Source organism: Hymenobacter jeongseonensis, from assembly GCF_015694725.1.
Lineage (GTDB): Bacteria > Bacteroidota > Bacteroidia > Cytophagales > Hymenobacteraceae > Hymenobacter > Hymenobacter jeongseonensis.
The window spans coordinates 1-57671 of record NZ_JADQDQ010000002.1 but is presented as its reverse complement, the minus strand read 5'-3'; the positions used below and the strand labels follow the sequence as shown (position 1 = coordinate 57671).

Sequence of the window (57671 nt, the reverse complement as noted above, 5' to 3'; positions counted from 1 at the left end):
CGATTTGCTCGCGCAACTCGTCCAGGTCGATTTCGGCACCGGGAATGCCGTTGTAGAGAATCTGGCCCGAGCGGGGCGGGTAGAGGCCTACCAGCAGCTTCACGAGCGTGGTTTTGCCCGAGCCCGAGGGGCCCACGAAGGCAATGGTTTCGCCCAGCTTGGTGGTGAACGAAATGCCATTGAGCGCCGGGGCGTTGGCCGTGAGGTGCTTGAAGCTGACGTGGTCGAAGGCCAGGTTCTCGATGTGGGCCACCGATTTGGGGTGGGCCGGTTTCTGGTCCTTGGGCGTGTCGAGAATCTGCTGGAAGTTGCCCAGCGAAATCTGGGTTTCGCGGTAAATGCCGATGATGGAGCCCAACTCCTGCAGCGGCCCGAAGATGGAAAACGAGTAGATAAAGAACGAGAAGAACTCGCCCAGGGTGATGTGGTTCTGCACCCGCAGGTAGAGCAACAGCAGGATGATGATGTTGCGCAGCAAGTTCACGAACGTGCCCTGCACGAAGCTGAGCGAGCGCAGGTAGCGCACCTTGCGCAGCTCCAGCTTCAGGATTTTATCGGTGGTGGCGTTCAGGCGCTCGGTTTCCTGCTGGGCTAGGCCCAGGCTTTTGATGAGCTCGATGTTGCGCAGGCTCTCGGTGGTAGAACCGGCCAGGGCCGTGGTTTCGGCCACGATGGTTTTCTGAATCACCTTGATGCGCTTGCTCAGCAAAAAGCTCAAAATGCCCAGCAGCGGGATGGTGAGGAAGTAGCCCAGCGCAATGGGCCAGTACACCGTGATGGCGTACCACATCACGAAGGTGATGCCCACCAAGGCCGTAAATATCACGTTCACAAAGCTCTGAATGAGCTTTTCTACATCGATGCGCACCTTTTGGAGCTTGCCGAGGGTTTCGCCGGAGCGCTGGTCCTCAAATACCTGATAGGGCAGCTCCAGCGAGTGGCGCAGGCCGTCGGAATACATCTTGGCGCCCAACCGTTGGGTGATGACGTTGACGTAATAATCCTGAAAGTTTTTGGCGATGCGCGACACCATGGCCACGCCCAGCATGAAGCCGATATAGGGGATGGCCTCCCGGAAAAAAGGCCAGAACGGTACTTTTAGAATGCCGCCGAGGTCACCGTTTTTGGGCACAAAATGGTCGACCAGCTTGCGGAAGATGTACGGGTCGAGCAGCGAGAATATTTGGTTGACCGCAGCCAGCACCAGCGCCAGCACCAACAGTCCCCAATAGTTGCGGAGGTAACTATACAGAATTTTCATGAAGCAAAAAGAAAGCCCGCGCCGCCTGCCGCGTGGCAAGCAACCCGTGCGGGCACCAATGGTTCGGGCCCGCCACCGCCAGGTGCCGGGCCCGAAGCCGGTGAAATAACAAAGAATCGAGCCGGATTAGGCCAGCCGGGTCACGGGGCGGCGCAGCAAGTACAACACCACCAGCAGCACCAGCGCCACCAGGGCCGGTATGCCGCCGGCCAGCCCGCCCGGGATTTTGGTGGCGTGCATAACCACGGCCCCAATCATGATGACGATGAGGCCCAGCGCCGCGAGCCGCACCGTGCGCGGAATGAGCAGGCCGATGCCACCCAGCAACTCGGCCGCGCCAATGAGGCCGCCGAACCAGCCGGGGAAGCCCATGCCGCTAAAATTCTTCATGGTGCCTTCGAGGCCCTGGAGTTTGTCGAAGCCGGCCTTGATGAAAAAAAGGCCCAGCAGGACTTGCAGAATCCAGGCAATGATGTTGCGTACAGAAGGGCTCATAAACCAAGGGGAAAAGAATGAGAAGAGAATTGGAGAAACGTGAACTGTAAAGAAAGCGACCCGCACGGGCCGGTGCAACGCCCGGCGGCCCGGAAGTCCTGGCAAGGCCAGACGTATTCGTCCGGACAATACTTTAACGCCACCTGTAGCCGCGACCATCCCGCACGAACTATGCTTTGCAAAAAAGCCCTGGCCAAGCAATTGACCAGGGCTTTTTTGGGGCGGTGGCAAGGGTTATTTCTTGCCGCCGTGTTTAGGCTCGCTGCTTTTTTTGCCGGTTTCGCGGTGCTGTTCGGTACTGCCGCCGCGGTTGGTGTTTTGGGGACTTTCGTTGCCCTTCTTGCCGGCCTCCGGTTGCGCCTCGGCGTTGATGCCGTGTTTTTTTGCCTTGTTAGTCATGGCTGAAAAGTGCGTTAGGGATTAACAGGAACAATTCGGCCTTATAACGAGGCCGACGGGCGCGGGTATGCTACGGAAGGGCTCAAAATCAGGGTTTTCGCGGAAAATACCGATATGTACGGAAGGCGGTTACGTGTTTCAGGGGAGGGTATTGCGAGTTGTCGAGTTTAATTTAGTAAGCTGCAAATGGCGTAGGCTTGGCGAGGTATTCGGGATTACTACTGATGGATTTTTTCAGGGTATACTTATACGAAATAAGTATTTCTAACCGATGCCTACTGGCAAAGTAAGACGAACTTTGTAGACCATGGTGCGCTGGAAAAATTTGCTTTGACTTTGAATGGCTGCCAGCCGATGGTTGGTAGCCAGTTGTTTATATACATTTTTTGCCCTCTATGACAACCGTTTATCACGAATTGCTTCCGGATAGCTACTTGCTGCTCCTGACGCCTGGCAAGCCGGCTGACCCCGAGTACGCCCTGGACTATTCTTTAAGGTGCGCTTGCCGCAGCGGCAGGCCTGCCGTGTGGGTCGATTGCGAACTGGTGGACGCCCTCTCGACCGAAGCCGCCCGCACCCTCTTGGACTACCACGACAAACTGCTGGCCCAGCATAAGCAGCTCGTTGTGGTGCACGCCTCCGATGAGGTGAAGCAACGCCTGCTCAACTGGCGGTACAGCCCCGGCATCTGTTTCGCGCCCACCTTATTCGACGCGGCCTGGCAAAGCGGCCTGCGAATGGTGGCATGAGGGCGCGGTGGCTATTTCATTCATTGGTAAAAAAATGCTTTACCACCATGCCTATTTTAAATTCTGAAGCCATGCCGCACCACTTGAGCGAGGACCAGCGCCAGAACTGGCTGCGCCGCCAGCGCACCGCCGAAAACACGCTCGCCATTCAAGCCCTGGGCGGCACCGTGCCCAACGAGGAAACCCTCTCGTACTTCCATCGCTACGTGAGCGGCGAAATCACCCTGGCCCAAGCCATTGCCCAAGTGCGCGAGCAAATGGCCCAGGAGCACGCTGCTTTCCGGCAGTACCTCAACCGCGGCAGCGTTATCTCTGCTAATTACCCTCCCGCAGCAGGGAGCAACCGCTAGCTCCAACGACTTCTCTGAACCTGCAAAAAGTAGCCGATAACCACCCCAGCCCAGTATCCGCCAGCGGCAGTTATCGGAAATAGTGACTAAACCAGACCTTGCCAAAGCCCCCGCCGGAGACAACCCGGCGGGGGCTTTTGGCTAGTTGAGGGCGCATCATTTTTACGCAGTTCGGTGAAAAGCGCGGGGGACTTGCTGCCAGCCGCCTGCGCTGCTAATCGTATTCTTCCGGCTCGGGCACCACGTCGGTGCCGCGGTGCGGGGTGCTGCTGGAGAGCAGAAATTCTCGCAGCCGGTTCACGTGCTTTTTGAGCTCTTCAATGCGCTCGGCCTGTTGGGGGGCGTAGGGGCTGGCGTCGCGAGAGGCCATGCTGCTGAGCAGGTTGCGGCGCTCTTCCATCATGCGCAGGGCCACCCACAGCGTTTCTTCCAGGCTGTGCTGAGACTCGCGCAGCAGCACATCGGCCGTGAAGGAGTGGCCGGTGTGGCAGCGGTAGCGCTGCACCTGGCCGTGCTCCAGTTCCCAGAGGTTGCCGCCGCAGTCGGGGCAGGTGAGGGGCACCAGGTGCCCGATTTTGTCAACTTCTTCGGTCGTTCCCACAACTCTTTCCGCAATTGCGGCCTCCTGTTTAAGGTCTTCGGGGATGCTCGGGGCGGCGGCCTTGGGCAAGGAGCCGCGCGTAAGTTCTTCAAGCAGGGCGCCCATTCTGCTCAACGGCAGCACGTAGTCCACGCTCACCGTGCGAAGGGCCGTTTCCGGCATGCTGGGAAACGCAGCATCTTGCGGGTCTTGCACCACGGCCACGCCGCCGCAGCGCTTAATAAACTCGAGGCCGGCGGTGCCGTCGTGCAGCATACCGGTGAGCACCACGCCCACCACGGCGGGCCCGTAGGTGACGGCCGCCGAGCGAAAAAGCGCATCGATGGCCGGCCGGTAGTTGTTTTCCCGTGGGCCCTTGGTCACGAGGGTGAACGGGGCATTTCTATTTTTCACCAGCAGGTGGCAGTCGGGAGGGGCCAGGTAAAGGGTGCCGGCCTCAATGGCATCGCCGCTCACGGCCAGCCGGCATTGCAGGGCGGTGTGGCGGGCTAGGCGGCTCACCAAGTGTTCGCCGTCAGAATCGGGGGCGAAGTGCTGCACCACCAGCACCGCGGCCGGCAGGTGGGCCGGAAGCTGGGCCACTAGTTTCACCAGGGCCGGCATGCCGCCGGCCGAAGTGCCGATAACAATTAAGTAGGAGGGGGCGGGCACGGAAATAGCAGGCGGTTGGTTTCCTGTTTATTACGCGCCTCGCAGACGATGGGCCGACTTCAGCCGGTTTTTTAGGTTAAATTTGAAAGCGCGTCGTTGGGTTATGGGCCCGGCAGTTCTGGTACATTGAAGGCTTTCAGTTACTAGCACAACTGCCCGGCTGAGCTTGGCTAATGCCAATGCTAGCGAACCCAGCCGCAATCCTTGCTGCGCAGCTTTCGCGGCACTTTTTCGGAGCTTGGGCGCCCTGCGCTCCGGCCGTTTTTGTTTTCTCTCTCATGAATCCTTTACCGCACGATTCCCCGGTAGACGAGCCCGCCATTGTCGTGGTTCCCCTCGAAGACCAGGTGCACAACGGGGCCGCCTCGCCGGCCCAGGTGCGCATGGCGCAACGCCAAGACGAGCCCGAAGACAAGTTTCCGCTGGTGGCCCTGGGGGGCTCGGCGGGCTCGCTCAAGGCCTTCGAGCAGTTCTTTCAGAACATGCGCCCCGACAGCGGCATGGCCTTCGTGGTGATAACCCACCTCGCGCCCGACCACAATTCGGAGCTGGTGCCCATCCTGCAGAAGTTCACGGCCATGACGGTGCACGAAGCCGCCGACGGCCTCAAGGTGCGGCCCAACAACGTGTACGTCATCCCGCCGAACCGCGATATGAGCATCCTGCACGGCACGCTGCTGCTCTTCACGCCCACGCAGCCCGCGGCCCGGCGCCTGCCCATCGATTTCTTTTTCCAGAGCATGGCCAAGGATGCTCGCGAGCGTGCCGTGTGCATCATCTGCTCGGGCATGGGCTCCGACGGCACCATTGGCTTGAAAATGGTGATGGAAAACTTTGGGATGGTGATGGTGCAAGCTCCCGAAACGGCCGAATACGACTCGATGCCGCGCTCGGCCCTGGCCACCGAATTTGTGGACTACGTGCTGCCCGCCGAGCAGCTGCCCGCCAAACTCCTCGAATACGTGAACAAGCCACTGCTGGCCCGGCCCCGCCGCGAGGTGGCCGAGTCGGCCTCCAAGCCGGCGCACGCCCTCCAGAAAATATTCATCCTCATCCGGGCCCAGACCGGCCACGACTTTTCCTTTTATAAGCGCAACACCGTGTTCCGGCGCATCGAGCGCCGCATGAACTCGCACCAGATTCGCGAGTTCACGCACTACGTTCGGTTTTTGCAGGAAAACCCGGCCGAGGTAGACGCGCTATTCAAAGAGCTGCTAATTGGCGTTACCAAATTCTTCCGCGACCACGACGCGTTCGACCACCTGAAGATGCGGATGCTGCCCTTGCTGCGCCAGAAGCCCGCCGACAGCGTGGTGCGGGTGTGGGCGCCCGGCTGCTCCACCGGCGAGGAGGCCTACACCCTGGCCATGTGCCTGTTTGAATGCCTGGATTCGGTGGACCGAAACCGCTACCTGAAAATTCAGATTTTCGCCACCGATATCAACGCCGACGGCATCGACCAGGCCCGGGCCGGCATGTATCCCGAAAGCATTGAGGCCGACGTGAGTCCCGAGCGCCTAGCCCGCTTCTTCAACAAAGTCGACGGCTTTTACCAAATCAAAAAGGAAGTGCGCGACGTGGTGATTTTTGCCGTGCACAACCTCACCAAAGACGCGCCCTTTACCAAGCTGGACCTGCTGGTGTGCCGCAACCTGCTGATTTACTTGTCGGCGGAGTTGCAGAAAAATATTCTGCCCATCTTCCACTACGCCCTCAATCCCGGCGGCATTTTGTTTTTGGGTCCGAGCGAAAACCTCACGGGTTTTCAGGACTTGTTCACGCCGCTCGATGTGAAATGGAAGATTTCGCGGCGCGCCGAAGGCACCTCCACCCTCAACCGAATTGTTAGCTTTCCTTTTTCGCTGGCGCGGCAGCAAGCCAATCCCGCACCCGCCGCAGGCACTATGCATTTGAATTCCCCCCGTAAAGACGGTCCTTTTGCCACGCTGGTGCAGCGGGTGCTGCTGCGGCAGTACACCCCCCCGGCCGTGGTTATCAACACCAAAGGCGAAATCCTGTACGTGAACGGCCGCACCGGCCGCTACCTCGAGCCCGCGCCCGGCCTGGGCGGCATGAACGTGTTTGAGATGGCCCGCGAGGAGCTGAACTACGAACTCAGTGCAGCGGTGCACAAGGCCGCCTCCACCCAGCAGGATGTGGTGACCGAAAACGTGAAGGTGAACACCGAACTGGGCGTGCAGCTGTTGCGCGTGACGGTGAAGTGCCTGGAAGAACCCGAGCAGCTGGCCGGCTTGCTGCTGCTGGTGTTTGAAGACCAGCCCACACCCCGCAAAGTGCGCCTGGGCAAGGCCGGCATCGGCTCGGAGCTTAGTCGTGACGCCGTAGTGGTGGCTCTCGAAAAAGAGCTGCAGTACACCAAGCACCGCCTCCAAACCACCATTGAGGAAATGGAAAGCAGCGTAGAGGAGCTGAAAAGCACCAACGAAGAACTGCAAAGCGCCAACGAGGAGCTGCAAAGCACCAACGAGGAAGCCATGACCAACAAGGAGGAAATGCAGAGCCTCAACGAGGAGCTCATGACCCTCAACATGCAGTACCTCAGCAAGACGGAGGAGCTGAGCCTGGCGGCCAACGACATGAAAAACCTGCTGGACGCCACCGAAATAGCCACCATATTCCTGGACAATGACATGGTGATAAAGCGGTTTACGCCGCCCGTGCACCGCATTATTTCGCTGCTGCCCGGCGACGTGGGACGGCCCATTACGCACTTTGCTAGCACGCTGCGCCACGAAAACCTAGCCAAGGACGTGCAGCAGGTGCTCGACCGCTTGATTAGCGTGGAAGCCAACATTCAGACCACTACCGGCGAGTGGTATGCCATGCGGATTTTGCCCTACCGCACCCTCGACAACTACATCAGCGGGGCCGTTATCACCTTCACCGACATCACCGACCTCAAAACTCTGGAAGCCAAGCTCCAGGAGAGCAGCCGCCTCGCCGAAACCGTGGCGGAGTCCGTGCGCGAGCCGTTGCTGGTGCTCGACTACCAGTTGCGGGTACTGGCCGTGAGCCACTCGTTTTCGGAGCTCTTCGGCATCGACGTGTCCCAGGCCAAGGGCCGCCCCCTGAACGAGCTCGACGGCGGAATTTGGCGGCAACCCGAACTACGCCGGCACCTGGAAAGCATCTTGAAAGAACCCAGCACGACGTTCGACGACCTTGAATTTGACGCGGAATTCCCGGGGGCCGGGCGCCGCAAGCTGCTGCTGTACGGCCGCCGCATTGGCAGCGAACAAATTACGGAAAGCAAGCTGCTGCTTGGCCTTCAGGACGTCACCCCGGCGTAGGTAACGGCCGCCCGGCGCGCTGTAGCGCCGGGCTCCGCCGATTCTTACGCCCAACGGTCGCGCCCACTTTCGCTGCAGATGCGTGGGGGAAGGTCGTGTTCCATCGACTCAGTGAAATTTTATAACAATAAATATATTTTTTATATATAAAACCATAATTAATGCCAAGTAAATGCTATGGTTAAGCCTCTGGCTGTTCAGCTTGGGCTAACTGGCGAGCTATAAGTCAGTTACTGCGTTTGCTAGGGTATGGCTTTTATCTTATACATTGCGCAGTAGCCTTTTCCACATTGTGTTCCTCGAACGGTCGCTTCCTACTAGCCATTTGGGGTTGATATTCTTGCTTATAAGTTATGAATAGGGACCCTGCCGCCAGCCCGGAGTGGTATAATGACGATTTCAGCCAGCCCGTAACCGATGTGCATGCCGCGCTGGCCTCGTTGCGTTCGCGCGCCGAAAGGCGGCAGTACTTGGTTACCCAAGGCGTTGATAACAAAACGCCCGAAGAAGCGCAGCGCATGTTTCAGGAGCTGCAAGTGCATCAGATTGAGCTGGAGATGCAGTACGAAGAGCTGCTATTGGCCCAGACGGAGGTTAATAACGTCCGGGCGCAGTACGTGGACTTGTATGATTTTGCGCCCGTGGCTTACTTCACCATCACGGGCGAGGGACTTATTCAGCAGCTCAACCTGTGCGCCAGCCAGCTGCTGGGCACCGTGCGCCAGCGCTTGGTGGGGCGTCGTTTTGCCCTGTTCATCGCGCCGGAAAGCCGCTTTGAGTTCGGCCAGTTCCTCACCCGGGTGTTCAATACCACGAGCACGCTGAGCGCCGAGCTGGTGCTGCAGCGCGAAGACGGCACCCGCTTTTACGCCCAGCTAGAGGGACTGAAAGTGGAGCACGCGCCCGAAAACGCCGCCGCCAACCCGCAGTGCCGGTTGGCAGTGATAGATACCACGGCCCGGCGGGAGTCCACCGCCGCGCTGGCCGCCAGCGAATCCCGGTTCCGCCGGCTGTTCAACGACAGCCACGACGCCGTGGTGCTGTTGCAGGGCCACACCTTCATCGACTGCAACAACGCGGCCCTGGACCTGCTTGGGGCCCAGTGCAAAACCCAGGTAGTGGGCCAAAACTCCTGGGCCCACGCCCCGGTGTTGCAACCCGATGGGCGACGCACGGTTGAGCTGTTTCAGCAGTCGGTGGCGGAAGCTATGCAGACGGGCTCTAAGCGCTGCGAGGCATATATGTACAAAGTGACGGGCGAAGAAATCAGAGTGGAAGCCGTGCTTACGCCCATTGAGGAAGAAGGAGGGAAGCCGCCGCTGGTGCACATCTTGTGGCGCGACGTGACCAGTGAGCGTCTCGCCGCGGAGCAGCTCCGTGAGAGCCAGGCCCGGCTGAGCCTCGCGCTGGAAGCGTCGGAAACGGGCATATTTACCGGGAATATCGACCTTGATAGAATCGAATGGGACGAGCGGGCTCAAGCCATCTTCGGCTACGAATACAACCCCAATCCGGTGCCGGTGGAAGCCTTGGACCAGCGCTTTCATCCCGATGACAAAGCCCGAATCTGGGAAGCCATCCGGGCGGCCATTGCGGGGCAGTCGCAGTTAGCGGTTGATTACCGGGTGGTGTGGGCCGATGGCTCGGTGCACTACGTCACGGCGGCGGGCCGGGCCGTTGCCGATGCGAATGGCCAGATGGCCGGTTTCACGGGCGTGTTGCGCGACGTGACGCCCCTGTACGCTGCCGAAGGCGAGCTCCACTACAAAAACCTGGTGATGGCCAGCGTGCTCGACAACCTGCCGGTGGTGCTGACCCGCTTCCAGCCCGATGGCGTAGTGACGGAACGGGCGGGCTCGGGCCTGGGAGTGCTGGGGTTGGAAGGCAACTCGTTGGTAGGAACCAATCTGCTGGAGAGATTTCCGCAGTATCAAAGCGAGTTTAAAAAGGTGTTGGCGGGCGAGACCATCAATTTCATGGCCTCGGCCACGGCCAATGGCCGCGAAGTATTCGTGCGGAACTACGCCTTTTTCGACGAAGCGCAAAGGCAAGCCATCATGCTCGGGTTTGACGTGACGGAAGTGGAGCAGAATAAAAAGCAGCTGCAGGCCGAAAAGGAATTCACCGAAAGCCTGCTGGAAAACAGCGTGGATGGCATTGTGGCCATCGACCGCGACGGCATCATCACGGCCTGGAACAAGCAGGCGGCCCGCTACTTCCTCCAGGAGCCGGCCGATGTGCTGGGGCAGCCCCTGTTCGACGTGCTGCCGCACCTCAATTGCGACGAAGAGCAGCAAATAGTGGGGCGGGTGCTGGCCGGCGAGCAGGTGCTGCTGGCGGGCCAGGCGTTTGAGCACCGGGCCGGGCACTACGATGCCTACCACGTGCCGCTGCGCCAAGAGGGTGAAATCACGGGCATTCTCATCATGTTCCGCGACGTGACCGAGCGCGACCGGCTGGCCGAAGAAGCCACCCAACTGCGCCTGCGCCAGCAGCAGGAAGTGCTTTCGGCCATCCTCACCACCCAGGAAACCGAGCGCAAGCGCATTGCCGAGGCCCTGCACAACGGCCTGGGCCAGCTCCTCTACGCCGCCAAGCTCAGTCTGGAAGGCCGCGCGGGCACGCCGTCCTCGCCGCGCGCCTCGCTCAAACTGCTGCACGAAGCCATCCGAACCACGCGCACGATTTCCTTCGAGCTCACGCCGGGTATTTTGGAGGATTTTGGCTTGCGCACCGCCCTAGAGGAGCTCAGCAAACGCATCACGCCCACCGGCCTGTCCGTGAACCTGCACCTCGTGAACCTGGAGCAGCGCCTGCGCCCGCCCGTAGAAATTGCGGTGTACCGCATTGTGCAGGAGCTACTTAATAACATCATGAAGCACGCCAAAGCCACGGAGGTCGAGGTGCACGTGGCCCGCGAGAAAAAGCGGGTGGAAGTGAGCGTGGAAGACAACGGCTGCGGCTTCGAGCCCGATGCCCTCACCACGCTGCCGCTGGCCGGCATGGGTTTGTCGGGCGTGCGCAACCGCGTGGCGCTGCTGGGCGGCAAGCTTTCCATCAATTCCCGCCTCGGCCGGGGTACCATCATCAGCTTCGCGCTTGATGAGTAAAGCGTCTGGGTAAGCAGCGTAAAAAGAAGCACCTAACGCCCAAAAAAGAAGGCGGCCCCGCTCAGGGCCGCCTTCTTTTTTGGGCATCGGGTTTCGATGCGAGCTATTCCATCACCACCATTCGGCTGGTTGTCTGATTTCCAATTTGCAGCTTCACCAAGTAGTTGCCGGCAGGCAGGCCGCTCAGGACGAATTTCTGCGCACCGGCTTGTTGGGTGCTGGCCAGGGAGCGCACCCGCTGCCCCAGGCTATTGTAGACGGCCAGCGCTACCGCCTGCCGGCCCGTGGGCACCTTGTAAGCTACGGTGGCTGTGGCCCGGGCAGGGTTGGGGTAGACGTAGAAGTCGAAGCCAGCGGCTACTGCCGAGCGGCTGGCCAGGCCGTCCGTGGCCCGAAATGACACGTACTGGTCGTCGTCGATGGCGGTGAAATCAGGGTCGGCACCGAGCGGAGTGGTGCGGTTGGCAATCTGGGGAATGACCTCGCTCAGGAACGTGCCGCTGCTCTCGACGAATGCGGCAAATAGCTCGAGGCGGCTAGTTAACGTGACCGGTGACGTGGCGGTGCCGAGGGCCGCCAGCGGAATCTCAATTTCGAAACCCGAGTTGCTGGTATTCGCCGTGAGGCTGGCGGAGTTGCGGTAGGCGAATTTGCTGCCCGCCAGGTCCAGGGTGCCGGGGGCGGTGATGGCCGTGCCCACCTTATCAGATGCCCCGATATAAGTGTCGTTGCCGGGCGTGGTCGTGGTGCCGGTCACGTACGATGCCCGGCTGAAATACGCCTCGTTCGCCCCCGGTCCCACCACTACCCGGAAGCCGTAGTCGGCCTGCATATCGAGCGTGGGCCGGTGGTACAGCGGCGAGTTGCTGTCGCTGCCGCCCAGCTGCACGCCGGCCGGAGCACCCGCGCGGCCGGGCGTGTTGAGGTAGAGAACGAGGGCGCGGTAAGCCCCCGCCGTGGCCGACTCCGCCGAACCCACCAGCATGATATTGAGGGTGGTGGCGGTGCAGCCCACGTACAGCGCTTTTAGGCCGCGGTCGGCATCGAGGTGGTTGCCGGTGTAAACGGCCACCGGCCGGTACTTGCCCGGCGTGAGGCCTATTTCGTCAGCAGTTGCCTGGCCATCAACCGTGAACTGGGCGCTGGCCGTGGGCGAAGAGGCCATCAGAAAACCCAGAGCGGCAAGTGTGTAAAATGCTTTCATACGGGTACAAACTGAAAAATGGGAATGGAAAAATCAAAGAAACGAGGCGGAGCGTCTGGGATTTACAGCTGCACGACTTTGCGCATTTCGACGTGCTGGCCGTGGCTGATTTTCAGGAAATAGGTGCCGGCGGCCAGCCCGGGCGTTGCGCAGGCAATGGCGTGCGTGCCCCGGCCCAGGCGCTGCGGCGTGGTCAGCACGCGCACCCGCTGTCCGGTGAGGCTGAAGAGCGCCACGGCCACGGTTTCTTCGCGGTCGAGGGTAAGCGTAACGGTCCGGGTGCCGGCCGTGGGATTGGGAAAAACCGCAACGGTTATACCAGGCGTGAACGATTTTACGGCCGTCACGGTGGAGGCAATAAATTCTACATCGTCGATGCTGGCCAATTCTCCCGCAGCGCCATTGGAGCGCAGGCCGATTTCGCACTGCCCGTTCGTGACGGTGATGCCCGGCACCTGCACCTGCACCCAATTGGATGCCACGGGAAGGGTGGTGGCTAGCTCCGCGCCGCCAAACCCGGTGGCGTAGAGCTGGCTCTGGCCGCCGGTGCTTTGGGCCCAGGCCCGCAGCGTGTACGTGCCGTTGGGTACGTTGGCGAGCAGTTGGAACGTGCGCACCTGGTAAGCCGCCGCCTTTTGGTGAACCAGCTGATACAGCGTGCTATAGCCGTAGAATTGCGTGAAGTCGGCATCGGCATCGCCGGTAGTGGAAACCGTGCTCCAACCCAACGGCGTTTGCGTCGGCCCGGTGTACTCGAAGCTGGGGTTGATGACCAAGCCAGCCGCGGGCGGGTTGTCCAGAAAAGCATTGATGGCGACGGTGGGCCGGCCGTTGTTGCTCCACATGCCCAAGCCGTACCCCATCCAATTATAGGCCTGCGGCTCCCAATACAGCACGCCCAGGCCCTTGTTGCCCGGCACCGACCGCACTTTGGCCATGAGGTCGAGCAGCATTTGCTGGGCCGGAATGGGGGCGTTGGCGGGCATGCCGGTTTCCACCACCATCACTTCTTTGCCGGGGTAGCGGGCCACGAGGTCGTTCATGTTGGCCAGGCACTGGGCCGTGAGGGTGGGCCAGTTGGCTGCCGTGGGATACAGCGAAAGGCCGATGACGTCGTAGCGCGCGCCGTACTGCGTCAGCCGGTCGAATACGTAGCGGAAGCGTGCGTTATTGAACCCGTTGTCAACGTGCACAATGACTTTGGAGGTTGGGTTCACGGCTTTCACGGCCGCATAGCCCTGGTCGACCAGCTCGGCGAAATTCTGGGCGTTGGTGCTGATGCGGCCCTCGGGCCACAGCATGCCGTCGGGAGTTTCGTTGCCTACCTGCACCCATTCGGGCACTATGTTGTTGTCCTTCAAACTATCCAGCACTTCGAAGGTGTGGTTATACACGGCCGTTTTTAATTGCGCGAAAGTGTAGCTGCTCCAGGCCACGGGCTTGTTTTGCCGGCCGGGGTCGGCAAACTCGTCGCTGTAGTGAAAGTCAATCAGCACCCGAAAGCCCAGGTTATGGGCCCGAATGGCCTTGGCCACCACGTCGTTTTTGCCGTTCCAGCCACCGGCGGGGTTCACCCACACCCGCAGCCGGATGGAGTTCATGTCGTAGCCGCGCAACAGTTGAAACAGTTCTTGCTCGGTGCCGGCCCGGTTGTAGAACCGGTAGTTGGCCTGCTCCATTTGAGTTATCCAACTCACGTCGGCACCCTTGGCAAACGGGGCGGGTACTTGGGCCCAGGCCCGGTTGGCAGGCCCCAGGAGCAGGCCCAACATCGTGAGAAGCAGTAGAATATTCTTCATTCGTTTTTGGGAAAGGAGACGGCCTGCTACGAGTGCAGGGGGGCGGTGAAATTTAATTAAGCGCCAAGTTTTTGTAGCGCAAACGATTGAGTAAAATGCGTAATCAAAGCGCGGCCCGCCGGGGCCGCGCTTGGCTTAGCGAATGTCGATTTTCAGGCCAGCCTCGGCCAGCCCATCGGCCGTAGCGGTCAGCTGAACACTCTCCTGGTTTTGGCCGGTTTTCAACAGCACCGTGGCAATGCCGGCCTCGGCCCGCACGGGGTTTTCGCCAACGAGCTCACCGGCGCCCTTGAGGGCGAAGCGGACGTTGTTGGTAGCGTCTGGCAGCACGGTGCCGGCGGCGTCTACCACGTCGGCATACACAAACAGCACGTCCTGCCGGCCCGCGTCGCGGCCGCTGCGGTCGTAGCGCAGCTGCAGGTGGTGGGCCGCGCCGGGCGTGCGCCGCTCGGCGGTGGCCGCCGATTTGCCGTTGCGATAAGCCACGGCCCGCAGCGTGCCGGGCGCGAAAGCCGGTACCGTGAACGTGAAGGGCGCGTGGGCCAGCCGGTCGGCAAATTTGCTGGCGTCGGGGCGCTGCCGGGCCACGGCCTTGCCGTTGAGCTGCAGCTCCACTTCGTCGCAGTTGCTGTACACCACCACTTGCTTGGCCGAGGTGGGCTGCCAGAAGTTGGCGATGTACACCACGGGCTGGCCGAAGCCGTTGCGGCCTGCCACCGGCCCGTTCTGGCTCTGGTAGAAGTAGTAGGCAAACTTGGGCAGCCGGAAAATGTCGGCCACGCCCGACGACTCAATGTCCGGCGCGTAGCCCCGCTTGTAATCAAACATCAGCCAGTTGGCATCGCCCACGGCCGGCCCGCGGAAGTTGTCGTTGTGGGCCTCCTGGAAGTTGAGAGCCTGCTGGGTCAGCGCCCGTTCGCCCTGCCCGCGCAGCTGGCGCGAGGTGCGTTCCGATTCCTTTAGGCCCGAGAAAGCCGTTTGGTTGAAGCCGGCGTTGTGGGCGTAGTATTCCCAGTCGCCGTATTCGCACAGAAAAAGGGGCTTGTCCTTGGCGTATTTGTTGAAATAATCGGGGGCTTTGAGGTGCTGCCGGGCCGGAATGAAGACGTCGTACGCGTAGTCGAGCCAACCGCAGGAGTACACGCCTTCGGTGAACGGCAGTTCCTCGTGCACGGCTTTGTGCGCTGCGTCCATGAAGGGCTTGGCCATGTCCGACTCGTTGAGGGCCGCCTCCCACAGCACAATGCTGGGGTGGTTGCGGTCGCGCCGCACCATGGCGCGGATGTCCTGCAGGCTATTCTTTTGAAACTCGGCATTGCCAAAAAACTGCCAGCCCGGCGTGGAGTCCATCACCAGCAGCCCCAGCTCATCGCAGGCTTGCAAGAAAGCTTCGGAGGGCGGGTAGTGCGAGCAGCGCACAAAATTGAAGCCCGCGTCCTTGATTTTCCAGGCGTCGCGGTACTGCGCGTTGTCCGAAATGGCGTAGCCGAGATAAGGGTATTCCTGGTGGCGGTTGGTGCCGCGCAGGCGCAGCGGCTGGCCGTTGAGGGTGAAGCTTTTGGCCGCGAAGCGGATGCTGCGCACGCCCGTGGTGGTTTCCTGGCGGTCGATGACTTTGCCATCGCGCAGCACTTCCACCACGGCCCGATACAAGTAGGGCTGGTCGGGCGACCACAACTGCGGCTGCGCAATGCTCAATTGCTGCTTCACTTGGGCAAACGCGCCGGGCGCAATGCTCGCGGCTTCGCTGGTGGCCCGCGCTACTTCCTGGTCTTTTTCATTGAGCAGTACGGTGCGCACCTGGGCGGTTTGGGCTTGTGAAGCGTCGTTTTGCAGGTCGGTTTGCAGGTGCAGGGTAGCGGCTTGGGGGCTCACGTTTTCGTAGTGCAGCAGCAGGCCACCGCCCGCCACGCGGTTGGCCTGCACGGCATTGGCAATGTGCAGCGCGTCAGTGAGAATGAGCCGGGCCGGGCGGTAGAGGCCGCCGTAGAAATTGAAATCCAAGCCTTTAAGCGGCTTGCCGGGCGGCACCACCGGGCTGTCCTGGTTGTTGAGGCGCACGACCAAGCAGTTTTCCTCGCCGTATTTCACTTGGCGGGAAATGTCCACGGTGAAGGGAAGGTAGCCGCCCAGGTGGCGCTGCAGTTTTTGGCCATTCAGGTACACGTCGGCCGTGTGCATGGCGGCCCCGAACTCAATCGCCACGCGCGGCCCCGGCCCAGCTGCTGGCACCCGAAAAAACTTGCGGTAGAAGCTGATGCCCTGCCACTGCTGCTGTTCGGTCGTGACGGGCTCGATGCGCGGCGTGTGCGGCAAGGAAATGGCGGCCCACGGAGCCGTACTCCCAGTTTTGCTGAAGTAGTTGGCGGTGACAGTGGTGTCCACGTCTCTTACGAACTGCCAGTCCTGGTTGAAGGCCACCACGGCGGGCAGCGCCTCTGGTTTGGCCGCCGTGCCGGCCGAGCCAGCGCACTGGCTGAGGCCAGCAACTAGCAATAGGCCGCTGCATGGGCGGAGTACAAAGCGGGAAAGCAGAGGAGTGGCGGGCATAAGGGCAGTGGATTTATCAGGGGAATATGGCAAAGCGATTTTGAAAAATGCCGGGACGCCGAAGGCCGCCCCCGGTGTTGTTCTTAGTGGAGCGAAATCGACTCAATATCAACACTCAGCGGACTGCCAGTGACGGCCGCAGCCTCCCACACTACTTGCAACACCTCAGCATCGGCAAGCCTGAGCGCGGCTTTGCTGCCCGACTGGTAGCTCAGGGGCAGGAAGCCCGGGTAGGGCCGGGGCACCAGCAGCAGCGCATCGGGCTGGAAGGCGCTCAAGGGAATGCGGACGTCCTGCACCTCGGCGCTCAGCGCAAGCGGAGCGGAGTAAGCCACAGCGTCTTTGGTCATCATCGTCAGCTTGACCGAGGTGCCGGGCTGGCTGCTGCGGGCCCGCACCACCACTTCCTTGAAACCGGCCAAGTCGGCCTGGCGGCTGGCCAGTTTGTCGCCGAAATAGGCCCGCAGATTGGCCGCGGGGCCGGTGGCGGCGGGCTGCCCGTTGCGGGGCGCGCCCTGCACCAAGCGCAGCGCCAAGCTGCCGCTGGGCAAAGTCACGTAGTCGGTCCAAGCGGTGGAGGCAATGCCGCGGGCCTCAATCCGCTCTTGGTCGAGGTGGGCTTGGAAGAGGGGCAAAGGCGTGCCAGCCGCCACGATGGGCACGGCAAAATGCTCGGCGTGGGCGTAGTCCCAGTTGCGGGGCTCGCCGCCGAAGCCGCCGGGGAAGGTGAACGACTGGCCGCCCTTGCGCAGCACTATCCAATAGCGGAGCTGGCCGGCGTAGAGCAAGTCGGCCGGCACGGTGGCCTCCACCGTGGCATAAGTAGCGGTGGACATCGGCAGGGTGCGGGTGCGGCCGTAGTAGTGCTGGGCCACCAGAAACGCACTGTCGCCCGGCGCCAGGCCGGTGAGCGTGGCCGCAATGCGCAGCGGCTGGCCGGCCACCGCCTGCGCGGGCGGCGTGTGCAGCACCTGCGGGCCCAGTTGGGTAGCCGCCGGAGCTACGAATTCGCCCAGCTTGATGCGATTGAACGTCGACTGCCCAGTGAAAGCGTAGGTTGATTTGCCTGCGGCGGACAGCAAGTACACGCCGGGCCGCACGGTGGTGCGGCCATTGGCGGCCTGCGCCTGGGTCGGGTTGTTCGCATTCAGGCCTTTGATGGAGAAACTCGTGCCCAACTCCAGCAGCGCCACTTGCAGCGGCCGCTCATTCCACAAAATCTGCGTCACGGGCTTGCTCAGCGACGCCTTCTCAAACGGGTCGCGGATGGGCACGGCGTCGGGCATTACTTCCAGCCGCCACACGCCGGGGGCCAGCTTATCCAGAAAATAGGCGCCGGTGCCGCCGTAGCGCACCACTGCCGACGAGCCCACGCCCGCCAGATGCCGCAGCTTGGCCGGCTGCTTCGGCGCGGTGGCGGTCGAGTTGGTGTAGTAGAATTCTTCCGGCGTGTTCATCTCGCTCAGCTGCTGGCGGTAGCTCACCCGAAATTCATTGAAAACGGAGTCCTGCGGGTAGCGGCCAAACGACTGCCCGCGCTTCACGTTGCGGAACACCTTGCCGGCAATCAGCAGGCTTAGGGCTTTGGCTGGCGTGTAGGCCAGGTTCAGGTAGTGGGTCTGGTACTCGGTGTTGGCGTAAGCAATGGCCAGGGGGTCGTAGGCAAACTGCGTGGCCCACTGGAAACCGGCTTCGCGGAAGCTGCGGGCCATAAACGGGTACATCACCGGCTGGATAATGTCGGCCGACTCGAACTCGTACACCATCTTGGCCCGTGACGTGAAGCGCGGGTCCTTGCTGTAGGGAATGGGGTACTGGTCGACGTAGGGCAGGAAATTGCCGCGCAGCGCGTGCCCGCTCACCAGCCCCTGCGGGTACCACTGGTAGGTAAGGCCGTCTACCTTGGCGTTGAGCACGCCCTCGTACACATCGGGGTTTTCCGACACGTTGTAGAACACCGGCTTGCGGCAGCCGGTGGCCCGGATGGCCTGCGCCATGCGGTTGGCGAAACTGGTGATTTGGGCTTCGGGCTTGCCGTACTTTGGCTCGTTGCACACCTCGTAGGCAATGATGTCCGGGTCTTCGCGGTTGAGCTGGTTGGTGTAGGGGTTGCGGTGGTTGAGGAACTGCGTGAGGTAGCGCTCCTGGGCCGCAATGGCGCGCGGGTTGGTGTAGGCCTGGTACTTGGAGTAAATGCTGGAAAAGCCTGTGCCGGTGTCTTTCTCAGGGTACCCGTTGTTCCAGTAGGCAATGGGGGTGAGAATGATTTTGATGCCGCGCTGCTTGAGTTGGTTTACCAGGAAATCCAGCAACTTCAGGTGCTCATTCTCCTGCAAGTTGCCGATAGTGTCCGTGATTTCGACGTCCCAGACGTGCACCCGAAACGCGTCGACGCCAAGGCGTGAAAGGTGGTACACGTCCTGCGCAATGGCCTGCTCGTGCGATACGCCCAACCGCTGGTGGGCCCGGTAGGCGTGCGCAAACGGCGTGGTGTAGTTCACCCCAAACAGGGCTACTTCTTGCTTGCCCTTTGCCCAGCGCAGCACGCCGTTTTTATCCACGAATACATCGCCGCTCGGCTCCCGTCCTGCCGACTGGCCGGCAGCCGTGGGTGGCACAATCGAATGATAAAAAAAAGTGAGCAGCAGCAAAAAGGAAAGGCGGTGGAGCATGCGACGGAAGTGAAGAGAAAAAAGCCGGAGCTGGGAAAGTTGGCTGGAAATTGCGAAACTGGCAAAGGGCAGCCGCGAGAGCTGGACTTGCACCAAGCAGAAAATCAGGTGTTTTGGCGAATGGGAAAGCAGGATTACTAGGAGAAGCAGTCGCGTGGTTAGTAGGTGGCGCATGCTCGGTTGTGACCAGGCAAGCAGGGAGGCAAGGAATCAGAACTCGGAAGCCCGAAAGTACCACCGCGAATTTTAATGGCAAACGTTTGCGCAGATTCTGGAGTTACGTGCTACTTTTCCGGCGCCGTTTGCTGCCGCTTGGCCTTTTGGCTCCAAACTGCGTACTCCTTTCCGTGTCGTAGTCCTTCCTCTCCAACCATCAAACCCGCCCATGTCTGCGTCCCTTGTTCACGCCATCCATTCCGATTTTCAGCAGCGTTTTGGCTATGAGCCCATGCTGGTGCGCGCCCCCGGCCGCGTCAACCTTATCGGCGAGCACACCGATTACAACGGCGGCTTCGTGCTGCCGGCGGCGGTGGACAAGGAAATGATTTTTGCGGTGGGCCTAAACGGGGGCACGGCCATCCGCCTGGTGGCCCACGATTTGAGCGAAACGTTTGAGCTGGCCAGCCCCGCCGAAGTCAGCCTGAGCGACACGCATTGGGCCAATTACCTGTTGGGCGTGGTGGCCCAGCTGCAGCAGCGGGAAGTCGAGATTCAAGGGTTTGACTGCGTCTTTGGCGGCACTATTCCTATTGGGGCGGGCATGTCATCCTCGGCCGCTGTGGAATGCGGCCTGGCGTTCGCGCTCAACCACCTGCTGGGCGCCGGCCTCGATAAAATGGAACTGGCCCACGTAGCCCAAAAAGCCGAGCACACCTACGCCGGCGTGAAGTGCGGCATCATGGACCAGTTTGCCAGCCTATTTGGGCGCGATGGACAAGTGGTGCGCCTCGACTGCCGTTCGCTCGACTACGCCTATTTCCCCTTCGATACCAAAGCCAGCCGCATTGTGCTGTGCAACTCCGGCGTGAAGCACAGCCTAGCTAGCTCCGCCTACAACACCCGCCGGCAGGAGTGCGAGCGCGGCGTGGCGGTGCTCCAGCAGCACTACCCCGCCGTGCAAAGCCTGCGCGACGCCACCCTGGAGCAGCTCGAAGCCCACCGCGCCGAACTCGGCGACGTGGTGTTCCGCCGCTGCTCCTACGTGGTGAAGGAAAACCTGCGTGTGGAAGCCGCCTGTCGCCACCTCGAAGCCGGCGACCTCGCTGCCTTTGGCCAGGAGATGTACGCCTCCCACGCCGGCCTGCGCGACGACTACGAAGTGAGCTGCGAAGAGCTAGACGTGCTGGTAGAAGCCGCCAAAGCCGCGCCCGGCGTGTTCGGCTCGCGCATGATGGGCGGTGGTTTCGGCGGCTGCACCATCAACCTGGTGGCCCCGCAGCACGTGGACGAATTCATTGCCAGCGTAAGCGCCGCCTATCAGCAGAAACTGGGCCTCAAGCTCGAAACCTACCAAACGACCATCGTGGGCGGGGTAGGGGCCGTGCCTGTGGTAGTTACCGGTTAGTTAAAAACTAAACCGAACGTCATGCAGAGGACAGCGAAGCATCTCGCCTGGAATAACTAATTACTGAGTGCACGCGAGATGCTTCGCTGCGCTTTGCATGACGGCTCTGATTTACAATAACAACGACTAACGCATGTCTTCTTTCGACTCCACCGAACACCCGCACCGCCGCTACAATGCCTTGGCTGGCGAATGGGTCCTTGTGTCGCCGCACCGTTCCAAGCGCCCCTGGCAGGGCCAGCAGGAAGAGCCCGAATCGGACCAGCGCCCGGCCTACGACCCCACGTGCTACCTCTGCCCGGGCAACTCCCGAGTGGGCGGCGAAGTGAACCCCAAGTACGACGCCACGTTCGTCTTTAATAATGACTTTGGGGCCCTGCAGGCCGATGTGCCCACCGGCGGCATCAACGAAGGCGGACTGTTGCGGGCCGAAGCGGAGTCGGGCGTGTGCCGCGTCATCTGCTTCTCGCCGCGCCACGACCTCACCTTGCCGCAAATGACGGTGCCCGCCATTCGCAAAGTGGTGGATTTGTGGGTCGAGGAATTTCAAACCCTCGGCGCCCGTCCGGATATCAACTACGTGCAGATTTTCGAGAACAAAGGCCCGGTGATGGGCTGCTCGAACCCGCACCCGCACGGTCAGATTTGGGCGCAGCGCACCGTGCCCGGCGAGCCCGCCAAGGAAAGCGTGCAGCAACTGGCCTACTTCCAGGAGCACGGCCGCACTTTGCTCAGCGACTATTTGAAAATCGAGCTGGAAAAGCAGGAGCGAGTGGTGCTCGAAAACGAACATTTTGTGGTGCTGGTGCCGTTTTGGGCGGTGTGGCCTTTCGAAACGCTGGTGGTTTCGCGTCGCGCCGTGCAGGACATTGCTCAGCTCACCCCGGAGGAGCGCGACGGCCTGGCCGACATCATGCGCCGCCTCACCATCCGCTACGACAACCTGTTCAACATCTCCTTCCCGTATTCCTCCGGCCTGCACCAGCGCCCCACCGACGGCCAGGAACACCCCGAATGGCACCTGCACATGCATTTTTACCCCCCGCTGCTGCGCTCGGCCACGGTGCGCAAGTTCATGGTGGGCTACGAAATGCTCGGCGACCCGCAGCGCGACATCACCCCCGAGTTCAGCGCCGACCGGCTGCGCGGGCTATCGGAAGTGCACTATAAGGGCGCAGTGGAGTAAATAGTGTATTAGATTGCCCGTCCGGCTAAGTATAGCGCCAGCCCGTCATGCAGAGCGCAGCGAAGCGTCTCGCGTGCCACCACCAACTCGTGATTACTGCCCCAAGCGAGATGCTTCGCTGCGCTCTGCATGACGGGGTGGTTATAAGTCATGGTCGTGACTGCATCAGTTCCCGATTCCTTGTTTTGACGTGAGTTCCCGCCAACCCTCGGTTCCCTGTACTTTTGGGCTGACTCATTCGCTCAACCTCTCACTTTGGCTGCAAAACGCGCTTCTATTTCGGACATTGCCAAGGAGCTGAACCTGGCCGTTTCCACGGTTTCGCGGGCGCTGAGTGGCCATTCGCGCATCAGCGAAGCCACGCGCAAGCGGGTGTGGAAGCTGGCCGAGCAGCTCAATTACCAGCCCAACCATTTGGCGGCGGCCCTGCGCAAAGGGCGTAGCAACACGCTGGGTGTCATTGTGCCCCACATCGACGGCCACTTTTTTGCCCTGGTGATGAAGGGCGTGGAGGCCGTGGCCAACAAAGCCGGCTACAACGTGATGCTCTGCCAGTCGAACGAAGACTACGAGCACGAGCAGAAGAACATCGAAACCCTGATTAATGCCCAGGTTGATGGCATTTTGGTGTCGCTGGCCCGGACCACCCGGGACTTCAAGCACTTTGAGAAAGTGCGCAAGCGCGACATTCCACTGGTGTTTTTCGACCGCATTCTGGAGGGCGTGGATGTGAGTGCCGTGGTGCTGGATGACTATCAGGGCGGCTACCAATCGGTGAAGCACCTGCTGGACCAGGGCTGCCGGCGCATTGCCCATTTTGGCGGGCCGCAGCACCTCAATATCTATAAAAACCGCTATGCTGGCTATTGTCAGGCCCTGCACGACCATAATATTCCGTTTGAAAAGGACCTGGTGGTTTTCGGCGATATGACCCTGGAGGACGGCATCCGGAGCATGAACCAGCTGCTGGCGCTACCCCAGCGCCCGGATGCGGTGTTTTCGGCCAGCGACTTTTCCGCCGTTGGGGCCATGCAGGTGCTCAAGCAACGCAAGCTGCGCATCCCCTACGACATCGCGCTTTCGGGCTTTAGCAACGAAACCTTCGCTTCCCTCACCGAACCCATGCTCACGTCCGTCGACCAGCACTGTGAGGAAATGGGCGGCGCGGCCGTGCGCCTGCTGCTGGAAATGGTGCAGGAGCGCACCAAGCAACTGTCGCCGCGCAAAATTGTGTTGCAACCGCAGCTGCTGCCGCGCGAGTCGTCGCGCTGGCGGCAGGAGTAGTTGCCAACAAGCAAACGCCCGTCGTACGGAGCTTGCCGAAGCATCTCGCTTGGGGATATTCTATTTCATTGCAACTATTTAAATACTATTGCACGCGAGATGCTTCGGCAAGCTCGGCAAGACAGGCTTTTTGCTAACTGCTTCGTGAGAGAATATCTACTATTCGTCGATACCGAGACCTCGGGGATTCCGCGCGACTGGACCAAGCCGTATTCCAGCCGGGAAAACTGGCCGCACATTGCGCAGCTGGCTTGGGTAGTATACACCAAAGATGGGCAGGAAGTGAAGGCCGAAAACCACTACATCCAACCCAGCGACTACGACGTGAGCCCGGCCTCGGGCAGCGTGCACGGCCTCACGGTGGACTTTTTGCGGCAACACGGTAAGCCCCGCCACGCCGTGATGCAGCGCCTGCACCGCGACTTGCTGCAGTACCACCCGCTGGTGGTGGCGCATTTTATGCAGCTCGATTACCACATGGTCAGCGTTGGGTTTTACCGCGCCGGCCTGCAAAATCCCCTTGAGCACCTCCCGCTGTTTTGCACCATGCGCGCCACCGGGCCGCTGGTGCGGCACTCCAACCAAGGCTTCCTGCGCCTGGGCGAGCTGTACCAGCGCCTGTTTCACGAGCCCCAACCTCAACAGCACGATGCCCTGGCCGATGCCTACGCCACCGCCCGCTGCTTTTTTGAACTGCAACGCCAAGGCACCATCACGGCCGAAACCATTGCTCTGCAAGGACCTTTGGGCCTGCAAAATAATTCCGCTCCCAAGCCGCGCAAACCGCGGATTAAGGTTGGGGTGGGGGCGTGGCTCCTCATCACCGGCCTGGCCCTGGTGCTGCTGGCTTTCTTCTTGATTGGATGAAGAATTGTAACAGAACGTCATGCAGAGCGCAGCGAAGCATCTCGCCTGCATTAACTAATTAGTGGCGGCACGCGAGATGCTTCGCTGCGCTCTGCATGACGTTATCTAATATCAGTACCGTTTACCACCTGCTATCCATGAGCGAAAAACTCGATTTTCTCCGTACCGTGAAGCCCTTCGACCGGCTGCCTGAAGACGTGCTGGCCGAGGTGGCCGAGGGCTTGCAAGAAGTGCATCACCCGCGCGAGCTCATTATTTACCACCAGGACACCACCAAGCTGCGGGGCCTGGACATCATCGTGGACGGCGAATACGAGACCTTTTTCTACGACAGCCAGCAAAACCGCCGCGTAGTAGAATACAGCCGGCGGGGCGACTGCTACGGTGGCATCTCGCTGCTTCTCAACAAGAAAAAGTCCCTGCGCACGGTGTTGGCCAAGCGCGACACCCGCGTGTATTTCCTGCACCGCCGCGATTTTCTGGCCTTGTGCCAGGGCTACGAAAGCTTCTTCCACTTCTTCACGGCGCGCTACGGGCAGCGCATGCTTAACGAGGAATACGCACACTTTGTGCGGCCGGCCACTGGCGCAGGCACCAGCTACCTGGCGTCGGACCAGCTGTTTTCGCGCCGCATCGAAACCATCGAAATGCGTCCGGTGGTGCTTTGTGCCGCTTATACGCCCATTTTTGAAGTAGCCCAGCGCATGGCCGCTGCCCGCACCAGCTGCTATTTCATCACCAATGCCGATGAAAACGGCCACATCATCGGCTACGTCACCGATATCACGTTGCGCGACAAAGTGGTAGCCGGCCTGGTTGATGCGCGGCTTCCGGTCGAGACCATTGTGGATGCGCCGGTGGTGAGCATCAGCTCGCGGGCCTTTGTGTACGAAGCCATTCTGCTGATGTTTCGCACCAAAACGCGCTACCTGCTGGTCGAAACCGACGGCGAGTACGTGGGCATGCTGAGCCGCAACAAGCTCCTGACCGACGACCAGGCGCAGTCGCCGTTCATCTTCATCCAGTCGGTGAAGCAGGCCCAGGCCGTGCCCGAACTGAAGCGCCGCTGGGAGCAGGTGCCCGAGATGGTGTACCAGCTATTGAACCGCGGCGTGAAGCCCGAAATCGTGAATCAGGTCATCACCACCGTTTCCGATACCATTGCGCTGAAGCTGATTGAGGACGCCATTGCCGAGTTGGGCCCGCCGCCGGCCAAGTTTGTGTACATGGTGCTGGGCAGCGAGGGCCGCAAAGAACAAACCCTGCTCACGGACCAGGACAACGCCATTATTTACGAAGACAAGGCCAACGAGCAGCGCGAGCTGGTGCGCGACTACTTCCTGCGCTTCGCCGAAATTGTGTCGGACCGCCTCAACGAAATCGGCTTTAGCTATTGCGATGGCGGCTTTATGGCCAAAAACCCCAAGTGGACGCACTCGCTCTCGCACTGGAAGCGCAACTACGTGCAGTGGATGACCGATTCGAACCCCGAAACGGGCATGCAGTTCGCGGCGTCCTTCGACTGCCGCTACCTCTACGGCGACCCCACCATCATGGACGAACTGCACGAGTTTCTGGCCGTGGAGCTGCAAAAGCCGGTGGACCGGTTTTTCCACTACATGGCCGTGAATGCGCTGCAGTACGAGCCGCCGCTCACGTTTTTTAACAACATCCGCACGTTCACGCACGGCACGCAGCAGGTCTTCAACCTCAAGAAAACCATGTCGCCCATCGTGGATTTGGTGCGCATGTACGCCCTCAAGCACCGCATTTTTGCCACCAACACCGGCGAGCGCCTCGAAGCCCTCAAAGACCTCGGCGTGTTCAAGGAGCGGGAGGCGCAGGAGCTGCTGCAGTCCTATTACTACCTCATGGGCGTGCGCCTGAAAAAGCAAGCCGTCCAGATTATCAGCGACAACGTGACGCCCGATAACTACCTCGACCCCAAGACCCTGACCAAGGTGGAGCAAGTCACGCTAAAGGAAATATTCAAGGTGATTGCCGATTTCCAACTCAAGATTAAAGTTGGGTTTACGAAGACCTTGGGGTAATGTCCGGCTCTGAACTGGATTCTTACTTGCGCCGCATTTCCTGCTGGCGCATGGGCATCTTGTCCACGGTGCCAAAGAGGTCGGCGGGCGGAATGGGGCGGCGGCTTCGCTCTTTCACGCCGCCGTCTTTGCCAATCAGCACGGCGGCAAACTGCGGCGGCTGCACTCCGGTTTTCGACTTAAGAAAAGCCTTGTCGGTGGCGGATAATTGGTCGTAAAGCGCTTCCACCACCACAAAGTCGCGTTCGGCCAAATCGGTCTTTTTTGCCGCCAGCAAGGCCTTTTGAGTTTTGAAATCGGGGTGTTCCGCAGTAGGCGCCGCAATTAGCAGCACCCGGTATTTCCAACGGCTTTCGCGCAGAATTTGCTCGAGGCTCATGCGTTTCGGGCTTTGGGCGGTGAGAAACAACAGCAGGCCCAGAAGTAGGAGCGGGGGGCGAAAAAAGAACTGATGGTTCAGCAGTTTGGTCATGAGGCTCGGTATACGAATTTATCTCATTCGGGAGTCACGGCTAAGATGTGCACGGGCGTAATTTGCGGGCCTACGCCTCTCGTGCTTCTTCCTTCCCCCGATGAATTCCCGCCTTCTTTCCACCGGTTTCCTGCTCACGCTGGGGCTGCTTACGGCTTGCCAGAGCGCCAAACCAACTGCCGGAACCACTGCTGCCGCCGCCATGAAGCCAATCTGGCAATCCGATGCCTACACGCTGTACCGCGACCGGGTGGTGCAGGGCCCGCACGAAGCCCGGGCGGTGTCGGCCACCGAGCTGGTTTCGAACTACCAAAGCCCGGCCAATGAGTTCCAGAGCCCGCGGGTGGAGTTCAAGTTCAGCCTCAACGGCAAAGACAACGAGATGGCGCCGGGCCTGAACCACCTGCTCGTGGCCGTGCCACGGCCCGGCGGCGCGGCGCTGGAAACCCCGCCCATCGTGTTTGGACAGCGCTACGAGGATGCCACGCCCGCCGCGGCCACCACGTACCTGGCGCCGAATACGGCGGTGAAAATCCGGCTCGATTTGCGGCCCGTGCTGGCGGCTTTCAAAAAGCAGGGCTACTTCACCACGTTCAAGGGCGAAAAGCTGTACCAGCAGGATTTCAAGCGCGTGCACGTGGCCGGCGGGGCCGCGCCGCTGAGCTGGGATTTTGACAGCTTGGTGAACAGGCCCGAACTGGAAATGCAGGACCCCGACGGCGACGGCATCTACGAAGTGACCCTGATGCTGAACCAGCCCACGGCGGCCAAAACCACCGCCCAGCAGTGGAAGCAAAGCCTCAACACCGCCGACTTTCCGCAGTATTCGTCCGACTACCCGCTGGCCGATGCCCTCTACAACCTGGCGCTGGAGGAGGCCCGCCGCGCCGTGGAACCCGATAGCACTTTCCGCACCGGCAAGGAGTGGGCCGGCGTGTGGACGCGCGACATCAGCTACAGCATCATCCTGGCGCAGGCCGCTTTGCAGCCTAAGTCGGCCATGAAAAGCCTGATGCGGAAGGTGAGCCCCGAAGGCCGCATCATCCAGGACACCGGCACCGGCGGCGCTTACCCGTGCTCCACCGACCGCATTGTGTGGGCCACGGCCGCCTGGGAAATTTACCAAGTGACCGGCGACGACGCTTGGCTGCGCAAGGTGTATCCCATCATCAAAAACTCCCTCGCCGACGACCGCCAGAATGCCTACGATGCTGCCACGGGCCTGGTGCGCGGCGAGTCGTCGTTCTTGGATTGGCGCGAGCAAACCTACCCGCGCTGGATGCAGCCCGTGGACATTTACCAATCGGAAAACCTGGGCACCAATGTACTGCACTACCAAGCCAACGTGGTGCTGGCCCAAATGGCGGCCAAACTCGGGGACCCCGGCGCGGCGGCCCAGTGCAAGCGCCAGGCCGAAGCCATCAAGTTTGCCATCAACGACCACCTCTGGCAACCCGAGAAAGGCTACTACGGCCAGTTTCTCTACGGCCGCACCGCCCTCACGCTTTCGCCCAAGGCCGAGGCGTTGGGCGAGGCCCTGACCGTGCTCTACGGCGTGGCCGAGGGCGAACGGGTGCAGGAAGTAGTGGCCAAAACGCCCACCGTGCCTTTCGGCATTCCCTGCATTTACCCCCAGATTCCGGGCATTCCGGCCTACCACAACAATGCCGTGTGGCCCTTTGTGCAGAGCTTTTGGGCGCTGGCCGCCGCCCGGGCCGGCAACGAGCAGTCGGTGACGGAAAGCATCGCGGCCATTTACCGGCCCGCTGCGCTATTTCTTACCAATAAGGAGAACTACGTGGCCAGCAACGGGGACTTTGCCGGCACCCAAATCAATTCCAGCAACATGCTGTGGAGCCTGTCGGGTAGCCTGGGCCTCGTGTACAAAGTGCTGTTTGGGATGCAGTGGCAGCCCGAGCGGCTGGTGTTTCGGCCATTTGTGCCGCAGGCGTTTCAGGGCCGGCGCCGGCTCATCAACTTCCCGTACCGCCGCGCCGTGCTCGACATTGAGATGGAAGGCTTTGGCAACGAAATCAGCGCCATCACGCTCGATGGCCAGCCGCTGCCAGATGCCGCCATCCCGGCCAGCCTCAGCGGCCGCCACGCCGTGCGCATTGTGCTGAGCAGCAAAGCCCCGCAGGCTGCCCCGGTGAACCGCGTGGCCAATTCGTTTGCGCCCCTGGCCCCAGAAGTTACCTTGGCCAGCAACAGCCTGAACTGGTCCAAAGTAGCGGGCGCAAAGGAATACAAAGTGCTGAAAAACGGCGCCCTGCTCGCTACAACCGCCAGCAATATGCTGACCATTGCAGCCGGGCCCTTTGCTGCCTACCAAGTGGTGGCCGTGGATGCCGCGGGCCTCGAATCCTTCGCCAGCGAACCCTTGGAAACAGGAGCTGATGCCGGCACTCAACAGGTTCAGCTCGAAACGGTGGCACCCAAGGAGAAACTGGCCTACCAGGGCTTCAGCGGCCCTGGCTTCGTGGAAATCACCAAAACCAAAAACCGGACCCTCGCCATTCCCGTGACCGTGGACGAAGCCGGCCTCTACGCCCTGGATTTTCGCTACGCCAACGGCAACGGCCCCATCAATACCAATAACCAATGCGCCATTCGCACGCTGCGCAGCCTGCCGCTGACCGGCGAAAAGAAAGGCTGGAGTGTTGGCCCGCCGCTGTCGTCCTGGAAGCAGCTGGGCACCGTGGTGTTGCCACAGCGTGGCACCAACGAGTGGTCGAATTGGGGCTATAGCAACGCGGTGCTGGCGCGCCTGGAAAAAGGCCGCCACATGCTGGTTTTGGCCTTCGAGCCGGCCAACGAGAACATGAACGGCGAGGTGAACCAAGCCATGCTGGACTACTTGCGCGTGCGGCGCGTGGAGTAAGCCCGAAGGCTGTGCAAGGGGTTTTTGCTGCGGCTGTACTCGTTTAGTGTTCACAAGGCTGGGGCTCAGCCTTGGCTACTGCCCGGAACAGCATCAGCTTGCGCATCAGGAAAGAACTGCGGTGTAGCAAGTCGTCGGTGGGGGCGGCAGCGGCCCGCGTGAAGGAGTGCCGTGTGCCATTACGGAGGTAGTCTACCTGGGCCGGGCGGGCAATAGCCACGTGGTTTTTAAATTGGAAATAAGGGATAATCTGGTTTCGCCGGGCAATTTTTTGCAGTTCTGGGTCCGACGAAGACACGATTTCGACCATGTCTTTCTGGTAGCCGAACACCTGCGTGCTCACCGGAATGAATAGGTGGTTGGTCACGCCACCTTCCGTTCTTAAGTTTGAGAACATGGCATACGCCGTTTCGGTCTTCAAGCCCAAGTAGGGCGTCAGGCCGTTGACCAACACCAGCACCGGGACCAGCAGAAACGCCGCACCGGGCAGCCGGAGGCCCGTGTTGGCGGTGAGCTGGCTGCTGCGCCGGAGCGAAAAAAGAAACAGCAGGATAAACACCGCACCGTACAGCGCCCAAACCACTCGGAAGTAGTCCTTGGACCGGGTGGTGAGCACCGCAACCAACAGCAGGCCCGTGAAAAACAGCGCCGCAAGCCCGGCAACGTTGCGGAAGTTGAACGGCGCGAGCCGTTCCCGGATGCGCCCGCGCTGCTGGGCTAGCCGATGGTAAAAAGCCACCACCGTGTCGCTAAAGCTGTAGCTCGCAAACAGCAGGTATGCGGCAAATATCATCCCCGAGAAATCGTAGAAGCCATTCAAAGAATTGAAGGCGATGATGAAGTGGAACACTACCCCCAGCAGGAGCCCGGCATTGCGGGTTCTTCGGAACATGAGCAGCACCGGAATCAGGGTTTCGACCGCCAGGGTGAAGTAGATATTATAGGTAGCGAAGGCCGGGGGCACGGGCAATACGCCGTCGAGGTTTTGGGCCTTGAGCAGCAGCGCCGCGCAGCTTACGTCGGGCGCCAGAAAGCCCCAGTTGAGCTTGTGCAGCACCACCACTAGGTACAGGATAATGACTTCGACCCGAACCACCGGCGCAAACGTCCGGATGAGCTCGGCTTTGTCTACCCGCAGGCTTCTGCGTTGGAAGGCCAGGTAGAAGTAAGCCTGCAGAATGGTGAGGTTGATGAAAATGGCAAAAACCCAGTGATTGGGCACGTACGGCAACCTTACCAATCCTTCGTACAGCTGCAGGGCCATCAGGGCCGAAAGCCTCAGCATGGAAGCGGGACGGAGCATCAGCGCAATGGCAGCCCCTGTGAGCAGCGCATAATGCAGCTCGGTGGTGAAAAGACGGGACTGCGCCATGTGAAAAAGCACCGAGGCGGCCCAGGCCACGCAAAATACCTGGTAGCGGCGGTAATCCGCAGCCCGTGACCCGGGCACGAGGGGCGTGGCCGCCTGCCGTTGTACGTTTTCTTCAACCAGCACAGAAGTCAGCTCGTGCGCGTGTACGCTTGTAGACATAGGAAGGAGCATGAAGGTGAGCGAGCGGAGGGAGAAACAGACGGGAATTCAGCTAGCAGCGGGTGGGTAATAGAGCGCGGAAAAAGGATTGGCGCACGGCGTTTTGTGCGGATTGTACCAGCCCAGATACTTGACTTCTTTGCGTTCATCCATCCGATTCAGAAAAAAATCGGTTGATAGCAAATAGAGCGTCGTCAACGTCCGGACTAATTGCGACCGTTCGGAATCTATTTTTAATAAATAGTAGGCTTTGGTCTTCACGTTCAGGAAGAACTGCTGGTTGGCGCCCGTCCGTTTGTAATAGTCGGCCACAAATTCGTCGACGCCTGTGCGGTCTATTTTCAGGAAATGAAATTCATGCAGGATGATGCCGGCCAGGGCGTCTTCCACGGAGGCGGAGTACGCCACGCCGGCGGGCACGGCCACGGCAGCGGCGCCCAGGCCCACGAGTTGCAAAAAGCTTCTTCTGCGCATAGCAAGGCTGGTAAAAAGCTAGAATGATTGGTCGGCGGCCAGCAGCGACAGCGCCGACAGCGTGAGGGTGGGGTTGGCGGGGGTGTAGGTAGTAAAGCTGCCGCTGCCCAGCACAAACAGGTTGCGGTACTGGTGGTGCCGCAAGTGCTTGTCTACCACGCCTTGCGCGGCCGAAACGCTCATGCGCGTGGTGCCCAGGATGTGCGCTTCGGAGGCGTAGGGCTGGTCGTAGATAATCTGCTCGACGGGCAGGCAGGCCAGCACTGCGGGCAGACGCTGCTTCATGCGCTCAATGGCCTTGCGGGTGTAGTCCGAGGGGCCTTTGAAGTGGATGGCCGGCTTCATAATATCCGCGGTGGTGGCCACGTAGTTGTCGGCGTCCGGCAGGTCTTCGAAAATCATGCGGAAGCTGGCCATGTTGCGCCATTTGCCGCTTTCGGGGCGGAAGAACGGGGCGTTGCTGGATTCCATGAGGCAGGCCGCGTACTCCTTGCGGTGCTCGCCGTCGTAGAGCATATAGCCGTTAGCATTTACCCAGGTGCTGCCGCCCAGGCTTTGCAGGTTGTCGAGGTACACGTGCGCTTGCAGGCCCAGCTGCTCGCCCAGCCCGCGCCCGGTGAAGGGGTTTTTATCGCCGGAATTCAGGAGAATGTTGGCGTTGAACAGGGCATTGGCGCCCAAGGCCACCACCTCGGCGCCGACGTGCTGGTCCTGGGCATTTCGGTGGAAACTGACCTTGCGCACCCGGTCCTGCACCAGCTCCAAGCCATACACTTGCGCGCCGTGCAGCAGCTCCACGCGCGGGTCGTCGTACACCCGGAAGTTCGAGTTTTCGATGGTGAATTTGGCATCTACGGGGCACACACTGCACACGGCGCTGGCGCAGCAGGGGTTGCGGCCGTGCGTGGCCACGCGGGCGCGGGCCGTGGGCTGGCTGATGTAGAGCTTGCCGTATTGCCGGTGCAGAAGGGTGTCGACGGCCGTGAACAGGTGCGGCGGCTGGGCGTAGGCCTTTTTGCGCGGGTAGGGCGTTTCGGCCGGGCCGGAGATGGCCATCAGGTCTTCCACCTGCTCGTAGTACGGGTCCAGTTCGTCGTACTGCACCGGCCAGTCGTTGCCGATTCCATACAGGGTTTTCATCCGGAAATCGGAGGGCAAAAAGCGCGGCGTGCAGCCGTACCAGCAGTTGGAGCTGCCCCCAAAGCCCACACTGAAATGCCAGTCCTTGCCGCGGTTGTGGTTCTCAAACGTGTCGTTGGCCAGCGGATTGAGCTTGGCATAAGCGGTTTCCTGGCCAAGGATTTCCTTCACGCGTTCGGCCCGCGGATACAGGTGGCCCCGCTCCAGCACCAGCACCCTGGCCGTAGCGGGCGCTTTGCTCAAATACTGCTTCAGAAAAAAGGTCGAGGCAAAGCCCGTTCCGACCACAAGTAAATCGTAAGCGGTGCTTTTCATCAACACAGATGTTCGGTACCAGAAAAAAGCAGTTGCCGGCGGAAACCACTGGCCCAGGCTGGCCCCGTGATAGGCTCAGCAGGACGTAGTACACGAAAATAACTTGTGGAACTGAATAATTAATTAGATAAATTAAAATAATTAGTCGTTTGTTTATGTTATTGTCGGGCTTTTTGGGGGCAACAAAACTACCGCTTGCCCATGCGCAAGGCCGGATACTAAGCGCTACGCCAACCCCGGCAGCCGCACGCCAAACACATCCTGCAACGCCCGCCTGGCCGCGTGGTAGCCGCACATGCCATGCACGCCCCCGCCGGGCGGGGTAGAGGAGGAGCAGATATACAGGCCTTTGGCCGAGGTTTGGTAAGGCGAAAAGCGCAGTACGGGCCGCGTAAACAGCTGGCCAATGTCCAGCACCCCGCCGTTGATGTCGCCGCCGATATAATTGGGGTTGTAGTCTTCCATCTGGGCCGTGTTAAGCACGTGCCGGGCCAGAATTCGCTCCCGAAAGCCCGGTGCAAAGCGTTCTACTTGCTGCTCGATGGCGGCGGTCATATCCCGGGTCGAGCCATGCGGCACGTGGCAATAAGCCCAGGCCGTGTGCTGCCCGGTGGGGGCGCGGGTAGTGTCGAACAGGCTTTGTTGGGCCAGTAGCACGAAGGGCTTTTCAGGGTGCGTGCCGTTCCAGGTGAGCTGCTCGGCGGCGGTGATTTCCTCCAGCGTGTTGCCGAGGTGAACGGTGCCCGCCCGCCGACAGTCGGGCGCGGTGAACGGAATGGGCTCCGCCAGGGCCCAGTCTATTTTAAACACGCCCATGCCGTAGCGGTAGCGTTCGAGTTGCCACTTGTAGAGCGCCGAAAACGCATGGCCCGCAATACCGAGCAGCTGCCGGGGCGTAACGTCTAGCAGCACGGCGTGCGCCGACGGCAATTGCGCCAGGGATTTTACGTAGAAATTGGTTTGCACCTGCCCGCCCAGCGACACGAAATAAGCGGTGAGCGCCGTGGCGATGGCCTGCGACCCGCCTTTGGGCAGCGGCCAGCCGTGCCGGTGCCCCATGGCCAGTAGTACCAGGCCAATGGCTGAAGTGGCCACGTGGGTGAGGGGCAGCTGGGCGTGCGCGGCCATGCCGCCCCACAACGCCCGGGCCTCGGTCGTTTTCAGGTGAAGGTTGGCAAACGTGCTGGCCGGCAACAGCCCTTTCAATCCAAACTGAGCCATTGCCAACGGGTGCTTTGGCCACCGCAGCGGGCCAAGGATTGCGGGCCCCAGCGCAGGCCAATCGTTCGCCACAGGCGATATCAACCGTTGGTAAGCTGACGCATCCATTCCCAGTCGGGCCACGGTGGCGGCCATCGACTGCTCCAGCACGGCGGCCGTGCCGTTGGCGAGCGGGTGGGCGGTGGCCACGGGCGGGTAAATGTATTCCAGGCCGTGCGCCTGCAAGGGCAGGGTTTTGAAAAACGGCGACTCCGCCGCAAGCGGGTGAATGGCGGAACAGACGTCGTGCCGAAAGCCCGGCAGGGTAAGCTCCGCCGTGCGTAACCCGCCGCCCACGCTGTTTTTGCCCTCCAGCAACAACACCGACAGGCCCGCCTGCTGCAGAGTGATGGCGGCCGCCAGCCCATTGGGACCGGAGCCCACCACCACGGCATCAAAATCTCGCTTAGTCAAGCTGGGAGCGGTCAATGGTGAGTAATCGGGAGTTGAAATTTATGCTGAATAAAGCGAGGTACTTGCTTTAACGTTTCCCAGAACGTCTTCCAGAACGTCATGCTGAGCGGAGTCGAAGCATCTCTACTGCGCAACTAATCAGGTTTACTACTGCGGTAGAGATGCTTCAACTCCGCTCAGCATGACAAAATTAGAATCCAGAACAGGCTGTAAATAAATAGGCTCTGAATCAATAGCTCAAACGGAGCTGGTCAACTTCTGTCGGAATACGGTGAGCAGTTTCTTGGCAAAATCGGCATCGAAGGGCGAGGCAAAAAAGGCTTTGGCCGCGCACTTTACGCCAGCTTTTAGCTCGCCTTTCGAGAAGGCATACAGGGCTCCTTCGCGCACCTGACTGAGCTGGACGGTGCGGCGCCACACCCGGGTCAGGCGCTTCACCTCAGCCAATTTCTCGGAGTGGGGCAACGCCTGGAAGTTGGGGTTGGTGAGCCGGCTGAGCAAGCCATCCATCAGTGTTTTTTGCTGCTGGCCCCAGTAGTGCAGCACGTACTGGCTGCTGGCAATAAGGCTGGTGGTGAAGGGCAGGGCCAGAGAAAAGGCAATTTGCTCGCTGGTAATCCAGCCGCTGCCGGCGTAAAACGCATCGTTGAGCGCGCCGATTTCGGGCATCAGCCGGCCTACTTCGTGGCTCAATCCCAACACCCCGGAATTCCAGATGAAGTGGGTTTTCTCGAACTTCCGCTCCACGCCGCCCACCGGGAACGTGCGCTTTTCAATCAGCTCGATAAACCGCCGCGGGTATCGGTCCTGGTTGGCCGGCGTGAAGCCGGCGTACACGTGCACGGCCTCTTCAAAATTGAATTCGCGCAGGTGCATCACGCTCACATCGGCCCGTACGCTGCGGAGCAGGGCGTCGGCCGGGGCAATGAAAAAGGTGTCTGAATCGCAGAATAGCAGGTTGTCGCCCGGGTATTCCCCAAAAACCCGTTGGATAACGGCCGGCTTCACCCGGTGAATGTATTGGTGCGGCCCGCGCATTTCGGCCAGCCCGGTGGGGGTGAGCAGGCCGTAGTCAACCGGCAACCCATCGAAATGTGGCGCAAAGAATTCCGGCTTATCGGTGAACACCACCGTGTGGACGTCGGCGCGGTTGCCCTCGTACCAGGCATAAAAGCTCAAGACGGCAAAAGTGGCGCGCCAAAGCTCGGTTTCCTGGCCGTACGCGAGAATTACGTGTTGGGTCATGCTCAATACTCACAGCAGGGTGGAAGAAGCGAATAGCGGGTGACTTACTGTGACGCGGCTCGTTGGCGCTAGGCCGGTACGCGAGGCTGCGTGTGATTCATGGTGTGGTCGATGATGTTCAATATTTCGGCATCCTTGGCGGTGTCGAACTTGCGAGCGAATAAATTGGGGCTCTGTGCCAGCTTGCTGGCGTCGGCCACGGTAAGAATTTTGGGGTTGGCGCCGCCGCCCGACCAGTCGATGTAGCGGTAGTTGTTGTTGATGATGTTGTCCTTGAGGGGAGAATTCAGCAGGATGGTGGAAACCAAAAATTCATCGGAGCCCCAGGTGAAGCGGCTGAACCGCCGCAGCGCCGCGTGGCTGTCGAGGAAGTTGACGAGGTAAGCGGCGCAATCGACGCCCATGGTCCACCACGAGCCGCACGAACCGCCGTAGAGCGTGTAGGGCAACGGGAACGTGCGCTTTGGCAGCACCAGGTTGACGAGCTGCTGCAGCCGGTATTGGAATTTGAAGTCAAAGTAAATCAGGTGGTACTGCTCGATGCGGGTGATGGCGTGGCCCCACCACGCCGACCCCTGCTGCGGCTCGTAGGAGAGGAAGGTGGCCCCCACGTGCCGGGCAAAAAAGCGGTAGATGCTGTCGGCGGGTTTGATGGGATAATCCTGCCCGCTCAGCAGGTTGATGAAATCGTAACGGATGCCGGACGCGAGGATTTCCCGCAGGCTCTCCACCGTGGCCTCCACGAAGCTGAAAGCGGCCCACCGCACCACCTGCCGTTGTGCAATGAACCTGACCCGGGGCATGCGCGCCAGATACTCGAATTGCTGGCGGTCGACTTTGGCATCGAGGTGAATGTAGAAATCAAACTGCTCGTGCGACAGCGCGTTAATCAGGCGTTCCACTTGCCCGGCATTTTTGTGGACCATGATTAAGTGAGCTATTCTCATAACAAAGAGGTTTTCCTGTTTTTGCAAGCGAGCGAGACGCCCGTTTGCAACAGCTTATTTTAGTGAATTGTACTCGCTTACGGCCGAATTAAAGTTTCGATATCCTGAAAACCGCACAACCTCGGCCGTTAAAACCAGGGCGGCGCTTGGAATGCGGGTGCCGATTTTAGTGACCGTGCCGCCCGCCGGCAACCATCATCAGCCAGGCTTGAGCACTGCCGCCGCTTTGCTGAGAAAACGCAAGCCCAGCAGCCGAATTTCCTGCATTCCGGTGCTCATAATGCCGCGGACGGACAAGGGCAAGTGCTTTTTGAGGTGGACGTAGCCGAAGACAAAGCCGGCGATGCCGGTGGGCAGGCTGGCAAAGGCCACGCCGTAGATGTTGCCAAAAAGCAGCAGCGCCGCCACGTCGCCCACCACGTTCACGGCCAGCATCAGAAACACTTTTACCAGGTTCAGGCGGGGCTGGTTCACCACGTCGAGGGTCACGCCCACAAACCGGTCGATGGGGTAGAGCAGGGCCAGAGCCATGCTGATGCGCAGCAGGTTGGCCGCTTCGGTGTGCTGGTATTTGGGGCCGCCGATGAGGTAAACCGGAAGCTCGGCCACCAGCATGGTCACCAGAATAACCGGCACGAAGGCCCAGGTGAGCATGCCGGCGTTTTTGCGCAGCAGCCGCGCCACTTCCGGCAGCCGGCCCAGGTTGAAGGCGGCCGACATGGCCGGCATGGCCGTGGCCACGAAGCTGCGCAACGGAATTTCAATGATTTCCATGAAGCGCCCGGCCAGGTTGTACACCGCCAGCGGGGCCGGCCCCAGCAGGTAGTTGATAATGAAGGTGTCGGAGCTGCGCAGCAGGTTGGCTCCCACGTAGCTCCCCACGCTGTACTTGCCAAAGTGGCCCAACTCGCGCATGCAGGCAGCACTGCGCCGGCCCAGGCTGCCGGCCCCGGCCCAGCCCCAGGCCAGCATGAGCAGGCTGGTGCCAGCGGAGGCTCCCACGTAGGCATACACCACCCGGTTCAGGGTAGTGGTACCGGTCATTATCAGGGCAATGATGCCGAGCACAAACAAGCCCTGCGACAACAGCCGGATGTAGAGAATGCGGTCGAACCGCATGGCCGACTGCATGACGCACGCGGCCATGAAATACGGCAGCGTGGCCACCACCACCACGCCAAACCAGCGCAGCAACAGGGCCGTGGCCGCATCGGCACTGTGGCCGAAGACCAACCAGCCGCCCAGGTTGAGCAAGCCCAGCAGGCCGCTGATGGCCAGCGCAATGGCCCAGGCCGAACCCGTGACTTCGGCCGCGCGGGCGGGCGTAGCCCCCGAGCGGGCCCGAATGAAAGCCGTGGTGAGAAAGCCGGCCCGAAACGAATCGGCCAGGCCCACGGCCGTCATGAACACCACCCACAGGCCAATTTCCCGGGCCGGCAGCGCCCGAAACAGCAGCGAAACCGAGATAATGCTCATCGCCGACACCGTGAGGTTGCCGACCAACGACATGAACTGCTGGTTGCTGAGGTAGGGGTGAAGCTTCTGGAACAGGGAGGTCTTCATGCGGTGCGGGCGGGGCTGGCCCGGAGTCCGAAAAGGGCTGTCGTCTAAATTAAATGGGAATGAATCGAAGCAGCTGCAACAGAGTAGTTTTGCTCAGTCCAACTCGTATAATACCACTTCGTAGTACCCCTTACGGAAATGCGCCACGGCCGTGCCCAGCTTCGAAAAATGTTCGTTTAGTAGCCGGCCGGGCGGCATGGCTTGGGCGTGGTACCAGGCCGGCTGGTCCACGTAGTCGCCAATGGCGTCGCGGTTGTTGCGGTCGTAAATAAACCACAGCCGCTTTTTGCCCCGGAAGGCCGCAAAGTCAGGCCGCAGGTTTTGCAGGTAGTGGGCCTGGCTGGTCGACTGGTTTTTAACGAAGCGGGCTTTGGTAGCGGGGTATTTTAGGTGGTACGCGGCGTGGTAATAGTCGTAGGCCTGCCGCATGTTCCAGTACACGTACACGGCGTCGCCGGCCCGGTATCGGTCATTCACGAAAAACATGGCCTCGCGGTAATACTCGCGGTTATAAAAAGTGTCGGGGTCGATAACCTGTCGGGTCGAATTGGCCAGCGAAGGCACCAAGAGCAGCCCCAGCAGCCCATAAAAGGCCGCTTGGCGCGGGAAAAAGCGGCCCACCAGCTGTTGGGTGCCAAAAGCCAGCGCCAGCAGCGCAATAGGCGCCAGAAACAGCGTGAACCGCTGGTGAAACGGGTATTGATTTGCCGCCGACGCCAGCAGCGTAAACACCACGGGCAAGCCGAGAACCAGAAAATTTTGCGGGCTTTTTCGGAAGCAATAATAGGCTCCCAGGCCGGTGAGCGGCACATATAGCCAGCCCAGTTTCAGCACGTGCTTCAGCCCGAAGTAGTGGCGGCTGTTGTCGACTTCGAGCAGCAGGCCCAGCGGATGCGTGAAAAATGCGTAGGTTTTCAGCACCAGCCATTTGGCCGCGGCCACGGGCTGCAGCAGGGGCCAGTAGCCGGCGTATTTAATTTTGAAGAAGTACGCCAGCCAGCCCGAATCCTGGTAATTGGCCACAAAAAAGTAGTACACGAGCCCGAAGCTCACCCCCCACAGCACGCCCGGAATCAGCAGCCGCGCGCAGCGCTGCCAGTCCCGGAGCAGCAGCGCGCGGCACCAAAGGCCCACCCCGATGCCCGCCAGCACGAAGATGGTGGGAAACGAAAACCAGAGCAGCAGTCCGCCCCCCAGGCCCCACGCCACCAGCGCCGCAATTGAATGGGCCTGCTGGAACCTGAGGTAAAGCCACAGGGCTACTACCGTGGCCAGCAGCTCGGCGCTGTACTGCTTGGCCTCCACGGCGTGGTAAATGGCCGGGTAGGCCAGGGCCAGCGCCCCCACCGCCACCACCGCGCCCCAGGACCTGAGGAAGCCCCGCGCCACCGGCACAAACAAAAACAGCGTCCCCAGCCCGCACAGCAGCGAAAACAAGCGAAGGGCCGGTTCCTGCTGGCCAAACAAGGCCACGAAAAAGCGCGCCGCCCACAGGTAGCCCAGCGGCGCTTTTTGCTCGTACTCGAACGGCAGCGTGGCCAACTCCCGAAAATTCATCTTTATCAGGTTGACGCTCAAAAACAGCTCATCGATGAAGAAGGACCGGTTGTTAAAAAAATGAAACAACCGGAAAAACACTCCCAGGCCCAGCAACCCGTAAATCAGGGCGCGCTGGGTGCGTGCGCTAAGGGGCGCCCACACCCGGGGTGCTGCCGGGAGAGGCCAGCCAACCAGCGAACGAGGGGCGCGTTTTACGAGTGGTTGCATATGGGTAAGAGCTCAGGGCACGGCAGCGGAGCCGCTGAAATTGACGGTCGCCCAAGCAGGAGAAGATGAGGCAAGCGGCGGGCAGATGCTTGGCGCTTAGATACTTGCTAAACTTTGTTGAAATTGTGGTGGTCTTCGAGCAGGTTGCTGAGAAAGGGGATTTTCACGAACATTAGCAGGACCAGCAGGATGCAGAACAGCACGACGTAGGTCATGAAATACTTGCGGGTGTAGAGCTTTTCGGAGCCTTGCACTGGCGAGTTGTCCAGCAGGCCAATGCGCAAATACCAGGAAAACAGCAGGGCAAAAAACGGAAAGCTCACTAGCAACTCAATGCGGTTTTTGATGAGAAAAATGCCCAAAAAGAATGCCGAGGTGAGGGCATAGAAAAACATCGAAATCAGCAGGCTGTGCTCGGTGTAATAGCGGAAAGAGCGCCGGTACAGGCCCGCCAGCGCGGGGTCTTTGATAAGGCGGTATTCGGCAAAGCGCTTGGTGGCCATCAAAAAAGCCCCGCCCATCCAATAGGCCACGATGATGCTGGAAGGCGGCAGGCTATTGAAAAACGAAACCGCATTCAGCGTTTCAAATGACAGGGCCGGGGCCACCAAGTACCAGCCCAGCGCAAACCGGATGGGGTTGTTCACCGACTCCGACAGCACGTCGAGGTACACCCGTTCTTTCGTGCGGAACGGCCGCACGTTGTAGAGTATGCCCATGAACAGCAAGAACATGGACGTAAACAGAAACTGCAGGCTGATATGATAAGCCAGTAGCAAGCCCGCCGTGGCCAGCCCAAACCACTCCAGGTACACCAGCCCCGGCCTGACCACCCGCACCACCGCCGTGCGCTTCTTCTTGAGTGGGTGGAACTTGTCGAACTCAGCGTCGAGGTATTCGTTGATAACGTAATTGGCCGAGGCCACCAGGCAGGTACTCGCCAAGCCCAGCGCCAGCGTGCTGAGGAAAGCGAAATCGAGCGGCACCCGGTAGATGATGTAGGCAAACAGCACGCCCGGTGCCATAAAGACGTTTTTGACCCAGTTGTCGGGGCGCGCGATGGCGAGGTAATCTTTGAGGCCTGCCGGAATCAGGGGCGCTTCGGGCGCGGCCGCCAGCGAATTGGGAGACGTAGGCATATTCGTCATGGCGCGCAGGAAATACAGGACGTAACCAAGCCGTTTTCCAGGGATTCGTAGAAGGTAAATTGGTCAAACCGCTGCTGCTCGACCATCAGCCAGGGCATGCCGGCTTGTGCCGCACAGGCCCCGTCCAACTCGGGGCGGTCGCCGATGAACAGGCACTCCGCCGGGGCTACCCCCAGCGTGGCGGCAATGTGCCACAGGCCGTGGGGCGCCGGCTTGAGGTGGTCAATTTCGGGGTCGGTCGAGCTGACGACGAGGTCGGCCGCCAGGCCCAGGGCCGCCAGCTTGCCGTGAGCCTCGTAGTCGGAGTAAATGCCGATTTTGATGCCGTGCTGCCGCAGCGCCGCAAAAAAAGAATGAATGCCGGGGTAGGCACAGGCCCGCAGGTACTGCTTGGGCTGCTCAAACAGCCACTGGTCCACCACCCGCCGGATTTTCTGGCCCGGAATGCGCCCGTCGCGGCTGGCCCAGGCGTACTGCGCCTGCTCCAGGCCGGGCCCGGCGGCGCCGGGACGCTTCTCCCGCTCGGCCCGAAACCGAAGCAACAGCCTCACTTCGGCCAGCCGCCAGGGCCGCAGGGCGTAGTAGCGGGCCAGCGCGCCTACCATCTTCATGCGCAGTCGGGACTGCTCGTATAGCGTTCCGTCTACATCGAATATGACGGCTTTAGTGCTGGGCCACTGCACGTGCCGCTGCACCGAAAAAGTAGGCGCCGCTGCTGCTGGGTAGGGTAACATCATCGGTGGAAGTGGAACGGATGGTTACATCGTGGTTGGTCTAATGTACAGGATTATTAGATTTTATCTATGGATTTATGAAAGAAATTTTATTTTATTACGAATGTATGAGCCCATGATTCAATGATTTACAAACGGCTGGCACGTCAAGTGCTGAGGCTACCTTAGCGCCTGAAGTTGAGCTTCGGCGGCATTAAAATGCCGTTTCTCCAAGCATCCCAAACGCTAGGCGGCCGGCGCGCGCTGCGCCTTATCCCAAGCGGCCGGCTGGGCGTTGCGGAAGAACCGCGCCGCGCCCTGAAACACCGCCACGTTCATCATGGTGAAGTACAGCGGCACCAGCAATGGCCCGGCGGAGCGGCCCCGGCTGGCCTGCCACCAGCCCAGCGCCGCCGCCCCATAAAATACGCCTTGCAGCACCAGCAGCAGCGAGTAAATGCCGCCGTGCGCAACGGCCAGCACGGCGTTGAGGGGCAGCAGCAGCAGCAGCAGAACCGGCGTGAGGCTCCAGCGCAGCACCCGGTGCGAGAAGTACAGAAAGGCCACCACCGGCTGGCGCAGCGGGTTGAGCAGCGGCTGCAGCCGCGCCATGGCCTGCCAGCCGCCGGCGCAGATGCGCACCTTGCGCTTCATTTCTTCCTTCAGCGAAAAAGAAGGCGGTTCCAGGGCGTAGGCCCCGGGTTCGTACACCACGCGGTAGCCAGCGTCCACAATCCGCAGCGATTGCACGAAGTCGTCGAGAATGGTATCGGCCTCCAAGGGTTTAAACAGTGCAGTGCGGAATGACACCAGTTCGCCGGCCGCGCCCATCAGGCTGTAGATATCGGAGTCGCACTGCTTGAGAAACGACTCGTATTTCCAGTACAAGCCCTCGCCTGCGCCGGAGGCGCTGCCGTCGCGCCGCACGCGCTTCTCGCCCGATACGGCGCCCACTTGCGGGTCGGCGTAGTGGCGCACCAGCCGGCGGGCAGCTTCGGGGTTGAGCAGGGTGTTGCAATCGGTGAAAATGACGTAGGGCGTGGTTACGTAGCGAATAGCACGGTTTTCGGCCATGGATTTGCCAGCCCGCTCCGGGCGGTGCAGGTGCTGCACCTCGGGGTAGCGGCCCAGCACCGCGCCCGAGTGGTCATTGGAGCCATCGGTGATGAAGAGCAGATGCAACTTTTCGGCCGGGTAGTCCAGCGCTAGGCAGTTGCGGATTTTTTCGTCCAGAATGTCGGCCTCGTTGTAGGCCGGCACCACCAGCGTTACCTCGGGCTCGAAGGCGGTAGCGGCCGGTTTGCGGCGGCCGCGCACCAGCCTGGCCCACAGCCACACCACCAGCGCATAGCCCACATACGTGTACAGAATGACGGATAAGGATAGCCAAAAGAGGAAAACCAGCATAGCGTAAGCAGCAAGCCGACGAATCGGCGGTTCAGATAACGGATAGCTTTTGCGGCCGCTCCCACGCCTGGGCTTCCGCGTTGTACTGTTTGAGAATGCGGGCCGGATTGCCGCCCACCACCGAGTAGGGCGGCACGTCTTTGGTCACCACGCTGCCGCCGGCCACCACGGCGTGCCGGCCAATGCGCACACCGGCCGTAATCACGGCATTGGCCCCAATCCAAGCTTCATCTTCCACCACGATTTCGGCCGTGGAGCAGGGCTGGTCTTTGATGGGCCGTGTGAGGTCTTCGTACTCGTGGTTGAGTCCGGAGAACACGACGTTTTGGGCAATAATGACGTCGTTTCCGATGCGCAGCGGCCCAATCAGCACGTTGGCAATGCCCACGAACGTGCGGGCGCCGATGTGCACCGCGCCCATCCCATTGTTCACGGTGGCGTAGTCCTCAATCACCGCACCGGCCCCGAGCGAGAAGGCCTGGAACGGAACCACGTCGAGGCGCGTGCGCCAGCGTACCAGCGAGCCGCGCCCGTACGTGTGCCGAAACGGGTTGACGAACCACTTCACCCACTGCCGCGGGCGCGCCTGCCCCGGCGTAATCAACAGGTAGAGCACCAGGCTTTTCAGTCGTGGGCTACTCTTGATGCGGTCAACGACGCTCATGGCTTGGAGTGAAAATGTAAACAGTTGCAGGCAAAGAAATTGGGGTTGCAAAACGGGGTTTTCAGCCCCTGTGGCTAAACGGCTGCCGGCCTGGGCACGGCCCGCGCCGGGGCCAGCTGCTGGTAAAGCTGCTCCACCTGCCGGGTCATGGTTTCGACGTTGAATTCGCGAGCGACCGTTTGCCGGGCGGCGGCCCCCAGCCGGCCGCGCAGCCCGGCATCGGCGAGGAGGCGCGTGAGCGCGGCGGCCAGTTGCTCCGGCGACTTGGGCGGTATGCACAGGCCATTTACGCCGTCCTGCACCACCTCGCGGGTGCCGTCGATGGCCGTAGCCACCACCGCTTTGCCCATGGCCATGGCCTCGAGCAAGCCAATAGACAAGCCCTCCCACAGCGAGGGCAGGCAGTAGATGTCGAGCGCCCGCAGCACATCGGGAATGTCCTGCCGGGCCTCCAAAAACACCAGCCGCGCGCCCAGTTGCAAGTCCTGGGCAAGCTGCACCGCGGCGGCTTTGAGGTCGCCATTGCCCACCAGCAGGAAGGTAGCGGGCAGCGACGCGGGCATGGCGGCGACAGCCCGCACAAAGCTGAGCGGGTCTTTCTGCCCTGTGATGCGGGCAATGCATCCAATCAAAATGCGGTCGGCCCCAAGGCCCAGTTCCGCCCGAAGGTCCTTGAAAGCCCGGTCGGGGTTGAATTTCTGCAGGTTTACCCCGTTGCGAATCACCACGGACCGCGCCATGGGGCTGAAAGCCAGGCCGTCCTGCCGGTTGCTGTCGGATACGCACACTGTTACATCGGCTTGGCTGACCAGCAACTGCTCGCCTAATTGGCGGATTTTGCGCACCACCGGCGGCTGGTCGACGTGAAACGACCAGCCGTGCACCGTGTAAACGATGGGCAGCCCCAGCCGTTTGGCCGCCCAAAAGGTATTGGAGGCCGCGCGGGTGCCGTGGGCGTGCACAAGGTCAATTTGCTCGTCCTTCAGCAACTGCGATACCTGGCCCCACTTGAAGACGTTGAACGGCTTTTCTGTGGGAATGACGCAGGTTTTTACGCCCATGGCCGCCAGCCGGTCCACCATCGGGCCGGGCGTAAACGACAGCACAATGGGCTCGTACAGCTCCTTGTTAAGGGCCTGCACCAAGTCCAGCACATGCGTTTCGCCTCCGCCAATAGTGCCTTGCCGGATGGTTTCCAGGATTCGGATTTTGGAAGGAGGAGGCATCGCTAGGTAAATTAAGGCGAACTGGTAAACTTTGAATGCAGAGAAACTTACTGCCCGGCCAGGGCTGGTTGGGCGCGGGCTTCGGTGCGGGCCACGGCCGCGTAAAGCCGTCCCGCGCTGGCTTCCCAACTGTGGCAGTGGGCCAGGGCAATGCGGGCCTCAATGCATTCGCGCCCGGATGCCGCGATGGCGGTGTCGAGGTGTTGCAGCCATTCGGCGGTGCCAGTAGCCAAGTACACATGGTTCGGAAAGAGGCACTCCATGGTGCGGGTGGCGGTGGCCACCACCGGCTTGCCCATGGCCAGGTACTCGTCTATTTTGAGCGGATAATTCCCAATGGTTGCTTCGTTAACCAGCTGTGGGTTAATGCAAACATCGGTGTGTTGCAGGTACGCCGCCAGTTGGGTCGGGGCCTTGTTGCCGAGGAAAAAGACATTGGGCAAATCGTGCAGTTCGCTTCGCCGGAAAACTTCGTCTTCCGGGCCTACCAGCACTAGGTGCCAGTGCGGGCGCTGCTTCGCAATGGCCAGCAGCAAGTCCATATCCAGCCGGATGGCCGTCAGGTAACCCGTATACACCAGGCTTGGCTGCGTCACGTGGGCCAGGTCCGCGGGTTTTTCGTACTCAAGCTCGGCCCGGTACATGTCCAGCGCGCAGCCCTGGCCGATGTCGACGGTATTGGGGTTGTGCTGCCGGGCGTAGTCGCCCAGGTAGGCCGAGTTCACGACCACCACATCGGCCTGGTTCAGCAGCTGGGCTTCCACCCACGGCCCGTGGCGCTGGAAATAAGGCACGGCAATGGTGAAGTCGCGCAGGTAGTAGATGGACAGGCGCGGGGACAGTAGCCGCTTCAGTTCCAGCCCCTGAAAAATGATGCCATCTTGCAGCAAATAATACGATTCATACCCCAGGGACCGGGCGGCTTGGGCAATGCTGGTAGCCAGCAGCGTGCTGTTCCAACGGTTCAGCGCTTGGAAGGCTTTGCGGGAAGTCAGCCAGTTGATGGAGGCCCCGAGCACCTTGGGCGTGAGCACCCATAAGTTCGGCTCGGCCTGCACCAAGCCTTCTGCCCGGCCAAACAAGACGCTGAGCCGCTTCTGCACCTCGGGCTCTTTGAAGCCCGACACCACGGTATTCACATCCAGCGGCATGTTGACGTACAGCACCCGATTGGTTTTCGCGAACTCCAGAGCCAGGTTCTTGGCACTGGTGGCGATGCCAATGTCCCAGTTTTGCTGGCAGAGCATGATGATGTTCTGGTTTTTCATGAGCGGGGCGAGCGGGTGGCGGCATTACTTTTTTGCAGTGGCCCGCAGGCCCTGGCGCCAGCCAATAAGCAGGCTGATGAGGGCGGGCACAATGATGATTTCCCAAGGCATAACGGTCGAATTTTAGTGCTGGGGGGCGGCGCTTCGGGCGGTAGTAGCCGTGTGCGGAGTCGCCATAAAGGAGGTTTTAGCTTTTCTGATTTGCAGCAAAGCCAGCAGCATGGCGCCCAACGCCACCGGCAGGTGCAGCAGTGCCCGCCCCACCTGCCAGGTATACAGGCGTGCCGGCAGCGCCAGCAGCAGGGCCGCCGCCGTACCGGCCAGCAGCGCCAGCCAGTAGCCTGGCGCTGGCCCCACCGGCCACAGCAGCGCCAAGCCCAGCAGCGCCACCAGCAGCCCCAGCAGCAGGATGCGGGGCAACAGCATGGACTGCACAATTTTATCAACGAAGTCCCAGTTGCCCTGGCCCAGTTCCCGCCAGCCTTCGCCGAGGTACTTCACGAAAAACTCCTTTTGGGTGGCCAGCCACCGCGTGCGCTGGCGGGCAAAGGCCCGGGAGTTCTGCGTTTTCTCGTCGTACACGTAGGCCTGGGGCAGATAGGCTATTTTCACCCCGTCTTTCAGCGTTTTGAAGTCCAGTTCCTTGTCCTCGCCGGGCGTGTCGCCAATGTCCTGCAGCAGTTGGTGGAGGTACTCGTACTCGAACGCCATGGCCGAACCAATCAGGGACGGCGACAGGCCCAGGCTGGCGTGGCCCTGCCGAAAAATGTGGTTGTTGATTTCCTCGTTGCAGGCATCGAGCACGGCAAAGGGCGAATCCAGGTTTTTGGCGGTGCGGTGGCCCTGCACCACCCGGTAGCCCGCCGCGAAAGCCGCGTTTACCTGCGTTAAGAAGCCCGGCGCCATCTCGTTATCCACGTCCAAAATCACGGCCACGTCGTAGGCGTGGCGAGGCAAAGAATCGAGCGCGGCCAGCAGCGCCTTGCCCTTGGTGCTTTTCTCAAACGCTACTTCCACCACCCCGACGCCGCGCTGGCGCAGTTCCTGCACCGTGGCCCGCTGCAAACCATCGGCGATGACGTGGACATCCGCTTGCCCGGCGTAGACGTGGCGCCCGGCCACCGGGCCCGTTTCCTGAATCACGGCATCGGCGTGGTACGCCGGCATCAGCACGCACATACGGCGCGGCGCCGCGGCACCCGCGGCGGGCAGCGCCGGTTGCCGCCGGTGCCCGGCCACCGAAAAAAACAGCAGGTACCCCACATTGAACAGCAAGCAGCCGCCGAGCAGGTAGAGAATCAGGGCAGGAAATAGGAGCAGTGAACTCATGCTGGTAAGAAGGAAGCATTGGTATCAGGAACCCGAGGGCCGAGGCTGCGCCCGAAAAACGAGCGGAATCCACCGCAAATGCGGGGATTAAGTTGCCGAGGGAACGCTGGGCCGGGCAACCGCCGCCAAGCTTGGCAAGTGGCTGTCGGATAAGGTTGTAGAGCGAGGGTTGGTAGCCAGTGAAGCGGCCGGCAGGTAATGGTTTTGGTGAACAGGGTGCTTCTGCAGGTGCCAGCCCAGCGCCCGCCACAGGGCCCGCAGGTGGGGCCACTCGCGCCGCAGGGCGTATTTCAGGCTGTTTTTGGGCACCGCGACGGACAAGTAGAACAGCAGCCCGCTCCAAAACCGCAGCCCTGTGGTGTTGCGCCGGATGTAGAGCAGGCGGTTGCGGCTCAGGTAGTAGGTGCGCAGCACTGAGCCCTGGCCCACCGATACCGATTCCTTGTGGTACACCGTGGCCCCGGCCTCGTAGTAACTCAGGTAGCCCAGGCGTTTTATCATTTCGCACCAGTCAAGCTCTTCGTAGTACAGGAAGTACAACTCCGGCATCAGACCTGCCCGGCGGATAACGGCGGTGGGCACCATCATGGCTGCGCCGTGGATGAGGGCGGTGACGTGCGATGTATCATGCTGGCCCTTATCGGGTTCGAGACAGCCAATGACGCGGCTGCGCCCGGTCCAGGGGCTGATGCCGTCGCATCCGGCGTATTGAATGAGGCCGTCGGTTCCGTAAAAGATGATTTTGGGCGAAACGATGCCGATGGCGGGGTTGCGCTCAAACACGGCCACCAAGGGCTCCAGCAAGTGCGGCACCACTTCGGTATCGTTGTTCAGAAACAGGCAGTAGGCTCCGTTGGCCGCCCGGATGCCGAGGTTGTTGCCGCCGGCAAAGCCCAGGTTCTGCGGCGAACGAAGGAGCTGCACTTCTGGAAACTGCTCCGCTATCGGGCCCGGGTCCTCGGTGGGGGAGGCGTTATCAACCACAATTACCTCGTAGTTGGGGTAGGTGAGTTGGCGCAGCGAGGCCAGCAGGGCACAGGTGACCCGCGCCTGGTTATAATTGATGGTAATAATGGAAACCAGCGGCCTAGCCATGAGCGGCGGGACTTATTTTGATGATGACGGGCGTGGGCGCATCGAGCTTGGGGCCCAGAAAAACGAACACCCACGAGGTATATAGCAGCAGTGACGAGGGCACCTGGTTCATAATCTCATTGCCGTAGCTGGCCATGAGAATGCCCGCGTAGCCGGCCGTGAGGGCCAGCAGCTTTTGTCGCAGCACGGGGTCGCGGAGGCGCCAGACAATGCCCGCGCATTTGCCCAGAATATAGAGCATAAAGCCAAACCAAATGATGAAGCCGACGATGCCATACTGGCCCCACACTTTCACGAAGTAGCTGTCGGGCGCAATCTTGGCCAGGAACTTGTCGCGGTTGTAGAGCTGGCCCCACATGCCCATCACGCCCATGCCGCCGCCAAAGGGCCGGGTGGCCATGTAGTCGCGCAGGATGGCCTGGTTTTCCAGGCGCACCAGCAGCGACGGGTCGTTGGGATTGAGCGCCGAACGCATGCGGAACACGTTGGGGTTGGTGTCGCCGATGTTGGTGTATTTCAGCACCCCAAACGCCCCGGCGGCCAGAAAGCACCCCAGTATCAATATCCACACCCGCTTGCTGAGCACCAGGTACACAAACGCCCCCACCACCAGCACAAAAAACGCGCCCCGCGTGCCCGAAACCAGCATGCCGTAGAGCAGCACCAGCGCAATGCCGGCCAGCAGTATGCGCTTGGTCCAGGAGAACGGGCCCACGGCCAGGATGCCGCAGATAAGCGCCACGTGGGCCTGCGACGAGCCGAACTGCGCGGCCTCGCTGTAGAAGGAAAACGCCCGCAGCTGCCCCCAAATCACGTGGGTGCGCGCCCCGCCTTTGTCCAGCCACAGCTGCTCCATGGCATCGACGCCGTTCGCCTTTTGATGGATGCCGTACAGCGCCCCCGCTATCGAAATGCCGATGATGAGGTAAAGAAACAGGTTCAGGTCGCGCTTTTGGTTGAACACCAGAAAGCCCAGCGGAACGGACAAGAACCACAGCAAAGCGCTGCCGCGCAGTTCAAAAAACCACCCCTGCAAGCTGGCGCCGGCCGGGTTGGCCACTTCCAGCAGGTTGATGACGAACCAGATGACCGTGAGGCGACACAAGTCATTGCGAATCAGCGACCAGTCGGGCGGCGAAGTGCGGTGAAACAGCACCGCCACCCACGTAATCAGCAAAATTATTTCCAGGGCCGTGCCCGCCGGCACATTCACCAAATGGCGGGTGAAGTAGCTGAGCACAAACGCGTAGACCAGCGCCGCAATGAAACCCCTGCGCGGGTTGTTGAACACCAGCACGAGGAAAAACACCAGCGGCGGCCCCACCAGCAACGCCCCGGGCACGCCCTCGCCCAACTGCCCGCCCAGCCAGCCAATTGCCAACGCCAGCGCCACCGCGGCCGGCAACAGCCAGCGCGAGTTGAGCAGGGTTTCGGGGGTTGAGGGAGAGAATCGCATGAGTTGGGAAAGCGGCAGGGCGGGCCGAAAAGCCCGCCGTGATTAAGCCAGGGCTTCTTCGCCGTGGTGCTGTGCTACGCCCGATAGCACCACTTCGACCGGCGCCGAGGTCGCCGAGCGCAGTTCCTGCACCGTCTGGTGGTCGGTGAGGCGCCAGGTGCGGGTGGCCGGCACGGTGAGGAAAATCAGGTGCAGCTGCCGCAGCAGGCCCACCGGCAGGGCTTCTTCCCGAAGGGCCGGGAATTCGACCAGCACGAGCTGCACATCGGGCGAGCTGATGGCCGTCATGCGCTTGGGCGTGGCGTGCTGAATCAGTTGGTCGAGCTGCCAGCCGTGCACGGCCGCCGCCTCGGAGGGGTAAAACAGCGAAGGCGCGTCCGAAGACGGGTCAAAGCCGTCGGAGTCGGGGTAGAGAGCCAGGGTTTGCACCCCCATGTCGTGGCAGCGTTGCGACAGGGCCTGGCACAGCATGGTCTTGCCTTCCTGGCGCTGCACGCTGAAAATGCCCACCACGAACGGCGAGGGCATTTGGGACGTGTTGGCCTTGAGCAGAATGTGCCGCACCAGTTGGTCGAGGCTGCGCTGCTGCGTGGCTTGCAGGCGCAGAGTAGGCGGAGCGTGCGCGTCCAGCATCAGGCCGGCCACGGGCAGGCCAATCTGCCGGGTCGCTTCAACGGGGTTCTTCAGGGATTTATCCATGAGCCCAAGGCCCACGATGGTGCCCGCCACGCACACCAAGCCGCCGAGGCCGCTCAACAACACCATCAAAACCAAGCGGTTGGATTTGGGTTTGGAAGCCAGATTGGGCGGGTCCACTATCTTGAGGTTGGCCGTGAGCTGGGTGTTCTGCTGGGTGGCCTTGCTGGCGTTGAGGCTGGCCAGCACCGTGAGGTAGGCTTTCTCGGCCAGGTCAATTTCGCGGGCAATGCGCTTGAGGGTGGCTCCCAAAGGCGCCATGCGCTGGTATTCGCGCTCAAACTCTTGCCGGCGCCGGTTCATCACCGCCAGCTTGGCTTTGTTCGATTCCACCAGCACCATGTTCTGCACCCACTCGCCCAGCAGGTCCTTGTTGGGAATGCCTTCGGTGGAGGTGCTCTGGGTCGAATACGTGTCGACGCTGTTCTGAATGGCCTGCGCGGTACGGTCGGCCTCGGCCTGCAGCTGCTTGGCTTTGGCGGCGGTGCCCGCGTCCGACTTGCCCGCAAACTGTAGGTCGGCCAAGTTGGCGTTCAGGCGGTTCAGCTTCTGGGTTTGCTCCAGCACTTGGCGGCTGCTGAGCAGCGACGCCTGGCGCCCGCCCAGCTTCTGGTTCACGGCCCCCAGCGCGGCCCGGGCGCCCGCGTATTGCTGGTTCATCAGGGTCATTTGCTCGGCCAAAGATTCCTTCTGGATGGCAATGTTGTCGGACTGCGACTCGAAATTGATGATGTTGTTGTCGCGGTTGAAGGCCAAGTTTTCGGCCTCCGCTTTGTCCAGCCGGTCCTTGGCGCGCTTCAATTCGGCTTCGTAATACTCAATAACCGAAGCCGTTTGGCCCTCGCGCAGGTTGCGGGACTGGTCCAGAAACACCTGCGTCACCAGCTCCAGCGTGGAGCGGGCAATGTCGGGGTTGTAGCTCTCGTAATACAGCCGAATCAGGTCGCTCGAGCCAATGCGGCTGGCGCTGAGGTAGTCGAGGGCCGAAAGCGAGTACGCCGGGTTGGACGAGTTCAGGAGGCGGCGCACAGCGTTGGAATTGTTGGCTTTCGCAAATGCGCGGACTTTTTCCAGCGTTGCCTCGCGGGTCGGGCCGGACAGCTGCTGGCGCAGCCGTGCCGGCAGCCCTTCCTGCAGGCCTTCGTAGGTGGGCCAGGCCAGCCACTCCGGGTGCTGGCTGGTTTGCCAGATGTGGTCGGCCAGCAGGCGGTACGCCACCTCCTCCTTCGTCGAACGCGACTCAATCAGGTTGACGAGGTTGTCAAACGCGTTGTTGGTCGTGTTGTAGTCGGACGCGGCATTGCCCGTGAGCGAGTAGCCCGAGGCAATGCCCGTGTAAATGGTGGTGTCGGAGCTGTAGCTGTCGGGCAGCTGGCGGGCGAAGAAATATGTCGAGGCGCTCAGCGCCAACGGCACCAGCAGGAGCAGGCGCCATTTCCGTCCCAGCAGCCGGAGAATTTCGGAGAAGCTCATCGGGTCGTCATTAAAGTTGAAATTTTAGCGCCCACCACTTCTTCCAAAATCATGAAGGCGGTGTCGTATTGGCTCCGTGCTGATTCCTGGGCCATCGAAGCGGAGGTGAGCTGGCCGGTATTGCCCGAAAGCTCCTGCAGGGTGAGTTGCCCCTGCCGGAACTGCTTCTCGGCCAGCTGGTAGTTGGTACGCACATTCACGTAGGCTTCCTGCTGCAGCGTGAGCAGCTTGCGGGCCAGCCGCACGTTCTGGTAGAGCGGAATAATTTGTTGGCGCAGCTGGTTTTCCTGGTCCTGCCGAACGGCCTCGGTGCGCTCGTAGCTTAGTACTTCCCGCTTAATCTGGTTGCCCCGGCTCACCAACTGGCCCAGGGGCAGCGAAAAATTAATCCCCGCCGAATAGCGCGGCGTATTGCGCACCGCCAGCTGGTCGAGGCCCGTGCCTCCCACCGACACCAAGCTGCCGTAGGTGTAGTTAGTATTCACGCCCAAATTCCCCAAAATGGCTTCCTTGGCAAGCGTAATGTTTTGCTTGCCAATGGATTTGTCCAGCTCCATGGCCTTGAGCTGCGCCGAGTGCTGAATGGCAGCGGCGGTGAGAATGGGCAGCGTGGTTTCGGGCGAGTCGAAAAAAACGCTCTGCCAGCCCTCGTTTGCTGCGGGTTTGGCCTGGCCGAACGCCAGGGTCGTGGGTAATGCCCATAGCAGGGCACGGAGGAGCGTTTTTATCATACGTTCTCTTTCTGAAATAAGGCAGGAATAGTCTTTAGAATGATTTCGAGGTCCTTCTTCATCGAATAATTCCGGGCATATTCAATGTCCAGCGCCTTGCGCTCGTCCTCCGACATTTCGCCCGCCTTGCCCCGGCGCGTCACCTGCCATAGCCCCGTGATGCCCGCCGGCGCGATGAAGCGCCTCGAGTACTCGTCGGTCAGCAGCTTTTCGGCTTCGTAGAGAGGCAGCGGGCGGTTGCCCACCAGCGACATGTCGCCCCGGAGCACGTTGTAGAGCTGGGGCAGTTCGTCGAGGCTGGTGTTGCGCAAAAACTTGCCCAGGCGGGTCACGCGCGGGTCGTTGGCAATTTTGAGGAACGTCGGGGCTTCGTTTGCTTTCTGCTGCGCGCGGTAGTGCAGCTCGCAAATTAGCCGCCCGCGCTGGTCCACCAGCTGCTGCCGGCAGGTGGTGCCGGCCGTGGCGCAGGTTTCGCACAGGGCCGCCAGGCCGGTGGCCTCGGGCCCCGCGCTGGAACCGCGCGACTGGTACTGGTTCAGGCCCCGCATCGAATCCAGCAGCTTGTCGGCATCCGTCCGCATCGAGCGCAGCTTCCAGAATTTGAACACCCGGTAGCCCGAGCCCACCCGGTAGGAGTAGTAAAACACCGGCCCGCGCGATTCGAGCTTGATGAGCGCCGCCAGCACCAGCAAGAGCGGGGAAAGCACCAGCAACGCCCCGCCCGCGCACACCACGTCCATGATGCGCTTGCTCAGCGGCATTCGCAGGGCGTAGGGGCTGCTGTAGCTGGCCGCCGCGGGCCGGGCACGGGCCAAAAACTGCAGCCGGGTCAGGAGCCGGGCCTGGTCGTCGCGGGCCGAAAACAGCTCGCTGCCCGCGCTTTCCAGCAGCACCGCGCGCAGCGCCGGGGCCACCGGCGGCGGCAGCAGCCACAGCACGGGCGGCGCCAGCCGGTATTCCTGCTTGAGCACGCGCATAAGGCGCAAGCCCAGGCCGGAGGCCGGGTCGGCTGCGTTGAGCACCGCGGTAAATGGGAGTGCAGACGGTTGCGAGCACAACGCCAAACACTGCGCCGGGGTGGTAACAACGACAGCCTCCAGCTCTTGCTCAAACTCCTGCTGAAAGCGGCGGCCTTCCACTTCGTCATGAGTTAGATACAAGACGGATATCTTGTTGCTGTTCATGGCTATACCCTGATGCGGTGAAGCAGGTTCTGAATGCGCAAACTGAGCTCTTCCGGGTTGAAAGGCTTGACGAGGTAGTCATCGGCCCCGAGTTTGAGGCACGTGATTTTGTTGCTCGTGCTGTCCTTGCCCGACAGAATAATCAGGCCAACGTCGCGGTGCCGGCTGCTGGCGCGGATTTGCTTGATGAAATCCGGCCCGTCCATCACGGGCATGTCGTAGTCGGCCACGATGGCGTCGGGGGTGTTGCCCTGCTCCAGCCATTCCATGGCCTGTAGCCCGTTCGCCTTTACCACCACCTTGTAGTCTAACCCGAAGTAATGCTCCAGAATCAAACAAATAGATGGTTCATCATCAACAATAAGTAGGACTTTGTTCATATTGGACATACACTAGCATGTGGACAGTGGAAAGATTTGGTTCATATATAGTACAATTTATTCCTTGAACAAGACGAATAAGCAATGCGTTAACATACTGACAAATCATCAATGTGGTTAACTGTAATTGGTATAATGCCTGCTTTTTACTGTATAATAACCTGAATTATAAATATTGCAACTATTTTATAATCAGGGCGATAACCTAAATTTGTGACTTGATTCATTTTCATGAGTAAGCTCATGTGTGGAGTACATGAAAAATAATTTGGCTCGTCGATTTTTTTCAGACCCACCAGCCAAGGCCCAACCCGCAAGCACTACACTAGCTCACACCATGCCGGATTCGGATGGTTATTGTCCGAAAAACTGACTCCGGAATCTAATTTTCGGGTGTCGTACAAGTTGGACCTTTCCCACTGCAGCTCAGCACTATAAAAATGAATAATGACTATGCTGCTAGCTAGTAATTATTCTCTTGAATTCTGAACTCGCATTGAATACAAGCTGAATAACCCGAACGCCCGCGCAACAGCCCGGCCCCGTGGAAGGAGCCGGGCTGTTGCGCGGGCGTTCGGGGGCGGTGCCCGGCGTCGGGTCGGGCTTAGCGGGTTAGCTGGATTTTGTGGGTGAGGACCTGCTGGGCGGAGGTGAGGCGGAGCAGGTAGAGTCCCTCGGCCAGGCCGGCGGCGTCGAGCGGGACCTGGCGGGGGGCGCCGGCTTCGGCGGGGCCGGCGTAGAGGCGGCGCAGGCGCTGGCCCTGCAGGGAGAAGAGCTCGAGGGTGACGGGGCCGGCGGTGGGCAGGGCGAACTCGACGGTGGCGCGGGCGTCGGCGCCGCGCAGCGGGTTGGGGAAGACGCCGAGCACGGGGCGGGCGGCCAGGTCCGGGGCAGGGGCGCTGGCCTCGAGCAGGCCGCCGGTGGTGGCGGTGGCGCTGGCCGTGGTGGCGCTAAGGCTGTAGGGGATGAGGGCGGCGCTGGGGATGGGCTCCTGGCGGACGCCGTCGGGGCGGCGCCAGGCCACGGCCAGGTAGCCGGCGCCCCAGCCCTGCTTGTGCAGGCTTTCAATGTAATACCTCGTACCAGCCTGCAGGGTGATAGCCACCGACTGCTGACTGGGCATGCGGGTGAAGTCGCTGGCCGAGCTGGTCCAGCCGGTGCTGTAGGCGATGCGCACCTTCTTGGTGGGGTCGGCGCTGGTGCTCAGGTAGAGCTCGGCCGTTTCGTCGCCCACAATCCAGAAGGTGTATGTGCCGGTGAGTGGGGGGCACACGTAGCCGCGGATGCGGGCTCCGTTGTTGTAGCTCGTCTGGTTGGGGGTAGCAAACTGCGTAATGGCGGCGCTGCTAGTCGCTTTGGTCGTAACTGGAATGGCGGCGATGCCCGTGCCCGAGAGGTTGCTCCACTGCTCGCGCAGCAGGCTGCCCGTGCCAGTGCACCCCGTTGGGCTCGGTGTGGGCGTAGGCGTCGGAGTAGGTTCGGGCGTGGGAGAGGTAACCGGGGTGCTGGTCGTGGGCGGGGTGCGGAACACATTGACCATTTTAGTGGCCTTGTTATAGGTTGCGCTTTGGGCACCGGTCACGCTAATGTTGCTGATGGTGCCGGCGGAAGTCACCAGCAGCGTAAGGTTCTGGAAGCGGGTGTTGGCACTCAGGCCCGCGTAGTCCAGGTCCACGGTGAGGGTATTGCCGCTGAGCACTTCGGTTTTAACAACCTGTGCGCTAACACGGCGGTACTCGGCAAACTCACGCAAGGTGGTGACCCACAGCCGGTCTTGGGCAATGGACTGGGTGTAGTTCATCCAATCGGCAAGCACGCTGAAAGTCATGCCGTGCGTGAAAACCCGCTGCAGATACACTTCCGAAGCGCTGCTGCCGGCTGCCATCAGGTTGTCGCTCACCGTTTTCAGCCGGCTCAGGAACGTGGCGTTGGTTTCGCCGCCGCCAGTATTCTGGTCCGCCATGTAGCGGTTGTACACGAAGGGCGTGCTGGGGGAGGGCAGGGCGCTCAGCGCCACCCGGTTGCCATTGTAGGCGTTGAGCATGGGAAAGTTGTCGCTCTGGCTGTTGCTGGAAACGGCCACGTAGCCCGCAGCAAAAGCCGCCGTGGGATACCCCGCAAAGTTAGTGGGTACGATGTGTACCGACGTCTTGTATCCCTGCAGGTTATTGGCAATCAGGCCATCAAGCGCCGAGATTTGCTGCGCGGGGTTGGTGGCCGTGTGTAGGTCGGAGTGGTTTTCCACGTCCCAGCCATTGTTCAGCAGTTCCTGCGCTTGCGCCCATACCAGGCGGCTGGCATCGTGCTGGGTGCCGGGGTCCAGCCACACGGAGTTGTTGTAGGTATTGTGGCCGTTGATGGCCACGGCCGCCGTATAGGGCCGGGCGTTGCCGCAGCCGTCGGTGTAGCGCAGGCCGGGGTAAGTCTGGCCATTGCGCACCCCGCCTTTCAGCAACGGGTACACATCGTTAAAAATGGCTGCCGGCGAATCATCTTCCTCGAATTGCAGCACCCGGGACTTGTTGTAGAGCGTGGGAGCAATGCGTGAGGTGGCACTGGCAGGCGGCGCCGAAAAAGTGAACGTGACCCGCACTTTGGAACCCGAAATGGGCGTAGGCGTAGGCGTAGGAGTGGGCGCTGGTGCGGGCGCCGGCGTTGGCTCCGGAGCAGGTGCCGCTACTGTAGTGGCGCTGTAGGGGATGAGGGCGGCGCCGGGGATGGGCTCCTGGCGGACGCCGTCGGGGCGGCGCCAGGCCACGGCCAGGTAGCCCGGGCCCCAGCTTTGCTT

Annotated in this window: 41 protein-coding genes (1 of these 41 running past the window's edge); 10 read left to right on the top strand and 31 right to left on the bottom strand. The window is 60.9% G+C overall.

Annotation, left to right across the window (positions count from 1 at the left end; genetic code table 11):
• The 3 genes from I2I05_RS03875 to I2I05_RS03865 all read right to left on the bottom strand — a co-directional run.
• On the bottom strand, positions 1 to 1261 hold the 5' portion of the coding sequence (locus I2I05_RS03875; RefSeq protein ID WP_196280923.1) for an ABC transporter ATP-binding protein. 527 nt of this gene lie to the left of the window's left edge; 1261 of the gene's 1788 nt are visible here — the first part of the coding sequence; its start codon is at positions 1259 to 1261; its stop codon lies beyond the left edge, outside the window.
• Between the two features lie 126 nt (positions 1262 to 1387).
• Positions 1388 to 1756 carry a DoxX family protein gene (locus I2I05_RS03870; RefSeq protein WP_196280922.1) on the bottom strand — a complete coding sequence of 123 codons (369 nt, stop codon included), beginning with the start codon at positions 1754 to 1756 and terminating at the stop codon, positions 1388 to 1390.
• A gap of 234 nt (positions 1757 to 1990) precedes the next feature.
• Positions 1991 to 2155, bottom strand: a complete 165-nt coding sequence (locus I2I05_RS03865; protein WP_196280921.1) for a hypothetical protein — start codon at positions 2153 to 2155, stop codon at positions 1991 to 1993.
• Positions 2156 to 2550: 395 nt separating this feature from the next.
• Between I2I05_RS03865 and I2I05_RS03860 the strand changes: the two genes are divergently transcribed.
• Together I2I05_RS03860 and I2I05_RS03855 are read left to right on the top strand one after the other, a co-directional pair.
• A complete protein-coding gene (locus I2I05_RS03860; RefSeq protein WP_196280920.1) occupies positions 2551 to 2904 on the top strand; it encodes a hypothetical protein in 354 nt (117 codons plus the stop codon).
• A 71-nt stretch (positions 2905 to 2975) separates the two neighbouring features.
• On the top strand, positions 2976 to 3254 hold the full coding sequence (locus I2I05_RS03855) for an antitoxin VbhA family protein (protein WP_196280919.1): 279 nt from the start codon (positions 2976 to 2978) through the stop codon (positions 3252 to 3254).
• A gap of 214 nt (positions 3255 to 3468) precedes the next feature.
• Here I2I05_RS03855 and I2I05_RS03850 read toward each other — a convergent pair whose 3' ends face one another.
• A complete protein-coding gene (locus I2I05_RS03850; RefSeq protein WP_317192315.1) occupies positions 3469 to 4506 on the bottom strand; it encodes a chemotaxis protein CheB in 1038 nt (345 codons plus the stop codon).
• Positions 4507 to 4784: 278 nt separating this feature from the next.
• Here I2I05_RS03850 and I2I05_RS03845 point away from each other — a divergent pair, with 278 nt between their 5' ends.
• Complete coding sequence (locus I2I05_RS03845; protein ID WP_196280918.1) at positions 4785 to 7817, top strand: CheR family methyltransferase; 3033 nt, start codon at positions 4785 to 4787, stop codon at positions 7815 to 7817.
• Positions 7818 to 8170: 353 nt separating this feature from the next.
• Positions 8171 to 10927 (top strand): PAS domain S-box protein, encoded by a 2757-nt coding sequence (locus tag I2I05_RS03840; RefSeq protein WP_196280917.1) that lies wholly within the window; start codon positions 8171 to 8173, stop codon positions 10925 to 10927.
• 103 nt (positions 10928 to 11030) lie between these two features.
• On the opposite strand, the gene I2I05_RS03835 is transcribed toward I2I05_RS03840, so the two are convergent.
• The 4 genes from I2I05_RS03835 to I2I05_RS03820 form a co-directional block, all read right to left on the bottom strand.
• The gene (locus I2I05_RS03835) at positions 11031 to 12131 is read right to left on the bottom strand and encodes a T9SS type A sorting domain-containing protein (protein ID WP_196280916.1); all 1101 of its coding nucleotides are present in this window, start codon (positions 12129 to 12131) and stop codon (positions 11031 to 11033) included.
• Between the two features lie 62 nt (positions 12132 to 12193).
• Positions 12194 to 13930 (bottom strand): glycosyl hydrolase 53 family protein, encoded by a 1737-nt coding sequence (locus I2I05_RS03830; protein WP_196280915.1) that lies wholly within the window; start codon positions 13928 to 13930, stop codon positions 12194 to 12196.
• Between the two features lie 135 nt (positions 13931 to 14065).
• The gene (locus tag I2I05_RS03825; protein WP_196280914.1) at positions 14066 to 16480 is read right to left on the bottom strand and encodes a glycoside hydrolase family 2 protein; all 2415 of its coding nucleotides are present in this window, start codon (positions 16478 to 16480) and stop codon (positions 14066 to 14068) included.
• 83 nt (positions 16481 to 16563) lie between these two features.
• Positions 16564 to 19152, bottom strand: coding sequence for a cellulase family glycosylhydrolase (locus I2I05_RS03820; RefSeq protein WP_196280913.1), 2589 nt, complete (start codon positions 19150 to 19152; stop codon positions 16564 to 16566).
• A gap of 385 nt (positions 19153 to 19537) precedes the next feature.
• On the opposite strand from I2I05_RS03820, the gene galK reads away from it, so the two are divergent.
• The 5 genes from galK (at position 19538) to I2I05_RS03795 (ending at position 26104) form a co-directional block, all read left to right on the top strand.
• Positions 19538 to 20716, top strand: coding sequence for a galactokinase (galK, locus tag I2I05_RS03815; protein WP_196280912.1), 1179 nt, complete (start codon positions 19538 to 19540; stop codon positions 20714 to 20716).
• A gap of 133 nt (positions 20717 to 20849) precedes the next feature.
• Positions 20850 to 21902, top strand: coding sequence for a UDP-glucose--hexose-1-phosphate uridylyltransferase (locus tag I2I05_RS03810; protein WP_196280911.1), 1053 nt, complete (start codon positions 20850 to 20852; stop codon positions 21900 to 21902).
• Positions 21903 to 22157: 255 nt separating this feature from the next.
• Positions 22158 to 23186 carry a LacI family DNA-binding transcriptional regulator gene (locus I2I05_RS03805; protein WP_196280910.1) on the top strand — a complete coding sequence of 343 codons (1029 nt, stop codon included), beginning with the start codon at positions 22158 to 22160 and terminating at the stop codon, positions 23184 to 23186.
• A gap of 144 nt (positions 23187 to 23330) precedes the next feature.
• Positions 23331 to 24053, top strand: coding sequence for a 3'-5' exonuclease (locus tag I2I05_RS03800; protein ID WP_196280909.1), 723 nt, complete (start codon positions 23331 to 23333; stop codon positions 24051 to 24053).
• A 137-nt stretch (positions 24054 to 24190) separates the two neighbouring features.
• On the top strand, positions 24191 to 26104 hold the full coding sequence (locus I2I05_RS03795; protein WP_196280908.1) for a DUF294 nucleotidyltransferase-like domain-containing protein: 1914 nt from the start codon (positions 24191 to 24193) through the stop codon (positions 26102 to 26104).
• A 22-nt stretch (positions 26105 to 26126) separates the two neighbouring features.
• Here I2I05_RS03795 and I2I05_RS03790 read toward each other — a convergent pair whose 3' ends face one another.
• On the bottom strand, positions 26127 to 26576 hold the full coding sequence (locus I2I05_RS03790) for a DUF4174 domain-containing protein (RefSeq protein ID WP_196280907.1): 450 nt from the start codon (positions 26574 to 26576) through the stop codon (positions 26127 to 26129).
• Positions 26577 to 26676: 100 nt separating this feature from the next.
• On the opposite strand from I2I05_RS03790, the gene I2I05_RS03785 reads away from it, so the two are divergent.
• On the top strand, positions 26677 to 29457 hold the full coding sequence (locus I2I05_RS03785) for an alpha-L-rhamnosidase-related protein (RefSeq protein ID WP_196280906.1): 2781 nt from the start codon (positions 26677 to 26679) through the stop codon (positions 29455 to 29457).
• 43 nt (positions 29458 to 29500) lie between these two features.
• Here the strand turns inward: I2I05_RS03785 and I2I05_RS03780 are convergent, their stop codons facing one another.
• The 22 genes from I2I05_RS03780 to I2I05_RS03675 all read right to left on the bottom strand — a co-directional run.
• Positions 29501 to 30988 (bottom strand): hypothetical protein, encoded by a 1488-nt coding sequence (locus tag I2I05_RS03780; RefSeq protein WP_196280905.1) that lies wholly within the window; start codon positions 30986 to 30988, stop codon positions 29501 to 29503.
• A gap of 48 nt (positions 30989 to 31036) precedes the next feature.
• Positions 31037 to 31462, bottom strand: coding sequence for a hypothetical protein (locus tag I2I05_RS03775; RefSeq protein ID WP_196280904.1), 426 nt, complete (start codon positions 31460 to 31462; stop codon positions 31037 to 31039).
• Between the two features lie 18 nt (positions 31463 to 31480).
• A complete protein-coding gene (locus I2I05_RS03770) occupies positions 31481 to 32917 on the bottom strand; it encodes a GMC oxidoreductase (RefSeq protein WP_196280903.1) in 1437 nt (478 codons plus the stop codon).
• Positions 32918 to 33142: 225 nt separating this feature from the next.
• Entirely contained in the window at positions 33143 to 34591 is a 1449-nt protein-coding gene (locus tag I2I05_RS03765) for a phytoene desaturase family protein (protein WP_196280902.1), read from the bottom strand.
• 237 nt (positions 34592 to 34828) lie between these two features.
• Positions 34829 to 35836 (bottom strand): hypothetical protein, encoded by a 1008-nt coding sequence (locus I2I05_RS03760; RefSeq protein ID WP_196280901.1) that lies wholly within the window; start codon positions 35834 to 35836, stop codon positions 34829 to 34831.
• Positions 35837 to 35904: 68 nt separating this feature from the next.
• The gene (locus tag I2I05_RS03755; RefSeq protein ID WP_262895135.1) at positions 35905 to 36783 is read right to left on the bottom strand and encodes a beta-1,6-N-acetylglucosaminyltransferase; all 879 of its coding nucleotides are present in this window, start codon (positions 36781 to 36783) and stop codon (positions 35905 to 35907) included.
• Positions 36784 to 36981: 198 nt separating this feature from the next.
• Positions 36982 to 38346 carry a lipopolysaccharide biosynthesis protein gene (locus I2I05_RS03750; protein WP_196280899.1) on the bottom strand — a complete coding sequence of 455 codons (1365 nt, stop codon included), beginning with the start codon at positions 38344 to 38346 and terminating at the stop codon, positions 36982 to 36984.
• 93 nt (positions 38347 to 38439) lie between these two features.
• Positions 38440 to 40113: a glycosyltransferase family 39 protein gene (locus I2I05_RS03745; protein WP_196280898.1), complete on the bottom strand. Its 1674-nt coding sequence runs from the start codon at positions 40111 to 40113 to the stop codon at positions 38440 to 38442.
• Positions 40114 to 40220: 107 nt separating this feature from the next.
• Positions 40221 to 41261 (bottom strand): UbiA family prenyltransferase, encoded by a 1041-nt coding sequence (locus I2I05_RS03740; protein WP_230688152.1) that lies wholly within the window; start codon positions 41259 to 41261, stop codon positions 40221 to 40223.
• Complete coding sequence (locus tag I2I05_RS03735) at positions 41258 to 41998, bottom strand: HAD family hydrolase (protein ID WP_196280897.1); 741 nt, start codon at positions 41996 to 41998, stop codon at positions 41258 to 41260. The genes I2I05_RS03740 and I2I05_RS03735 overlap by 4 nt, the downstream gene beginning before the upstream one ends.
• Before the next feature lie 222 nt (positions 41999 to 42220).
• Positions 42221 to 43381, bottom strand: coding sequence for a glycosyltransferase family 2 protein (locus tag I2I05_RS03730; RefSeq protein ID WP_230688151.1), 1161 nt, complete (start codon positions 43379 to 43381; stop codon positions 42221 to 42223).
• Between the two features lie 31 nt (positions 43382 to 43412).
• Positions 43413 to 44045: an acyltransferase gene (locus I2I05_RS03725; protein ID WP_196280896.1), complete on the bottom strand. Its 633-nt coding sequence runs from the start codon at positions 44043 to 44045 to the stop codon at positions 43413 to 43415.
• A gap of 74 nt (positions 44046 to 44119) precedes the next feature.
• Positions 44120 to 45271 carry a glycosyltransferase gene (locus tag I2I05_RS03720; protein WP_196280895.1) on the bottom strand — a complete coding sequence of 384 codons (1152 nt, stop codon included), beginning with the start codon at positions 45269 to 45271 and terminating at the stop codon, positions 44120 to 44122.
• 47 nt (positions 45272 to 45318) lie between these two features.
• The gene (locus I2I05_RS03715) at positions 45319 to 46539 is read right to left on the bottom strand and encodes a glycosyltransferase (RefSeq protein ID WP_196280894.1); all 1221 of its coding nucleotides are present in this window, start codon (positions 46537 to 46539) and stop codon (positions 45319 to 45321) included.
• A gap of 123 nt (positions 46540 to 46662) precedes the next feature.
• A complete protein-coding gene (locus I2I05_RS03710) occupies positions 46663 to 47868 on the bottom strand; it encodes a glycosyltransferase (RefSeq protein WP_196280893.1) in 1206 nt (401 codons plus the stop codon).
• A gap of 87 nt (positions 47869 to 47955) precedes the next feature.
• Entirely contained in the window at positions 47956 to 48963 is a 1008-nt protein-coding gene (locus I2I05_RS03705) for a glycosyltransferase family 2 protein (protein ID WP_196280892.1), read from the bottom strand.
• On the bottom strand, positions 48956 to 50419 hold the full coding sequence (locus I2I05_RS03700; protein ID WP_196280891.1) for an O-antigen ligase family protein: 1464 nt from the start codon (positions 50417 to 50419) through the stop codon (positions 48956 to 48958). Before I2I05_RS03700 ends, I2I05_RS03705 begins: the two co-directional genes overlap by 8 nt.
• Before the next feature lie 42 nt (positions 50420 to 50461).
• Positions 50462 to 52588, bottom strand: coding sequence for a GumC family protein (locus I2I05_RS03695; RefSeq protein WP_196280890.1), 2127 nt, complete (start codon positions 52586 to 52588; stop codon positions 50462 to 50464).
• Positions 52585 to 53319: a TolC family protein gene (locus I2I05_RS03690; RefSeq protein ID WP_196280889.1), complete on the bottom strand. Its 735-nt coding sequence runs from the start codon at positions 53317 to 53319 to the stop codon at positions 52585 to 52587. The genes I2I05_RS03695 and I2I05_RS03690 overlap by 4 nt, the downstream gene beginning before the upstream one ends.
• The gene (locus tag I2I05_RS22275; RefSeq protein ID WP_196280888.1) at positions 53316 to 54503 is read right to left on the bottom strand and encodes a sugar transferase; all 1188 of its coding nucleotides are present in this window, start codon (positions 54501 to 54503) and stop codon (positions 53316 to 53318) included. Before I2I05_RS22275 ends, I2I05_RS03690 begins: the two co-directional genes overlap by 4 nt.
• A gap of 2 nt (positions 54504 to 54505) precedes the next feature.
• Positions 54506 to 54883 carry a response regulator transcription factor gene (locus I2I05_RS03680; protein ID WP_230688150.1) on the bottom strand — a complete coding sequence of 126 codons (378 nt, stop codon included), beginning with the start codon at positions 54881 to 54883 and terminating at the stop codon, positions 54506 to 54508.
• Between the two features lie 604 nt (positions 54884 to 55487).
• The coding region (locus tag I2I05_RS03675) for a PA14 domain-containing protein (protein ID WP_196280886.1) at positions 55488 to 57671 on the bottom strand (2184 nt) is incomplete at its 5' end.

Excerpts from the sequence above, each read along its gene's own strand:
- I2I05_RS03870 (WP_196280922.1), bottom strand. The coding sequence starts at position 1,756 with ATGAGCCCTTCTGTACGCAACATCATTGCCTGGATTCTGCAAGTCCTG.
- I2I05_RS03865 (WP_196280921.1), bottom strand. The coding sequence starts at position 2,155 with ATGACTAACAAGGCAAAAAAACACGGCATCAACGCCGAGGCGCAACCG.
- I2I05_RS03860 (WP_196280920.1), top strand. The coding sequence starts at position 2,551 with ATGACAACCGTTTATCACGAATTGCTTCCGGATAGCTACTTGCTGCTC.
- I2I05_RS03855 (WP_196280919.1), top strand. The coding sequence starts at position 2,976 with ATGCCGCACCACTTGAGCGAGGACCAGCGCCAGAACTGGCTGCGCCGC.
- I2I05_RS03845 (WP_196280918.1), top strand. The coding sequence starts at position 4,785 with ATGAATCCTTTACCGCACGATTCCCCGGTAGACGAGCCCGCCATTGTC.
- I2I05_RS03840 (WP_196280917.1), top strand. The coding sequence starts at position 8,171 with ATGAATAGGGACCCTGCCGCCAGCCCGGAGTGGTATAATGACGATTTC.
- I2I05_RS03835 (WP_196280916.1), bottom strand. The coding sequence starts at position 12,131 with ATGAAAGCATTTTACACACTTGCCGCTCTGGGTTTTCTGATGGCCTCT.
- I2I05_RS03830 (WP_196280915.1), bottom strand. The coding sequence starts at position 13,930 with ATGAAGAATATTCTACTGCTTCTCACGATGTTGGGCCTGCTCCTGGGG.
- I2I05_RS03825 (WP_196280914.1), bottom strand. The coding sequence starts at position 16,480 with ATGCCCGCCACTCCTCTGCTTTCCCGCTTTGTACTCCGCCCATGCAGC.
- I2I05_RS03820 (WP_196280913.1), bottom strand. The coding sequence starts at position 19,152 with ATGCTCCACCGCCTTTCCTTTTTGCTGCTGCTCACTTTTTTTTATCAT.
- galK (WP_196280912.1), top strand. The coding sequence starts at position 19,538 with ATGTCTGCGTCCCTTGTTCACGCCATCCATTCCGATTTTCAGCAGCGT.
- I2I05_RS03810 (WP_196280911.1), top strand. The coding sequence starts at position 20,850 with ATGTCTTCTTTCGACTCCACCGAACACCCGCACCGCCGCTACAATGCC.
- I2I05_RS03795 (WP_196280908.1), top strand. The coding sequence starts at position 24,191 with ATGAGCGAAAAACTCGATTTTCTCCGTACCGTGAAGCCCTTCGACCGG.
- I2I05_RS03790 (WP_196280907.1), bottom strand. The coding sequence starts at position 26,576 with ATGACCAAACTGCTGAACCATCAGTTCTTTTTTCGCCCCCCGCTCCTA.
- I2I05_RS03785 (WP_196280906.1), top strand. The coding sequence starts at position 26,677 with ATGAATTCCCGCCTTCTTTCCACCGGTTTCCTGCTCACGCTGGGGCTG.
- I2I05_RS03780 (WP_196280905.1), bottom strand. The coding sequence starts at position 30,988 with ATGTCTACAAGCGTACACGCGCACGAGCTGACTTCTGTGCTGGTTGAA.
- I2I05_RS03775 (WP_196280904.1), bottom strand. The coding sequence starts at position 31,462 with ATGCGCAGAAGAAGCTTTTTGCAACTCGTGGGCCTGGGCGCCGCTGCC.
- I2I05_RS03770 (WP_196280903.1), bottom strand. The coding sequence starts at position 32,917 with ATGAAAAGCACCGCTTACGATTTACTTGTGGTCGGAACGGGCTTTGCC.
- I2I05_RS03760 (WP_196280901.1), bottom strand. The coding sequence starts at position 35,836 with ATGACCCAACACGTAATTCTCGCGTACGGCCAGGAAACCGAGCTTTGG.
- I2I05_RS03755 (WP_262895135.1), bottom strand. The coding sequence starts at position 36,783 with ATGAGAATAGCTCACTTAATCATGGTCCACAAAAATGCCGGGCAAGTG.
- I2I05_RS03750 (WP_196280899.1), bottom strand. The coding sequence starts at position 38,346 with ATGAAGACCTCCCTGTTCCAGAAGCTTCACCCCTACCTCAGCAACCAG.
- I2I05_RS03745 (WP_196280898.1), bottom strand. The coding sequence starts at position 40,113 with ATGCAACCACTCGTAAAACGCGCCCCTCGTTCGCTGGTTGGCTGGCCT.
- I2I05_RS03740 (WP_230688152.1), bottom strand. The coding sequence starts at position 41,261 with ATGACGAATATGCCTACGTCTCCCAATTCGCTGGCGGCCGCGCCCGAA.
- I2I05_RS03735 (WP_196280897.1), bottom strand. The coding sequence starts at position 41,998 with ATGATGTTACCCTACCCAGCAGCAGCGGCGCCTACTTTTTCGGTGCAG.
- I2I05_RS03730 (WP_230688151.1), bottom strand. The coding sequence starts at position 43,381 with ATGCTGGTTTTCCTCTTTTGGCTATCCTTATCCGTCATTCTGTACACG.
- I2I05_RS03725 (WP_196280896.1), bottom strand. The coding sequence starts at position 44,045 with ATGAGCGTCGTTGACCGCATCAAGAGTAGCCCACGACTGAAAAGCCTG.
- I2I05_RS03720 (WP_196280895.1), bottom strand. The coding sequence starts at position 45,271 with ATGCCTCCTCCTTCCAAAATCCGAATCCTGGAAACCATCCGGCAAGGC.
- I2I05_RS03715 (WP_196280894.1), bottom strand. The coding sequence starts at position 46,539 with ATGAAAAACCAGAACATCATCATGCTCTGCCAGCAAAACTGGGACATT.
- I2I05_RS03710 (WP_196280893.1), bottom strand. The coding sequence starts at position 47,868 with ATGAGTTCACTGCTCCTATTTCCTGCCCTGATTCTCTACCTGCTCGGC.
- I2I05_RS03705 (WP_196280892.1), bottom strand. The coding sequence starts at position 48,963 with ATGGCTAGGCCGCTGGTTTCCATTATTACCATCAATTATAACCAGGCG.
- I2I05_RS03700 (WP_196280891.1), bottom strand. The coding sequence starts at position 50,419 with ATGCGATTCTCTCCCTCAACCCCCGAAACCCTGCTCAACTCGCGCTGG.
- I2I05_RS03695 (WP_196280890.1), bottom strand. The coding sequence starts at position 52,588 with ATGAGCTTCTCCGAAATTCTCCGGCTGCTGGGACGGAAATGGCGCCTG.
- I2I05_RS03690 (WP_196280889.1), bottom strand. The coding sequence starts at position 53,319 with ATGATAAAAACGCTCCTCCGTGCCCTGCTATGGGCATTACCCACGACC.
- I2I05_RS22275 (WP_196280888.1), bottom strand. The coding sequence starts at position 54,503 with ATGAACAGCAACAAGATATCCGTCTTGTATCTAACTCATGACGAAGTG.
- I2I05_RS03680 (WP_230688150.1), bottom strand. The coding sequence starts at position 54,883 with ATGAACAAAGTCCTACTTATTGTTGATGATGAACCATCTATTTGTTTG.